This window comes from Planctomycetota bacterium (assembly GCA_035384565.1).
Taxonomy (GTDB): domain Bacteria; phylum Planctomycetota; class PUPC01; order DSUN01; family DSUN01; genus DAOOIT01.
The window spans coordinates 1-57,671 of sequence record DAOOIT010000027.1 but is presented as its reverse complement, the minus strand read 5'-3'; the positions used below and the strand labels follow the sequence as shown (position 1 = coordinate 57,671).

40 protein-coding genes (1 of these 40 running past the window's edge) are annotated in these 57,671 nt (G+C 69.6%); 17 read left to right on the top strand and 23 right to left on the bottom strand.

Features of this window, described 5'->3' with window-relative positions; all coding sequences use genetic code 11:
- From PLE19_11725 to PLE19_11705, 5 genes are all read right to left on the bottom strand, one after another.
- Nucleotides 1-294, bottom strand: partial view of an ABC transporter permease gene (locus tag PLE19_11725; protein HPD15616.1) — the beginning only. It extends 636 nt beyond the left edge of the window; only the first 294 of its 930 coding nucleotides appear in the window; it begins with the start codon at nucleotides 292-294; the stop codon falls past the left edge of the window.
- Nucleotides 291-1,199 carry an ABC transporter ATP-binding protein gene (locus PLE19_11720; protein HPD15615.1) on the bottom strand — a complete coding sequence of 303 codons (909 nt, stop codon included), beginning with the start codon at nucleotides 1,197-1,199 and terminating at the stop codon, nucleotides 291-293. Before PLE19_11720 ends, PLE19_11725 begins: the two co-directional genes overlap by 4 nt.
- 70 nt (nucleotides 1,200-1,269) lie before the next feature.
- The gene (gene proS, locus PLE19_11715) at nucleotides 1,270-2,697 is read right to left on the bottom strand and encodes a proline--tRNA ligase (protein ID HPD15614.1); all 1,428 of its coding nucleotides are present in this window, start codon (nucleotides 2,695-2,697) and stop codon (nucleotides 1,270-1,272) included.
- A 242-nt stretch (nucleotides 2,698-2,939) separates the two neighbouring features.
- Nucleotides 2,940-5,570, bottom strand: coding sequence for a C39 family peptidase (locus tag PLE19_11710; protein HPD15613.1), 2,631 nt, complete (start codon nucleotides 5,568-5,570; stop codon nucleotides 2,940-2,942).
- A gap of 45 nt (nucleotides 5,571-5,615) precedes the next feature.
- Complete coding sequence (locus tag PLE19_11705; protein ID HPD15612.1) at nucleotides 5,616-6,314, bottom strand: hypothetical protein; 699 nt, start codon at nucleotides 6,312-6,314, stop codon at nucleotides 5,616-5,618.
- 275 nt (nucleotides 6,315-6,589) lie between these two features.
- Here PLE19_11705 and PLE19_11700 point away from each other — a divergent pair, with 275 nt between their 5' ends.
- A complete protein-coding gene (locus PLE19_11700; protein HPD15611.1) occupies nucleotides 6,590-8,239 on the top strand; it encodes a hypothetical protein in 1,650 nt (549 codons plus the stop codon).
- Here the strand turns inward: PLE19_11700 and PLE19_11695 are convergent.
- The 3 genes from PLE19_11695 to PLE19_11685 all read right to left on the bottom strand — a co-directional run bounded on the left by PLE19_11695 (nucleotide 8,196) and on the right by PLE19_11685 (nucleotide 12,874).
- Entirely contained in the window at nucleotides 8,196-8,741 is a 546-nt protein-coding gene (locus PLE19_11695; GenBank protein HPD15610.1) for an LOG family protein, read from the bottom strand. The two genes, PLE19_11700 and PLE19_11695, sit on opposite strands and share 44 nt — an antisense overlap.
- Before the next feature lie 3 nt (nucleotides 8,742-8,744).
- A complete protein-coding gene (locus PLE19_11690; protein ID HPD15609.1) occupies nucleotides 8,745-10,964 on the bottom strand; it encodes a hypothetical protein in 2,220 nt (739 codons plus the stop codon).
- A gap of 74 nt (nucleotides 10,965-11,038) precedes the next feature.
- Nucleotides 11,039-12,874, bottom strand: a complete 1,836-nt coding sequence (locus tag PLE19_11685) for a SpoIVB peptidase S55 domain-containing protein (GenBank protein HPD15608.1) — start codon at nucleotides 12,872-12,874, stop codon at nucleotides 11,039-11,041.
- Between the two features lie 303 nt (nucleotides 12,875-13,177).
- Here PLE19_11685 and PLE19_11680 point away from each other — a divergent pair, with 303 nt between their 5' ends.
- Both PLE19_11680 and murI read left to right on the top strand, forming a co-directional pair.
- Entirely contained in the window at nucleotides 13,178-14,212 is a 1,035-nt protein-coding gene (locus PLE19_11680) for an N-acetylmuramoyl-L-alanine amidase (GenBank protein HPD15607.1), read from the top strand.
- Nucleotides 14,213-14,251: 39 nt separating this feature from the next.
- Entirely contained in the window at nucleotides 14,252-15,076 is an 825-nt protein-coding gene (murI, locus tag PLE19_11675) for a glutamate racemase (protein HPD15606.1), read from the top strand.
- Between the two features lie 15 nt (nucleotides 15,077-15,091).
- Here the strand turns inward: murI and fmt are convergent, their stop codons facing one another.
- The 4 genes from fmt to PLE19_11655 form a co-directional block, all read right to left on the bottom strand.
- Nucleotides 15,092-16,042 carry a methionyl-tRNA formyltransferase gene (gene fmt, locus PLE19_11670; protein ID HPD15605.1) on the bottom strand — a complete coding sequence of 317 codons (951 nt, stop codon included), beginning with the start codon at nucleotides 16,040-16,042 and terminating at the stop codon, nucleotides 15,092-15,094.
- Nucleotides 16,043-16,054: 12 nt separating this feature from the next.
- Entirely contained in the window at nucleotides 16,055-16,966 is a 912-nt protein-coding gene (locus PLE19_11665) for a hypothetical protein (GenBank protein HPD15604.1), read from the bottom strand.
- 5 nt (nucleotides 16,967-16,971) lie between these two features.
- Nucleotides 16,972-18,303: a GTPase HflX gene (gene hflX, locus PLE19_11660; GenBank protein HPD15603.1), complete on the bottom strand. Its 1,332-nt coding sequence runs from the start codon at nucleotides 18,301-18,303 to the stop codon at nucleotides 16,972-16,974.
- 96 nt (nucleotides 18,304-18,399) lie between these two features.
- Complete coding sequence (locus PLE19_11655; GenBank protein ID HPD15602.1) at nucleotides 18,400-19,530, bottom strand: HEAT repeat domain-containing protein; 1,131 nt, start codon at nucleotides 19,528-19,530, stop codon at nucleotides 18,400-18,402.
- A gap of 154 nt (nucleotides 19,531-19,684) precedes the next feature.
- Here PLE19_11655 and PLE19_11650 point away from each other — a divergent pair, with 154 nt between their 5' ends.
- Both PLE19_11650 and PLE19_11645 read left to right on the top strand, forming a co-directional pair.
- Complete coding sequence (locus PLE19_11650) at nucleotides 19,685-20,314, top strand: riboflavin synthase (protein HPD15601.1); 630 nt, start codon at nucleotides 19,685-19,687, stop codon at nucleotides 20,312-20,314.
- A 27-nt stretch (nucleotides 20,315-20,341) separates the two neighbouring features.
- Nucleotides 20,342-21,892 carry an FGGY-family carbohydrate kinase gene (locus PLE19_11645; protein HPD15600.1) on the top strand — a complete coding sequence of 517 codons (1,551 nt, stop codon included), beginning with the start codon at nucleotides 20,342-20,344 and terminating at the stop codon, nucleotides 21,890-21,892.
- A gap of 386 nt (nucleotides 21,893-22,278) precedes the next feature.
- Here the strand turns inward: PLE19_11645 and PLE19_11640 are convergent, their stop codons facing one another.
- Nucleotides 22,279-23,799, bottom strand: a complete 1,521-nt coding sequence (locus PLE19_11640) for a radical SAM protein (protein ID HPD15599.1) — start codon at nucleotides 23,797-23,799, stop codon at nucleotides 22,279-22,281.
- 558 nt (nucleotides 23,800-24,357) lie between these two features.
- Between PLE19_11640 and fusA the strand changes: the two genes are divergently transcribed.
- The 7 genes from fusA to PLE19_11605 all read left to right on the top strand — a co-directional run bounded on the left by fusA (nucleotide 24,358) and on the right by PLE19_11605 (nucleotide 34,036).
- Nucleotides 24,358-26,403, top strand: a complete 2,046-nt coding sequence (fusA, locus tag PLE19_11635) for an elongation factor G (GenBank protein HPD15598.1) — start codon at nucleotides 24,358-24,360, stop codon at nucleotides 26,401-26,403.
- A gap of 269 nt (nucleotides 26,404-26,672) precedes the next feature.
- Nucleotides 26,673-27,014, top strand: coding sequence for a cupin domain-containing protein (locus tag PLE19_11630; GenBank protein HPD15597.1), 342 nt, complete (start codon nucleotides 26,673-26,675; stop codon nucleotides 27,012-27,014).
- A 90-nt stretch (nucleotides 27,015-27,104) separates the two neighbouring features.
- Nucleotides 27,105-29,972 carry a helicase C-terminal domain-containing protein gene (locus PLE19_11625; protein HPD15596.1) on the top strand — a complete coding sequence of 956 codons (2,868 nt, stop codon included), beginning with the start codon at nucleotides 27,105-27,107 and terminating at the stop codon, nucleotides 29,970-29,972.
- A gap of 118 nt (nucleotides 29,973-30,090) precedes the next feature.
- A complete protein-coding gene (locus PLE19_11620) occupies nucleotides 30,091-30,468 on the top strand; it encodes a GIY-YIG nuclease family protein (protein HPD15595.1) in 378 nt (125 codons plus the stop codon).
- Nucleotides 30,469-30,480: 12 nt separating this feature from the next.
- Nucleotides 30,481-31,521 (top strand): low-specificity L-threonine aldolase, encoded by a 1,041-nt coding sequence (ltaE, locus tag PLE19_11615; protein ID HPD15594.1) that lies wholly within the window; start codon nucleotides 30,481-30,483, stop codon nucleotides 31,519-31,521.
- A 143-nt stretch (nucleotides 31,522-31,664) separates the two neighbouring features.
- Nucleotides 31,665-32,864, top strand: a complete 1,200-nt coding sequence (locus PLE19_11610; GenBank protein ID HPD15593.1) for a beta-ketoacyl-[acyl-carrier-protein] synthase family protein — start codon at nucleotides 31,665-31,667, stop codon at nucleotides 32,862-32,864.
- Nucleotides 32,861-34,036, top strand: a complete 1,176-nt coding sequence (locus PLE19_11605; GenBank protein HPD15592.1) for a beta-ketoacyl synthase N-terminal-like domain-containing protein — start codon at nucleotides 32,861-32,863, stop codon at nucleotides 34,034-34,036. The genes PLE19_11610 and PLE19_11605 overlap by 4 nt, the downstream gene beginning before the upstream one ends.
- A gap of 15 nt (nucleotides 34,037-34,051) precedes the next feature.
- Here PLE19_11605 and asnB read toward each other — a convergent pair whose 3' ends face one another.
- Both asnB and PLE19_11595 read right to left on the bottom strand, forming a co-directional pair.
- Entirely contained in the window at nucleotides 34,052-36,007 is a 1,956-nt protein-coding gene (gene asnB / locus PLE19_11600) for an asparagine synthase (glutamine-hydrolyzing) (GenBank protein ID HPD15591.1), read from the bottom strand.
- A 13-nt stretch (nucleotides 36,008-36,020) separates the two neighbouring features.
- Nucleotides 36,021-36,305 (bottom strand): hypothetical protein, encoded by a 285-nt coding sequence (locus PLE19_11595; GenBank protein ID HPD15590.1) that lies wholly within the window; start codon nucleotides 36,303-36,305, stop codon nucleotides 36,021-36,023.
- 139 nt (nucleotides 36,306-36,444) lie between these two features.
- Here PLE19_11595 and truA point away from each other — a divergent pair, with 139 nt between their 5' ends.
- Nucleotides 36,445-37,197 (top strand): tRNA pseudouridine(38-40) synthase TruA, encoded by a 753-nt coding sequence (gene truA / locus PLE19_11590; GenBank protein HPD15589.1) that lies wholly within the window; start codon nucleotides 36,445-36,447, stop codon nucleotides 37,195-37,197.
- Nucleotides 37,194-38,372, top strand: coding sequence for a glycosyltransferase family 4 protein (locus tag PLE19_11585; protein HPD15588.1), 1,179 nt, complete (start codon nucleotides 37,194-37,196; stop codon nucleotides 38,370-38,372). The genes truA and PLE19_11585 overlap by 4 nt, the downstream gene beginning before the upstream one ends.
- A gap of 11 nt (nucleotides 38,373-38,383) precedes the next feature.
- Here PLE19_11585 and pbpC read toward each other — a convergent pair whose 3' ends face one another.
- Together pbpC and PLE19_11575 are read right to left on the bottom strand one after the other, a co-directional pair.
- Complete coding sequence (pbpC, locus tag PLE19_11580) at nucleotides 38,384-40,654, bottom strand: penicillin-binding protein 1C (GenBank protein ID HPD15587.1); 2,271 nt, start codon at nucleotides 40,652-40,654, stop codon at nucleotides 38,384-38,386.
- 68 nt (nucleotides 40,655-40,722) lie between these two features.
- On the bottom strand, nucleotides 40,723-46,158 hold the full coding sequence (locus tag PLE19_11575; protein ID HPD15586.1) for an MG2 domain-containing protein: 5,436 nt from the start codon (nucleotides 46,156-46,158) through the stop codon (nucleotides 40,723-40,725).
- A 234-nt stretch (nucleotides 46,159-46,392) separates the two neighbouring features.
- Between PLE19_11575 and PLE19_11570 the strand changes: the two genes are divergently transcribed.
- On the top strand, nucleotides 46,393-47,412 hold the full coding sequence (locus PLE19_11570) for an aspartate-semialdehyde dehydrogenase (GenBank protein HPD15585.1): 1,020 nt from the start codon (nucleotides 46,393-46,395) through the stop codon (nucleotides 47,410-47,412).
- Nucleotides 47,413-47,443: 31 nt separating this feature from the next.
- Nucleotides 47,444-49,234 (top strand): universal stress protein, encoded by a 1,791-nt coding sequence (locus PLE19_11565; GenBank protein HPD15584.1) that lies wholly within the window; start codon nucleotides 47,444-47,446, stop codon nucleotides 49,232-49,234.
- 233 nt (nucleotides 49,235-49,467) lie between these two features.
- On the opposite strand, the gene PLE19_11560 is transcribed toward PLE19_11565, so the two are convergent.
- The 4 genes from PLE19_11560 to PLE19_11545 all read right to left on the bottom strand — a co-directional run bounded on the left by PLE19_11560 (nucleotide 49,468) and on the right by PLE19_11545 (nucleotide 53,850).
- On the bottom strand, nucleotides 49,468-50,130 hold the full coding sequence (locus PLE19_11560; protein ID HPD15583.1) for a hypothetical protein: 663 nt from the start codon (nucleotides 50,128-50,130) through the stop codon (nucleotides 49,468-49,470).
- A gap of 40 nt (nucleotides 50,131-50,170) precedes the next feature.
- Complete coding sequence (gene radA / locus PLE19_11555) at nucleotides 50,171-51,535, bottom strand: DNA repair protein RadA (GenBank protein ID HPD15582.1); 1,365 nt, start codon at nucleotides 51,533-51,535, stop codon at nucleotides 50,171-50,173.
- A gap of 329 nt (nucleotides 51,536-51,864) precedes the next feature.
- Nucleotides 51,865-52,797 carry a tRNA (adenosine(37)-N6)-dimethylallyltransferase MiaA gene (gene miaA, locus PLE19_11550; protein ID HPD15581.1) on the bottom strand — a complete coding sequence of 311 codons (933 nt, stop codon included), beginning with the start codon at nucleotides 52,795-52,797 and terminating at the stop codon, nucleotides 51,865-51,867.
- A complete protein-coding gene (locus PLE19_11545) occupies nucleotides 52,798-53,850 on the bottom strand; it encodes a type II secretion system F family protein (GenBank protein HPD15580.1) in 1,053 nt (350 codons plus the stop codon).
- A 174-nt stretch (nucleotides 53,851-54,024) separates the two neighbouring features.
- On the opposite strand from PLE19_11545, the gene PLE19_11540 reads away from it, so the two are divergent.
- Nucleotides 54,025-55,200: a Gfo/Idh/MocA family oxidoreductase gene (locus PLE19_11540; GenBank protein HPD15579.1), complete on the top strand. Its 1,176-nt coding sequence runs from the start codon at nucleotides 54,025-54,027 to the stop codon at nucleotides 55,198-55,200.
- A gap of 85 nt (nucleotides 55,201-55,285) precedes the next feature.
- On the opposite strand, the gene aspS is transcribed toward PLE19_11540, so the two are convergent.
- Both aspS and PLE19_11530 read right to left on the bottom strand, forming a co-directional pair.
- The gene (gene aspS / locus PLE19_11535; GenBank protein HPD15578.1) at nucleotides 55,286-57,055 is read right to left on the bottom strand and encodes an aspartate--tRNA ligase; all 1,770 of its coding nucleotides are present in this window, start codon (nucleotides 57,053-57,055) and stop codon (nucleotides 55,286-55,288) included.
- 136 nt (nucleotides 57,056-57,191) lie between these two features.
- The coding region (locus PLE19_11530) for a His/Gly/Thr/Pro-type tRNA ligase C-terminal domain-containing protein (GenBank protein ID HPD15577.1) at nucleotides 57,192-57,671 on the bottom strand (480 nt) is incomplete at its 5' end.

Genomic DNA, 57,671 nt, shown 5'->3' with positions numbered 1-57,671 from the left:
CGACATCGCCATGGCGCCCAGCGCCGTGAGCAGCAGCGCGCTCACCTGGAGGCCGTAGCCGGCGCTGGCCACCCACAGGCTGTAGTTCGAGAAGCGCACGGTGGAGCCTGTGCTCTCGGTGAAATTCTTGGCCGCCAGCCCGAGGCCCGCGGTGACGAGGAGCGTGATGATCACGGCCGCGGGGAAGAGCTTGTGCGAGACGAGCTTGCGAATCTCCACCCACGTGAGGCGTCCGATCCGCCGCAGGCTGCCCAAGCCCAGAGGCCCTCGATTGTGCGACTTCGCGTCCGTCATTCCTTCATCAGTTCCATGAACAGCGTGCGCAGGCTCTTGGCCTGGGGAGACAGCTCCTCGAGTGCAACGCCGCCTTTGACCAGTGTGTCGGCGATCTGGGGGGCGTCGTCCTGTCGGGCCGTGACCAACAGCCGCCGGCCCTCCACGCTCAGGCCGTGGACCCAAGGACGGCCGTCGAGAAGGGCGCGGGCCTTGGCCGCGTCCGACACCACGGTGCGGTACGTGCGCAACTCCTCGGCGAGGAGGCTGCGCACCTCGCCGCACACGAGGAGTCGCCCGTCCTTGATGATCGCTGCCCGGTTGCAGATTTCCTCCACCTCTTCGAGCAGGTGGCTGGAGATGAAGATGGTGATCCTCTGGTCGCGGGCCAGGCTGCGCAGGAGGTGGAGGAATTCGAGCTTGCCCTCGGGGTCGAGGCCTGTGGTCGGCTCGTCGAGGATGAGCAGGGGAGGGCGCGTGAGGAGCGCCTGGGCGATGGCCAGGCGCTGGAGCATGCCGTGGGAGTAGGTCTTGACCTTCTTCAGGCAGGCCTTCTGCATGCCTACGGCCTCGATCACCTCATCCACGCGGCCCTTGGGCACGCCGCCGGCCACTTGGGCGAGGAGCGACAGGTTGCTCCGGCCCGTCAGGTGGCGATAGAACGCCGGAATGTCCACCAACGAGCCGATCTGCGCGATGGCGTCGAGGAAGTGGCGGCGAGCGTCCACCCCGTTCACCTCGATGCGCCCCGAGGTGGGGCGCACCAGGCCCACAATCATGCGCATCGTGGTCGTTTTGCCCGCGCCGTTCGGCCCGAGGAACCCGAAAACGTCGCCCTCATTGACCTCGAGGCACAGGCGGTCCACGGCCGTGAACCGCCCGAAGCGCTTCGTGAGGTCAATGGTCTTGAGGACTGCGGTGGCCAATGCGAAAGCTCTTGAAGAGGGGCTGGGGAGGGACTTCTCCCGAGAAGTCCCTCCCCAGGCATTCACTTGTTCAGTATGCCTTTGCCAGGATCACGCGGACGTTGGCCCTGCCGCCGGTGAGGAAGCAGGGGCCTTGCGGCTCGCCGCCCTGGCGCGGGATACAGCGGATGGTGGCCTTCGTCTCCTCCTGGATCTGAAGCTCCTGCTCGGTGGTTCCGCCCCAGTCGGCCACGAAGAAGCCGCCTTCGCTCTCGAGGCGCTCTTTGAACTCCGCGTAGGTCCTCACCTCGTGGGTGTTGGCCTGGCGGAAGGCGAGAGCCTTGTCGAACAGGCCCTTCTGGATGGCGGCGAGGGTGGCCGGCGCCTCGGCGACCACGGCGTCGCGCGGCACAGGGCGCTTCTCGCCCGTGTCGCGGCGGGCGAAGGTGGCCTGGCCCTGTTGCACGTCGCGCGGCCCGACCTCGATTCGCAGGGGCACGCCCTTGAGTTCCCACTCGTTGAACTTCCAGCCCGGCTTGTACTGCTCGCGGTCATCGAGCCGCACGACGAGTTCCTTGGGCAGCGCCTGGCGCAGGCTGGCCGCGAACTCGAGCACGGCGGCGCGCTCGTCGTCGGTCTTGTAGATGGGCACGATAACCACGTGGATGGGCGCCAGCTTGGGGGGCAGCACGAGGCCCTGGTCGTCGCTGTGCGCCATCACGAGCGCGCCGACGAGGCGGGTCGAGACGCCCCAGCTCGTGGCCCACACGTGCTGGAGCTGGCCCGCGGCGTCCTGGTACGTCACGTCGAATGCCTTGGCGAAGTTCTGGCCCAGCATGTGCGAGGTGCCGGCCTGGATGGCCCGCTTGTCCTGCGTCATGGCCTCGATGCAGTAGGTGCGGACGGCGCCCGCGAACTTCTCGGCCTCGGTCTTCTGCCCGGGCACGACGGGCACGGCCATGTAGTCCTCGGCGAAGGTGCGGTAGATTTCGAGGATGCGGAGGGTTTCCTCCTCGGCCTCGGCCTCGGTGGCGTGGGCCGTGTGGCCCTCCTGCCACAGGAACTCGATGGTGCGCAGGAACAGGCGGGGCCGCATCTCCCAGCGCACCACGTTGGCCCACTGATTGATGAGCAGCGGCAGGTCGCGGTGCGACTGGATCCACTGCTTGTACATCGCCCAGATGATGGTTTCGGATGTGGGGCGGACGTAGAGGGGCTCTTCGAGCTCCTTGCCGCCGCCGTGGGTCACGACGGCACAGTGGGGCGCGAAGCCCTCGACGTGTTCCGCCTCCTTCTTGATGAAGCTCTCGGGGATGAAGAGCGGGAAGTAGGCGTTCTGGTGGCCGGTGGCCTTGAACATGCCGTCGAGCGCCCGCTGCATGTTCTCCCAGATCGCGTAGCCGTGGGGGCGGATCACCATGCAGCCGCGCACGGGCGCGTAATCGGCCAGTTCGGCCCGTTGCACCAGCTCCACGTACCACTGCGCGTAGTCGTCGGCGCGCTTCGTCAGCTTGGCCACCCCGAAGTCTCCTGCCTTGGATGCGATGAAAGATGCATTATATCGGAGGGATCAGGCCATTGCAAACGACGGCCGAACGGCCAAAAAAGTAAAGCCCAAATCCGACCGAAGGAGATTACACGCACCCCCGAACGAACGAACGCGGCGAAGTGCACCGAGCCGCTGGTGCCTGGCGTGGGAAGGACGCCTCCGCCAGTTCGGCGCACGAGGCAGGCCTGGCCTGAACGGCGCGGGTTCAGGCCTCACTGCTGTTTGATCACCTTGCCCGTGGGGTCGTACTCGCGGTAGGTGCCGGGCACGGGCTTGCCGTTGCGATACTCGCACTCGACGTACAGCTTGCCGTTGCGCGAATAGGACTTGTAGTTGCCGTGGATGGCAACCATGCCGCCCCCGGCGCTGTCGGGAAGGCGCGTGAGCTTGTACTGCTCGAGGTCCTTCGGGCTCGCCAGGTGCGGCTTGATGTAGTCGAAGACCTCGTGCACGTTTCCGTTATCCCAGCGGGTGGTGGCGCGCCCGGTTGTGGTGGCGGGCACGGACACGGGCACGGGGTACTCGGCCTGCGCGAGGAGTTGCTTGGTCTTGGAGTCGTACAGGCGCACTCGGGCGGGGCGCGCGGGCACGGTCTTGTAGATGTGGGTGACGATGCGGTCGCGGGTGCGCACCTGCTCGCCGTCGCCGAAGTCCCACTCGTACTCGGCGTCGAGCGGGAGGTTCCCGACGATGGCCCTCAGGTACACGGCATCGCCAACGGCCTTGGGCGGGACCGGCTCGATGGCGATGGTGGGCGCCGGGGCCTTGGGCGTGTCTTTGGGCGGGGCGACGCTGCGGGGTCCGAGCGTGAAACGGAACTGCACGCGGTCCGCCTGGTCGGCGCGGTAGAGCACGTGGGCGTCGAAGACGTAGGTGCAGGCGGCCCTGTCGTTGGCCGGGTCGCGGAAGGCCGACACGGCGATCTCGCTGCCAGAAGCGGTGACCGTCTTGCCCCCCTTCGCGGGCAGATCAGCCGAGAAGCTCGTGGAGTAGCCGTGCTTGCGGTTCTGGTCGCTGTAGATGCGGTAGGCGACGCTCGCGCGGATCGCCTTGTCGTACCCCATATTGGTGAGCGCCACGACGGGCACGAGGGACGCGACGTCGCCCGGCAGCGTTGTTACCGTCCCGGCGTCCTTGCCTCCCTCGGTTCTCCGGAACACGAAGCCGTCCGCAGCCTCCGGGCTCCAGTGGAACCGGTAGGTGCGCTCGGGCGCGGCCTTGGTGGCGGGCGCGACAAAGCGCAGCGTGGTGCCGTGCGACGGGATGCTCAGGGTGATCTTGGGGGCCGCGGGATCGAGCTTCTCGGCTTGGAAGGTCATGGTGTACCAGAGGTCGCCGATGGACGTCTCGTCAGTCTCGGCGCTGATGCGGCTCTTGGTCTTGGCGGGCGTGGTGTCGCCCATGCCCAGGGCGGTGCCGAGCGAGTCGTCGAACGGCTTGGCCTCGGGCCGCTTGTGGCTGGAGTGGCCCGAGCTGGTGAGCCAACTGTTGTGGCCCATCACATAGGGCTCGTCGAGGGCGGGGTCATGCACGATCACCTGGTTGCCGTCGTAGCCCACCACCAGCCAGACGTGCTGCTTGCGCCCCGACCACACGAGCACGGGGTGGCCGTTGGCGCCGATGTCGTTCTTGATGGCGTCGAACATGGTGCGCTTGGCGCTCAGCGTGCCATACGAGCGGGTGGCCACGCGGCAGCCTGTTCGGTTGAGCACCAGAGGGTAGAGGGCCGACTGCCACCACGAGAAGCCGCCGAAGGCCGACGCGCCGGCGAACTGCTGCGCCGTGATGCCGTTCTCGCCCACTTTCATATGCCCGATGATCCCGTGGATGCCGAGGCCGCCCTGAGGGTCGGGGCGGATGGCCTGGAGGGCCATGTAGAGCGCCGCCGCCCAGCAGTACGGGGAGTCGCCCTGGCTGTAATAGGGGATCTCAAGCCGGCGCTCGGTGGGCAGCGTGCCGCCGAAGAGGCCGAAGAAACGCGAGAAGTGGTCGGTCTCGAACACCAGTTCGGCCCGCCCTCCGGCCCCTGGTTCGACACGGCTGGGCAGCAGGTGCTGCACTCCCGTGCGTGCATCGGTATAGCCGGCCGCCGTGTAACCCCCTGCCTCGTGGCCGGGCGGCGCCGGAATGCGGAACTGCACGGGCCGGGCGAAACGGGCGCCGTCGGGGCCACAGTCCAGGATCACCCGCTGCTGGCCGTGTGGGAGAGGGCTGGCAGGCTTCAGTTCCCTCACCGTGATGCGGGTCGGTGAGGACAGGGCATCGGGCGGGAACACGAGGGCAGCGCCCGAGGGCAGCGACACGGCGCCGCCCGTGGGGCCGAGGTCGCGCTCAGCGGTGGCGACGAGCAGCGGCTCGGGCTCGGCCAGCCCCGGGGCGCCCTTGCTCCCTGAGCGGACGAGTGCGGCCACGCCCCCGGCCAGCAGGGCCAGAGCTGCCAGCGCCGCTACCAGGCCCCACGCCCCCCGTCCGCGCGCGGGAGGCGCGGCGGCCACGGCCGCGGGGACAGGGCAGGGTGGCTGCTCCAACTCCAGGATCTGCCCCCGAAGCGCGATGCAGCGATCGAGCTGCGGCGCGATGGCAGGGTCGCGCACCCCGGCATCGCACAGGGCGCGGCCGAAGGCGCCCAGGGCCTCGGCCACCCGCGGCGCCCCCTCCGGCGTGTCGGGTGGCGAACGATGGACGGCGGCGTAGGCCGGCAGGGCCGTGCCCACCCGTGCGTCGGCTGCCGCGGCGCCGAGCGCGCAATAGGCTTCGGCCAGTTCGAGTTGCAGGCTGAGAAGCGCCGCGCGCGCATCGCAGGCCTGCGGCTCGGTCGGGCGGGTCTTGTGTGGGGTGCCCATCGGGGGTGCCTCTGCGCGAGGGCGGACGGCGCCTGTAGCGTCGGATCAGGGGGACGGCTCGGCGGCTGCCTCGGCCCTCTGCCGCGCGACCAGAAAGGCCACGAGGAACAGCCCCTCGGCGATGACCTTCAGCGAATCCTCGGCCACCGTCAGCCACTTATGGATGCGAGTCACCTGTTCGACGTCGGTGAGCGCCGGAAGCCATGGAAGGACGTCGTTGTGCCGCTTGCTCATCACGTCCACGACGACCATGGCGAACATCACGACGAAACCTGCCAGCAGGTGGGGTCGCACGCGAAGGCAGCGGGTCACCTCGCGACGGCACGCGATGAGTAGCGCGAGCCCCACGATCCCGTACAGGGCCACCAACGCGTCGTCGAGGTGCGCCGTGAGCGACGTGGGCTCCATCCGCAGCAAGCGGTGCACCAGGCGGTCCGTCCGCCCGTGCAGCCGGAACAGGTCGTCCGCCGCAAGGAACACGAAGCCCACGGCCATGAGCGCCCAGATGGCTTGCGGTGACCGCCACCAGGTGCCATGAATGGACGGCCGCCGGGCCTGGTAGATGCGAAACGACACCCAGCCCGTTGCGACCAGCAGAAGCCCCGAGAACCAGGTGACGACTTCGTTCTCGCCGAAATGTTTGGACACGTTGCCCGCGCTCAGCCCGGCCACGATGGCGCCCACGATCACCATCGCCTCGACCAGCATCACGATCCACAGCGGCGAGCGCTTCTCTCCGCCCAAGGCATCCCCTCTCGTGTCGGCGTCTGGCAGATGGCCATCGTCTGGCGCCCGCATGCGGGGATGATCGTACTCAGGCCAGACCATTCCGTCAACCGTTGCTGCCCGTTGACAGGCCGGTGCGGCGGGCCTAGAATGGCCGGCGGCTGCATTCCTGCCTCCAGCGGGGTGCGGGGGGGAGCCACGTGTGAAACCCGTCATGCAGGTCGAGCAGGTCAGACTGGTCCGACGCATCCGACCAGCCCTTTGGGTCCCATCCCGCTCAGAAGGAGATTCCCATGCGAGAAGCCGCCGTGTGGCTCGTCGCGGTCGGCCTGGGCGCTGTGGCGGCCCTGCGCGCCTCGGGGGCCGAGGTGCTCTACAACGGCATCGTGCTGCCCGAGGTCTGGCCGCCGAAGTACGACCGCCCGCCCAACGACCCCATGCCTGTGCCGTACCTGGCCCAGCCGCCAGGGGTCATTCCCATTGACGTCGGCCGCCAGCTCTTCGTGGACGACTTCCTGGTGCAGCAGACCACGCTGAAGCGGGTGTTCCACCGCGTCGAGTACTGCCGGGATAACCCCGTCGTCCGGCCCGACCAGCCGTGGGAGAACAAGGGCCGCGGCCTCTTCGCGGCGCCCTTCAGCGGCGGCGTGTGGTTCGACCCGCAAGACAAGCTGTTCAAGATGTGGTACTGCGGCGGATACCTGGCGACCGTCTGCTACGCCACGAGCCGGGACGGCATCGCCTGGGAGAAGCCGAAGCTGGACATCGAGCCCGGCACCAACGTGCTCTTCACGCCCGGCCTCGTGCCCGAGAACCGCCGCCACGACACCACGCTCGTGTGGCTGGACGCCGACGCTAGGGACCCGAAGGAGCGCTTCAAATACTTCGCCACCGAGAGCGATGGAAAGGGCTGGAAGCTGGTCATGCGCGTGAGCGCCGACGGGCTGCGCTGGAGCGAGCCCGTGGCCTCGCAGGCCATCGGCGGCGACCGCACGACCGTCTTCTACAACCCGTTCCGCCAGGTGTGGGTCATCAGCGAGCGCATCAACTGGGGCGGCCGCGCCCGCGCCTACACCGAGGACCCAGACCCCCGTGCTGCCTTGGCCAGGGTCGCCACGGCCCGCGTCAACTGGGTGTCGGGCGAGAAAGACGACCCGCGCAACCCCAACGAGCAATGGAAAGGGCTGGCCCCCCAGCTCTACAACCTCGACGCCACACCGTACGAGAGCCTCCTGCTCGGCCTCTTCGTCATCTGGCAGGGGCCGAACAATGGCGACTGTGGGCGTTTGAGCATGCAGAAGCGCAACGAAGTGCTCCTCGGCTACTCGCGCGACGGCTTCCACTGGAGCCGGCCCGACCGCACCCGCTTCCTCGAGGTCAATGAGACCGAGGGCGCGTGGAACCTGGGCAACGTGCAGTCCGTCGGCGGCGGCTGTCTTGTCGTGGGCGACAGGCTCTACTTCTACTTCAGCGGCCGCGCCAAGCCGAAGGGGCAGTGGGACGCCGATGCGGCGACTGGCCTGGCCTTCCTGCGCCGCGACGGCTTCGCCTCGATGGACGCCGCTGAGGAGGGCGGCACCCTCACCACTCGGCCCGTGCGCTTCAAGGGCAAGCACCTCTTCGTCAACCTCGCCTGCCCGAAGGGCGAGTTCCGCGCCGAGGTGCTGGGCGAAGACGGCAAGCCCGTCGCCCCCTTCATCGCCGACAACTGCGTGCCTCTCTCCTGCGACAAGACACTTGCTGCCGTGTCCTGGAAAGGCGCCGACGACCTCTCATCGCTCAGCGGCAAGCCCATGCGCTTCCGCTTCCACCTCAAGGGCGGCAGCCTCTACGCCTTCTGGGTCAGCCCCGATGCCAGCGGCGCCAGCCACGGCTATGTCGCGGCCGGCGGGCCGGGGTTCACAGGACCGACGGACACGGTAGGGTCCCGCGAATCACGCTGACCGCGTCCTCGACCGTGTCCGCGAGGGTGATGAGGGCGAGGTCCTTGGGTCGGACGGGGAGGTGCGCGCGGTAGGCGTCGAGGACGGCGCGCCAGGCCGGCCCCACGCAGATGAAGGGGCGGGGGGAGAGGGAGCCGGTCTGGAGGAGAGTCCAGGCGAGGGCGAATTCGGTGAGGGTGCCTACGCTGCCGCGAAGGCAGACGTAGGCTTCGCCCAACTCCAACAGGCGGCGGAGACGCTCGTAGAAGTCGGGGGCCTTGCGCTCGTCGGCAATATAGCGGTTGGCGGCGCGGGGGTCGAAGAGGGCGTTGGTGATGCCGATCGTGTGACCACCGGCCTCGCGTGCGCCGCGTGCGGACGCCTCCATCGTGCCGCCGTAGCCGCCGTTGCAGACGGCGAAGCCGGCCTGGGCGAGCAGGCGGCCGAGGCGCAGAGCCTCGTCGTACTCGGCGCTGCCGGGGCGGGCGCTGCTGGCGCCGAACACGGTGATGATGCGCGGCATCGCTCAGTCCACCGTGAAGACGACCTTGGCCGCGCCGGAGTTCTCGGCCTGATCCTTGACGCGGACGACGAGGGTGTGCTCGCCCTTTTCGAGGGCCGGAACCTTGAAGTCGAGTGCCTCGCCTTGGCTGTCGAAAATCCCGTCCGCGGGAGCGATGCTGGTCCAGTCGCCGCCGTCAATCGAGTACTCGCCTTCGGCGAGGCCGGTGCCGGCGTCGCTGCACTTGGCGGTGACGGTGAGCGACTTGTCCTTGGCGATGCGGATGGCGAGGCCGGCCACGGTGGGCGGCGTGTTGTCCACGAGGAACGCCTCGGTGATCTTCTCGCCCTCCTCGGCTTCGCCGGGGGGATTCGTGGGCGAGTCGCTGGCGACGACCCGGATGCGGTAGAGCCCGTCGGGTACGGCGTGGGTGTCCCAGTCGTAATAGGCCGCGCTCAGCTTGTCCTGGAGCTTCTTCCAGGTCCTCTCGTCCTCGCCGCGGAAGTAGACGGCGAAGACAAGGTCGTCCTTATTCGGGTCGGTGGCCTGCCACGAGATGCGGATGGTTTCGGCGAAAGGCCCGCGAGGGGAGGGGGGCGTCTGCGCTTTGCTGCTTTGCGAGGGCGCGGGCTGGACGGGCATGGGCGGCTGCATGCCCATCTGGCCGGGCTGCGGCGTGGGCATGGGCATCATGCGGCGCGGCTTGGGCGCGGTTTGAATCTGCACCTGGCTGAAGGTCGGGCGGCGGTTGTTCTGGGCGTAGGAGAGGATGACCTCGTCGAGCACGGGGGTGTCGGCCGGCCGCGAGGTCTTGAGCGTGGCGCGATACTGAATGAAGCGTGCCGACGGGCTGGTGATGCGGTCGCCCTCGGCACGGGTCAGCTCGTCGGACCACGGGCTCCACGTCTCGTCGGGCGTGGCGGTGTTGCCCGTGCGGGTGGCGAGGGTGACGCTCGTGCCCTTGGGCGTGCGGGCGTCCCAGGATGCCGTGCCCCAGCGCGAGTGCGATTCAGTGTCCTGCACTTTGGAGACCAGGGTGCCCTGCGCCACGTGGTCGGCGGCGACCTGGTAGACCTGGCCCGAGTTGGCCGTGGCGGCGAGCAGGCGGCCTTCAACGGCGAGCAGAGCCGTGATCTGCGAGCCGTCGAGGTTGGCCACGCGGGCCACCTGGGTGCCCTCGACGCAATAGAGCTTGCCGTCGTTGCCGGTGCCGGCGTAAAGGCGGCCGTTGTGCCACAGGAGCGAGTAGAAGGCGGCGCCGGCCACGCTCGCCACGCGGGCCACGTCGCCGCTGGGCATCAGGCGATAGATGGCGTTGCCGCCGCTCGGCTTCGCTGAGGGTGCGGCGGTGGCGCCGCTCGGTGGCGGCGTCTGGCCCGCCAATGCGTCGCCGCCCGAGCCGGTGTCGCTCGGGTTGCCGTGGCCTGACATGGTGAAGGTGCGGGCCGCGGTGGAGGGCGTGGCGGTTGAGGCCGCGGCGGCGCCGCGCGAGGCGCCGGCTGTGGCGAAGTAGAGGCGTCCCTGGGCGTCGAAGGCCAGGGCGCGAATGTCATCGCCCTCGGCGTCGTAAGCCACGCGGCTCTCGCCCTTCGCGCTCACGTGGTAGAGGAAGCCGTCCCTGTCGCTCCCCGCATAGACGGAGCCGTCGGCGGCGAGGGCCAGGCTGAGGATGTGGCGCGAGCCGGCCTTGAGCAGGGTGTCGGCCTTGTCCTTGCCCGCGATGCGCAGCACCTTGCCCTCTGGGCCGGTGCCGGCGTAGACCGCGCCGTTGGGGGCGACGGCGAGCGCCCAGATGTAGGGGCCGTCGGCCTTGTAGTAGGCCTCGGCCTTGCCGTCAGGCGCGATGCGGTAGAGGACGCCGGACGGGGCGGCCGCTGCGTAGACCGCGCCGTCGGGCGCTACGGCGACAGCGAGGATTGCGAGGTCGGTCTTCTCGGGCGAGGTGAAGAAGGGCTCCGCCTTGCCGCCGCTGATGCGGAGGACTCTGGGCTCCGTGCCTGTGGCCGCGTAGAGGGTGCCTTTGGGATCGGCGGCGAGCGCCCACACGTGGGGCACGGGGTCCTTCAGCAGGGGTTTGAGCTCAGGTGCCAGGACGAGTTGGCCCAGGGTCAGCACGCTCACGCCCTGGGCGTCGCCGGCGTCGAAGTCGCTTGATGTCGTCTGCACCCATCTCTCCACCGGCACGGCCCAGGCGGCGGCGGCGAGCATCGCGACCACAGCGGCGAGGACCAGCTTCTTCTTCATGCCTTTGGCTTCCTTGTGAAATTGCAGGTCGCAGATCGGAGATCGAGAATCGCAAGCCGCAAGTCGGCCATCCCTCAGGGCCTCCGCGGGGGCTTCACCACGAGCGGCAACATGTGGCTGCCGGCCAGTACGAAGGGTGTCTCGGCGAAGGCCGAAAGGGACTTGCCTGTGACCGTCAGCCCCGTGGCCCTGGGGGAGCCGATGACGGAGAACATCGAGGCGGGCAGCGAGGGCAGCTCGACGCCGCGGCTGGCGATGCCGCGGTCGGGCAGCTTCAGGCGGATGTAGAGGCGGCGCTGGGGGGTCTGCTCGCGGAGAATCTCCACCAGGTGATCGAGGTCACGCGGCTGGTAGCGGTGAGGGGCCTCCTGGCGCTCGAGGCGCTCGTGCATCTGGGCGTCGCACACCATCACGCTGGCGCTGCCGGGCGGGAAGTCGGCCGGGAGTTTCAGCTCGATGGCCTGGACGAAGGGGTCTCTCTTGTGCGGGCGGATGGTGGCCAGGGCGCGCAGTGTGTCGCCGGGCCGGCACTCGTTGTTCTCGAGCCTCACGGCCTCGACGCGCGCCACCGTGGCCTCGGCGGCCACCTGGAGGTCAGCCGTGATCTTCTCGACCTCTACGGCGCCGAACTCGTTGTTGCCCAGGGCGGCGAGGGGGTTCACCACGTCGTTGAGCGCGCCCAGGAGCGAGGTCATGCTCGAGAGCCCGGAGTACGTATTGTCCACGACGATGGGCGGCCGCTTGGAGAGCTGGATCGTCGCCTTGAACTGGAGCGTGTTCTCGCGCGGCAGGTCGCCGCGCACGAGCAGCGCGTTGGCGAGGAACATGCCCGCGATGCGCGAGGTCAGGCGCGGGTGGTCAATCAGCCGTCCGCGATAGACCTCTGGGCCCTGCATGTCGGCCCGTGTGAGCCGGGTCTCGATGGCGATCATTCTGGGCGGCGCGCCCACCTTGCCCACCACGGCCGCCTGCATGTCCGCGGTGAGCCGGCCCACTGTCCTGGCGGCGCTCGCCAGCTTCATCGAGCGCATCAGGCTGGGGAACGAGAACTGCACCACGGCGGTGGCCATGGGCACGCTCACGCGTCCCTCGCCGAACATCGGGTGCCCGAAGCCGAGGATCGAGTCGCCCACCACGTCGGTGCAGGTGCCGATGCCGCTCATCTCGACGTCGCCCTCGGCGAAGCGCACGGCGAGGGCCGAGCCGGGCTCGAGCTTCAGGCCCTCGGGGGCGTCGGCCGCGCCGGCGGCGCCGCCCTGCGCGAGCACGAAGCCGAGCGGCTCGAACTCGCGGCGCGCCAGTTCGAGGGCCGGGCCGCTCAGGCCGGCCACGTAGAGGGGCGTCTGGAGGCGGCTGAGCGTGGCCGAACCGCCGGCCACCTGCTCCCAGCTTGGCGGCGCGCTGGCCAGGCGCACCTCGCCAAACGACCGGTCGCCGAGCACGAGCGGCCCGTCGAGCTGGCCGCCGGGGGCCGCGGGCGGGGCGGCCGCCGCCTTCTCCGGCACGGGAGACACGAGCGCCTGGTACATGTTCTCGATGGGCGTGACGCCGCAGATCGGCTCCTTGGGGAATGACCAGCCGTAGGCCACGGCGCCCGCCATCTTGAAGTCGTTGCCCACCTTGAGGTAGATCGGGCTGCCGCTCATGCCCGCGATGATGCCCGTCTTCTCCAGCCCTGCGCCGCTCATGCGGCAGATTACGATGTCCTGCTTCGGCATCGCGTTGCGCAGCACGCCGATCACCTCGACATCGAATCGCTCGATCCTTGTGCCCTGGAACACCGAGAGGCCGTAGCCGGTCATCCCTCGCCGGATCTCATTCGCCGCAAGGTACTGCGCCGGCAGGCCGCCTGCCTGGGCCGCAAGGGCTATCCACAAGACGCCGAGGAGCAGAACAGCACGCAGTCTCATGGGAACCTCCAGGGAGGCCGCGGGTGGCCGGATGGCATACGGAACCGCAGTATCATAGGCTTCCTCATGGGGCGAGTCAAGCCGCCCGCACGTGCGAAGCCGGTGGTGCCCTCACGTTTTTCTGACCTTGACAGCGCGGGCGAATGCCGCTAAGATTGCCGGTCAGAGGGAGAGCGCCGCAGGACAGGCGGCGACGCGAGTCCCCGTGGCGCCTTGTCCGCGCGGTCCCCCTCTTATCCCCGCCCTGTGTCCAGCCATCTCGTGTCCCTCGGGCCGGCAGCGCGAGAGCAACCGAGGCAGCCCTTGAGACCACTACCGAACCGAGACGTGCGGCTCCTGTTCCTCGTCCTGGCATGGCTTGTGGGGCAGGGCGTCGCCGTCGCGCGGCAAGGCGGCCTCGTGGTGGCCGAGCGGCCGAGTGCGGTGGTGGTGGCCATGGCCCCCGTGCCCAGCACCTATCGGTACACATGCCTCAACGACCTGGCGCGCCAGTTGGGCGCGCAGGTCAGCTTCGACGATCTGGCGGGCGTCTTCACGCTGCGGGTCGGCGAACGTCGGGTAGCCGTGGCGCCGGGCATCGAGGTCGCTGCGCTAGGAGCTCGGTCGGTCGAACTCGGCGACGAGGTGGTGCTGCGCTACGGGCGTGTCTACGTGCCGCGATGGTTCGCGCGGGATGTGGAGCGCTACCTGCGCACGGCGGGGCCGGAGCCCGGCCCGGTGGTCGTCGAGCGCCCCACGGAACGGCCGGTCGAGCCCTCCAGGCCGCGCACGGTCGGCCGCGTGTGCATTGACCCCGGCCACGGCGGCAAGGACCCGGGCGCTGTGAGCCGCTGGGGCCTTGTGGAGAAGGACATCGTGCTGCCCACCGCGCAGTTGCTCGCCCAGGAGCTGCGGGCGCGCGGATTCGACACGGTGCTGACGCGTGACGGCGACTATTTCGTGGAGTTGGAGGACCGCCCCGCCGTGGCCACGCGGAAGGGGGCCGACCTCTTCGTGGCGATTCACGCGAACGCCATCGCGAATGCGTCGTACAAAGGGCTGGAGATCTTCTACTGGTACGGCTCGTGGTCGGCCGCTTCCGCGGCCACCCGCCGCGAAGGCGTCGAGCTGGCGCAAGCCATCGAGCGCGCCTGCGAGCGCGAAGGGCTCACCGTGCGCAACGTGCGCGGCGCCGACTACAAGGTGCTGCGCTACTCGAAGGTGCCGGCGACCCTGGTGGAGATCGGCTTCCTGACGAATCGCGCCGAGGAGCAGGCCCTGCGCACCACGGCCTACCGCCAGCGCGTGGCCAGGGCCATCGCCGAGGGGATTGACGCCTACCGCAAGGGGAACAAGTGAGCGCGTCCTCCGCGCCCGGCTGCCGTGGAGAAGACTCCTGTGCCTGACCGCGCCTCGCCCATCGGCATCTTCGACTCGGGCCTCGGCGGCCTCACCGTGATGCGCGAGGTGGCCCGCGCTCTGCCCGACGAGGACCTGCTCTACTTCGGCGACACGGCCCGCGTGCCCTACGGCATCAAGTCGCCGCCCACCATCACCGCCTTTTCCGAGCAGTGCTGCCGCTTCCTGCTGCGCCACGAGCCCAAGCTGCTGGTCATCGCCTGCAACACTGCCTCGGCCGCCGCGCTGCCGCGCCTGCGCGAGGCGTTCGATGTGCCGATCCTCGGCGTGGTCGAGCCCGGCGCCCGCGCCGCGGCCGCTGCCACCCGCAACCGCCGGGTCGGCATCATCGGCACCGAGGCCACCATCCGCAGCCGGGCCTATGTCGAGTGCATCCGCGCCCTCGACCCCGCCATCGCGCTGGTGGACCGCGCCTGCCCGCTCCTCGTGCCGCTCGTGGAGGAGGGGCGCGGGTGCGACGACCCCATCGTGCGCCTCGCCGCCAAGGAGTACCTGCGGCCGCTCATCGAGTTCGGCGTGGACACGGTGGTGCTCGGCTGCACCCACTACCCGCTGCTCAAGGACGCCCTGCGTGGGGTCCTGGGCCGCGCCGTCACCATTGTGGATTCGGCCGAGGAGACCGCCCGCGCCGCCGCCGACACCCTCGGCCGGCTCGGCCTGCGGCGCGCCAGCGCCACCTCGCCCGCCCATCGGTACTTCGTCACCGACAACCCCCTGCGGTTCGCCTCCATCGGCTCCCGCATCATGGGCAACATCATCGAGAGCGTCGAGTGGGCCGACCCCGCATCCCTGCCGAGCGGGTGAGCCCGCGTGGCGCTCTCAGTCGGGCTTGCCGAAGCGGTCGCCGACGGCGACGCGGTGGCCGCGGAGGAAGTCGGAGGCGGACATGGTGCGCCCGCCGGCGGGTTGAAGGGTGAGGAGACGCAGGAGGGCGTGGCCAGTGCCCACCACGAGGCAATCGCCCTCGGCAATGGCGACCTCCCCTGGAGGGGCCGCCGGCCCCTCCAGGGGCTCGGCCTCGTGGACGACGAGCCTCAGCGGCGGCTTGCCGGGTCGTCGCATGAAGGTGAACGCCCCCGGCCACGGGGCCATGGCCCGCACGAAGCGGGCGAGGTAAGCTGCAGGGCGATCCCAGGGGATGACCCCGTCGGCCTTGTCGAGCGCCGGCGCGCGGGTGGCGAGGGACGGGTCCTGGGGGATCGGGTGCGCCGTGCCCGCGGCGATGGCGGAGAGGGTCCTCACGAGGAGGCCGGCGCCCAGGCTGGCGAGCCGGGCGGTCAGGTCGCCCGTGGTCTCGCGCGGGCCAATCGGCGTTGCCTCCTGGGCGAGGATGTCGCCGGCATCCACCCGCTCGTTCATGCGCATGATGGTCACGCCCGTTTCGGCGTCGCCGGCCAGGATGGCGTGGGCGACGGGCGCGGCTCCCCGATGCCGCGGCAGGAGCGAGGCGTGAACGTTGAGGCAGCCGAGCCGGGGGAGGGCGAGAACGCGCCGCCGCAGCTTCTGGCCAAAGGCCGCGACCACGATGGCCTCGGGCGCCCGCTCGGCCAGGGCCGCCACGAAGGCGCGCTCGTTGACGTTTGCAGTCTGGAGCACGGGCAGCCCGTAGGCGAGGGCGACCCGCTTAACCGGCGGGGCCGTGAGCAGGGCGTGCCGGCCGCTCGGGCGGTCGGGCTGCGTAGCCACGCAGACGATCTCGTGCCCCGCCCCGAGCAGGGCCTCGAGCGAAGGAACCGCAAAGTCGGGCGTGCCGAGGAAGGCGATGCGCATCTGCTGTGGCGCTCAGTAGGTGGCGAGGACGAACTGCTTCCAGACGCGCTCGAAATCGGCGACGGGCATGCCGAAGACCTGCTCGAAGGCATCGGACTGGAGTTGGAACGCCTTGTCGGCGGCCTCCTGGAGGACGCGCTTGAGGTCGGCCTCCGACTGGATGTGAACGAAGCCCGGCCGCTCGGGCGCCAGCTCCTTGAGCTTGAGCACGAACTTGCCGATCTTGCCCTTCGTGCGCGGGTGCTGCGAGAGACAGTGGATGAGGCTCCAGGCCTGCGCGTAGCCTGCGCGGTCCACGGGCGGGAACGCCGTGACCCAGAACTCGCGGAGCGGCCGCTCCTTGCCCGCCGACACCAGGGCTTTGACGAGCGGCCGCCACTGCTTCACGCGCGAGTCGCCCGGCTGGTGAAGGAACTCGAAGAACTGCGCGCACCCCTCGTGCAGCCAGGTGGGCAACTGCACCTCCTTGCGGTAGAGTTGGAGGAAAACGTGGCTCATCTCGTGGATGAGCACCTGCTCCAGGTGCACGCGGTCCTGGCCGTACAGGGGCATGACGATCGTGGGGTTCTTCTTGGTCGGGCTGGCGAAGCCGCCCGAGAGGGCCGTGCCCGGCCCCGCGGTGGCGGCGGCGAAGCTCATGAACTGCTCGCGCGTGGCGAAGAGGAAGACCTGGCACTTGCCCTCCCACACGGCCTCGCCGCCGGGCACGTCGAAGAGGTCGCAGAAGCGCGAATAGGCCCTCTCGCACAGAGCCGCGTAGGCCTTGGCCACGTTGGGCGGCACGGTGAACTGCACGTCGAAGTGCGCGGTGCTGGTCTGCTGAAGCTTGGCTTCGGCCTTCGCGGGCGGGTCGGCCTCCGGGCGTGGCGCGGCTGCATGGGCGGCGAGGGCCACGAGAGCGAGCAGGAGTGTGCGGCGCAGCATGGTGCTCAGGCCTTTCCCGCTGCGGCGTGCAAGGGGGCGGCGGGATGGACGATGATCGCGTCGCTCGGCCCCGCGGCGCCCCGGAGGGCCGGCAGGTGGCGGGGCTCGACGCGGGCCTCGAGCGTCACCTGCTCATCCTCGCTGGAGCTGGCCAGCACGTTGGCCAGCTCGTGCAGGAGCGCGAGGAGGCGGCCGTTGCCGCAGTGGGCGCGCACCGTCACGCGCGTCTCGCGCTGGGCGATGAGGTGCAGCACGCGGGCCCGCAGCTCGCCGAGTCCGTCCCCGCGCAGCGCCGAGATGCGCACGTGGTCGGGCAGCGATGCCGCGAGGAGGTCGGCCTCCACCGTGGGCAGGGCGACGTCGCACTTGTTGAAGGCGTTGAGCACCATGTGGGCGCCGCAGCCGATCTCTTCGAGCACCTGCCGCACCACTTCGGCCTGGTGCACGCAGTCGCGGTGGCTCACATCAATCACGTGGATCAGCAGGTCGGCGTCAATCGCCTCCTCCAGCGTGGCGTGGAACGAGGCGACCAGGTGGTGCGGCAGGCGGCGGATGAAGCCCACCGTGTCGCTCAGCAGCGCGCGGTGGCTGCCGTCGAGTTCCCAGGTCCGCGTCTTCGTGTCCAGCGTGGCGAAGAGGCGGTCCTCGACGAAGGCGTCGTTGGTGCCGGTGAGGGCGTTGAGCAGCGTGCTCTTTCCCGCGTTGGTGTAGCCGACGAGGCAGACTCTGAACTCGCCGCTTCGCGCGGCGGATTCGCGCACCTTGCGGCTGGCGATGTCGGCCAACTCGCGGCGCATGTGGGCCATGCGGCGGGTGATCACGCGGCGGTCGGTTTCGAGCTGGCGTTCGCCCGGGCCGCGGGTGCCGATGCCGGCGCCGAGGCGGTCGAGATGGCTCCACATCCGTGTGAGCCGCGGCAGCGTGTACTCGAGTTGGGCCAGTTCCACCTGCACCTTGGCTTGGCGGCTCTTGGCCCGGGTGGCGAAGATGTCGAGGATCACCTCGCTGCGGTCGAGCACTTTGGCCTCGGTCACGCGTTCGAGGTTGCGCACCTGGGCGGGGCTGAGGTCGTGGTCGCACAGCACGGCGTCGGCGTCCTCGGCCAGGCACAGGTCGCGCAGTTCCTCGGCCTTGCCCTGGCCGATATAGGTGCGGGGGTCAATGTGAGGGAGCTTCTGGGTCAGGCGGCCGGCCACGCGAGCGCCGGCCGTCTCCGCCAGACGCTGCAATTCGTCCAGCGGGGCCTCGCCGCCGTGGTCCTCCCCAGGCAGGAGAGCGCCCACCAGGATCACACGTTCCTGGCGAACGGTCAACTCATCGCGTTTGGGCTCGTGCAAGCCGGTGTCCTATCGCCAACCACGGGGCAGGTTCCAAGCCGGATTATATCGCGGCCCCGGAGGGGAGTCAAGCGGGATGCCCCGTGGCTTCGGCGGTCACTCGCCGAGCGGCGTGGCCGTGGTCGGGGCCTCCGGCGCCGTCTTGGGGGGCTCGGGCGAGGGCGGCGTCGGCGTGGGCGCCTCGACGCCCAGCTTGCCGAGCGTGGCGCGGATGGCCTCCTTCAGCCGGGTGACCTCCTCTTCGGGAGGCTCGGGCTCCAGCCCATCCGCAGGGGCCTCGAGCAGGCCCTCGAGGGGCTTCACGGCCGCCTGATTGCCCAATTGACCCAGGACCTCCACCGCGGCGACGCGGACCGATAGGTTCCTGGACTTCAGGAGCCCGATGAGGGGTTCCGCTGCCGCCTTGTAGCCGAGCTTGGCCAGGGCTTGCGCCGCGCCCACGACGGCAGGCGGCTGGTCGCGCTTGAGAACGGCTGCGATGCTCTCGGCGGACTCCTGGTCGCCGAACTCGGCCAAGGCGAGGCACGCGCCGGCCACGGCCTCGGGGGCCTTGGCGTCGAGCATCGAGCGGATCGCGGGCAGCGCCTTGCGGTCGCCCAGCTTGGCCAGGGCCAGGCAGGCGGCGCCTGCGACCTCGCCCGCCTCGTCCTCCAGCCGCTTGCGGATGAGGGGGATGAATGCCTCGTCGCCTGTCTCCGCGAGGCTCTGCACCGCCGCGAGGCGGCCCATGGGCGATGCGCCCTCGATCTGCTCCCGGTAGAATCGAATCTGCTCCTCGCTGCTGATGACGTCGGGCGTGTCGCGTCGGAGGCAACTGTAGAGCGTGTAGGCGACGCACAACACCGCCAACGTGATGAGCACGGGCGGCGCATAGCGTCGCCAGTCCAGCTTGCCGCGTGCCGCCCAGACAGGCCCCGGCTCCTGCGGCGCCGCGAGCACCTCGTTCCAGTTGGGCCCGAGCCTGGGCCTCGCCGCGGGCTTGGCCGGAGCGCCTGTCGGCCGAGGCTTGGCGCCCGGCTCCTGCCGCGTGGCGCCCTGCGGCGCGGGCCCGGCATCGCCCTGCTTCGGCGAGGCTGGCGCTGATGGGCCCTTGGCCCCCGGCGCCGGCCGCGGGGCGGCTCCTGGCGAGCGTTTCGGCTCGTCTGCCTTCGGGGGCGTACCGGGCGCAGGCTGACTGCCCGCGCCGCTCTTCGACGCAGGGTCTCGCTTGGGTGTCGAATCCGCCATGCGGCCCGGTCCTCCTTGCGTTCCTCCCGCTGCACAGGTGATTCTACTCCGCCGGGTGGAGAGTGTCAACCACCGAGCCGCCCCCCGGCTGGAGGTTGACAGGGCGCGCATCGCGGGCTAGAATGGCCGCCGAAGACGCGGAGGAGCGCGCGAGATGTTCACCGGCATTGTCGAGGCCATGTGCCCGGTTGTCGCACTCCGGCGCGGCGCCGCCTGGCGGCTGGTCATTGACCTGGGCCGCCTGGCCGAGGGCACGCGCCTGGGCGATAGCATCGCCATCAACGGCGTGTGCCTCACCGTAGCCGCGCTCGACGGCAGCCGCGCCTCCTTCGACGCCATCGGCGAGACCATCGGCCGCACTAACCTGGCCGCCCTGTCGCCGGGACAGCACGTGAACATCGAGCGTTCGCTCCGCGTGGGCGACCGCCTCGGCGGCCACTTCGTGGCCGGGCACGTGGACGCCGTGGGCACCATCCGCGCGAAGGACACCCTGCCCGCGCAAACTGTGCTCCGCGTCGCCGTGCCCCGCGAACTGACCAAGTTCATGGCCGCCAAAGGCTCGGTAGCCGTGGACGGCGTGAGCCTGACGCTCGTGGATGTGACGCCCGACGCCTTCGCCGTCGCCCTCATCCCCTACACCCTGGGCGGAACCACCCTGGGCACGAAAGGCCCGGGCGACCCCGTGAACGTCGAGGTGGACATCCTGGCCCGCTACGTCGCCCGCCAGCTCGGGCACGACGCCGCACTGTCCGAAGGCATGCTACGCGAGCATGGTTTCTTCTAGCACCCGTGCCTTGTGGAGACGACCGACATGGCAACGGCACTGCGCTGTGTGAAGCCGACCACCGTGATCACCGGCTGGGACTTCAGCACCGGGGCGGTCAAGTGCCTGGCGTTCGACCTGGCCGGCCGCGTGTTGGCCGAAGTGCGCCTGCCCACCGACCTCTGGCGCGAGGGCGACGAGGAGGGCATCTCGGAACTGAACCTCATGCAGCTCGAAGGCCAGGCCCGCGCCAGCACCCGCGCCATCGCCGCACGCCTCCGCGAGCTCGGCCGCCTCGCCGACTGGGCCGCCGGCGGCATCTCCGCCACCCATCACACGGCCGGCCGCATTGACCGCGACATCGTGCAGGTGCGCCGCGCCATCTGCTGGAACGACCACAGCCTGGCGAAATACAACGCCCTCGGCCTCGAACGCCTCGGCGGGCAGGACCGCGTCCGCCAGCTCATCGGCGGCCCCTGGGCCATCCGCTACAGCCTCAGCCACCTTGTCAAGGACGAGGCCAAACTCAGCGAGACCGACTGGCGCCGCACCTGGCGCATCCTGCCCCACGGCCCACTCTCCGCCGGCTTCCTCACCGGCAACTACGACGTCACCAGCGTCTCCGCCGCGGCCTCTACGGGGCTCATGGACCTTCGCCGCCGCAAGTGGTGCAAGGCCATGCTCGACGCCCTCGAATCGCCCGCTTACCGCGCGCTCGCCTGGAAGCAACTCCCCAGAATCATCCACCACTTCATCCCCCTCGGCCCGCTCGCCCAGCACGTGGCCCTCGAGGCGGGCATTGACCCGCGCCGCCGCCCGCTCCTCTTCCCCACCTCCGACGACCAGCAGGCCGGCCTCGTCGGCGGCGGGGCCGTGGACAGCGGCCAGATGGCGGTCATCCTCGGCAACTCCGCCGTCGTCAACTCCTCCTCGAAGCAGCTCCCCGCCCGCGGCAACCTCGACGTCATGGCCCTCAACTGGGGGCCGTTCCTCTACATGCGCTGCTACAACAACGGCGCCCAGTTCCTCGACCAGGTCGTGGGCGCGAAGCCCGACTGGAAGGCCCTCGGCGACGCCGCCCGCGCCTGCCCCCCCGGCTGCAACGGCGTGGCCGTCATGCCCTTCGTCGCCCCCGAGCCGTCGCTCGGCGTGGATGCCGCCAAGGCGGGCCTCCGCTGGTTCGGCCCCACGGATGCATCCGCCGGCGTCAAGTTCCGCGCCAGCCTCGAAGCCATCGCCTACCTCATCCGGCGCGGCGTCGAGGAGCACGAGCAGGCCGGGCAGACGATCACCCGCATCACCGTCTCGGGCGGCATCGCCCGCAGCGACCTGATGTGCGAGATACTGGCCACCGTGCTCGGCCGCCGCCTCGAGCGCCTCGAATCCGACGAAGGCCCCGCCCTCGGCGCCGCCGTCACCGCTCTCGCCGCCCTCGAGAGCCACCGGCGCAAGCAACGCGGCATCAAGGGGCGATACGGCGTCGGCCACGCTGTCGCCCAACTCATCCGCTTCAAGGCCCCCGTGGACCCCAACCCCGCGTGGCTCGACGCCTACCGCGCCGGCTGGGCGACCTTCAACGAGCGCCTCGAGCAACTCTAGGGTCTGTGCGGAAATCCACGCGGGACCGCTACGCCGCGGCTGCCTGCCGCCAGGCAGGATCGGGGCCCTGGCCACGTCGCAGCTCGAAACCTTCGCTCCGCCCCGGGTGCCCTCCAATCGCCCGTTCTCGGCCCTCCGCCCATACTTGCTCATCGTCCGGACACGCCCGGTATGGCCGGAAGGGCGAGAATCGTCCATTCTCGCCCTTCTATCCATACTTGCTCATCTCCCCCCCATAGGGGTGAGCAAGTATGGACGCGCGCTGGCCCCAGATCCCTCGCGCAGCCTCCCTTCGCCCCGCTTGTCGCCAGATGGAGGCTATGGACAAGATGGGCGAGATGGCGGGCGGCCCGGTGCGTCCATCACACCCATTGTATCCACGGCCTCTAGCTGCCGCCGGCGGGGCTGTACTTGGCCATGATGCTCTGGAGGAGCGGCTTGTTGTAGAGCCACCAGACGCAGGCGGGGACGGTGCGCGCCTCGCCCGTCTCGGTGTCCTCGTAGGCGAAGCCGGCGGCGCACATTTCCATGCGCTCGCTCTCGATGGAGTGGATTTCCTCGAAGGGCAGGATGATGCTGGTGAGGCGGTCGCCGATCCAGGTGTGGCGGGCGAGCTGGTCGTAGAGGGTCTTGCCGAGGATGAGGCCGCCGAGCAGGCGCGGGATGACGGCCCACGGGCTGCCTTTGAGCAGCCGGCGGAAGTGGACGTTCTTGCGGATGAACGGCAGGAAGGCGCGCAGGACGATGAGCTTGCCGCGCAGGCGCGAGAGGCCGCGGGCGGAGTCGAGCTTGGCGAGCCGGGGCTCGAGCGCCTTGGCGATATTGACGGCTTCGGCGGCCAGGTCGCCGACGGGCCGCTTGAGGAAGTGGGAGATGGGGCGGTAGCGCTGGCCATCGGGAATGAAGATCGTGGCGGCCTCGCAGTTGGGGTGCACCTTGTTGAAGGTGCGGGCGCCGCCCGAACGGAAGAACGAGAGCGCACGGTCGAAGTGGAACTGGAGGCCCAGCGAGGCGAACTCGACCTTGTCGTCGGGGAAGGCGGCAGCGACGATTTCCTGGACGTCTTCGATGGTGGTCGAGATGTCGGGCTCGAAGCGCCCCGCCTCCCACGTTTCGGTGAGGGGCAGGAAGTTCAGCGCCTTGATGTGGTTGCGGTGCTCGTAGCACAGGGTGAAGAGGTCGGCGATGTGCGCGTCGTTGATGTGCCGGGCGACGGTGCACATGATGGCGTCCTGGCGCTGGGTGGCGAACTTCTTGAGGTTGTCGAGGGCCTTGAGTTTCGGCTCGTAGCAGGCGGTGGTCTTGCGCATGCGCTGGTAGATGCTGGGGTCGCGGCCGTCGAAGCCGAGGAAGACGGGCAGCTTCCTGTCGCAGACCTTCTTGCAGAATGCCTCGTCGGCCAGCTTCAGGCCGTTGGTGACCAGGTGGACGCGCAGGCCGAGGCTGTGCGCGAGGTCCACGATCTCGAAGAGGTCGTCGCGCAGCGTGGGCTCGCCGCCGAAGAGGTGGATGACGGGCTTGGGGTCGAGCCTGGCCAGGCCCTTGAGCATGTTCTCGAAGTACGCAAAGGGGGGGTGGTAGTCGAAGCCCATCCAGGGCGCATTGGCCACGCAGATGGGGCAGTTCATGTTGCAGCGGTTCGTGAGGTCGAGGAAGACGAGCTTGAGCGAGCGCGGGTGGCGGCAGCCCTCGCACTGGAGGTGGCAGATGTGTTGGGTGGCCGTGGCGCTGTCGTACTGCCAGATCTCGCGCTTGCGCTGCCAGGTGGCGGGGTCGTTGCTCACCAGGCCCTCGGTCGTGCCGCAGGCCGGGCAGGCTTTGACGAGGTAGACCTTGCCGTCGCGGATGTCGTGGGAGCAGGGCACTCGGTCGTGGCACTTGTCGCAGACGCCGTAGTTGACTGCCATCGCGGTTCCTGTGCTCCTGGCCGGCCCTGTCCTGTAGCTCGCTGCAAAGTATACCGGGAAGTCCGGCGCGAGGCAAGCCAATATGCGGCGTGCGGGATGCGGGCCGGAATCGTGGCCGGGCGCGGGGGCTCGTCCCCGCACGGCCGGGCCGCGCGGGGGGCGTGGCGCGGGCATCCGCCGCCGGTCCCCGCCACGGCCTGCGCACCGATGCGTGGGTGTGGGCCGGAATTGTAGGCAGGGTGATGGTCTCTGGAGCCTGAAGGGCTCGCATGGGATAGCCCAGGGCAACGCCCTGGGTTCAGCGGGCTCCACGGGTCCAGCCCTGAAGGGGCGGGATAGAAGCTCCCTATTCCGCCCTGTCAGGGCTGCCGCGGGGCGGTCTTGTTCCCAGGGCGTTGCCCTGGGCTATCCTATTTCGCTCCTTCGGAGCTCCCGCAGCCGCCTACAATTCCTGCCCACACCCCCGATGCGTTTGCCGCTTGCGATTTCCTGCGGCGTGCGTATAATACATTATTCCTTTGTTCCCGTGCTGCTCGGCATGGCTTCCTGGAGAACCGAATGGCGGACCATAAGACGGCGGACTTGCGCAACTTCGCGATCGTGGGCCATGGCGCCGTGGGCAAGAGCACGCTCGCCGAGGCGATCCTGTTGGAGACGGGGGTGACCAACCGCATGGGCAAGCCCCGCGAGGGGACCTCGGCGGTGGACTTCGATGATGAGGAGAAGGAGCGGCGCTTCAGCATCTATGCCAAGGCCTTCTTCGTCAAGCACAAGGGCAAGCAGCTTCAGTTCATTGACACGCCCGGCTACGACGACTTCTTCGGCGAGGTGGTGAGCGCGTGCGCGGCCGTGGAGACGGCGCTGCTCGTCGTTCCCGCGGATGCGGGCATCCAGGTGAACACGCGGCGCGTGTGGAAGCGCGCCGTGCAACAGGGGGTGGGCCGGGCCATCGTGGTCAGCAAGCTGGACTCCGAGGGCGCGAAGTTCGAGGCCGTGGTGGAGGCGATCCAGGCCACGTTCGGCAAGGGCTGCGTGCCTGTGAACCTGCCCGTCGGCTCCGGGCCGGCCTTCAGCGGCGTGGTGAGCGCGCTGAACCCGCCCCCCGATGCGGCGGATGAGGTCAAGGCGGCTGCCGAGGCCCTGCGCGAAGCCATCGTGGAGTCCGACGACTCGCTGATGGAGCGCTACCTCGAGGGCGAGGAGATTGCGCCGGCCGAGCTCCTGGCGGCGGCCAGCCATGCCGTGGCCAAGGGCACTCTGGTGCCCATCTTCTGCTGCGCGGCCGAGAGGCGCATCGGCGTGCCCGAACTGCTGGACGGCATTGTGGCGCTGCTGCCTTCGCCCGTGGACGGGCTCCAGCGGGCCTGTGTGAAGGCCGGCACCGAGGAGGCCGTCGAACGTCCTGCCGCCGAGGAGGCTCCCTTCGCCGCCCAGGTCTTCAAGGCCCTCTACGACCCCTACGTGGGCAAGCTCGCCTTCCTCCGTATCTTCTCCGGCACGCTCAAGCCCGAGGACGGGCTTTACAACTCCCGCGCCGGCGAGCGCAGCAAGCTGGGCCACATCTACCGCCCGCAGGGGAAAGAGCAGGTCGAGGTGGATTCCGCCGTCGCCGGCGACATCGTGGTGGTCGCCAAGATCGAATCGCTCGAGGTCTCGGATACGCTGTGCGACGAGCGCGACCCCGTGACGTATCCTCCGATCGTGTTCCCCGTGCCGATGGTGTCGCGCGCGGCCGAGCCGAAGACGCGCGCCGACGAGCAGCGCATGAGCACGGCGCTCTCCCGCATCGCCAGCCAGGACAAGACGTTCCTCGCAGGCCGCGACGAGCAGACCGGCGAGCTGGTGATCACGGGGATGAGCGACCTGCACCTCGACGTCGTGATGAGCAAGCTCGGCCGCAAGCCCTTCGAGGTCGAGATGAACCTCAAGGAGCCGCGCATCCCCTACAAGGAGACCATCGGCGGCAAGAACAGCGCGTCCTACCGCCACAAGAAGCAGACCGGCGGCCGCGGCCAGTTCGCCGAAGTACACCTCCGCGTCGAACCGCTCGAACGCGGGCAGGACTTCGAGTTCGTGGACGAGATCTACGGCGGCGCCATCCCGCGGCAGTTCGTGCCCGCCGTGGAGAAGGGCGTGCGCGAGACGATGGCGAAGGGCGTCATCGCCGGCTGCCCGGTGGTGGACGTGCGGGTGGCGGTTTACGACGGCAAGTATCACGACGTGGACAGCTCGGAGGCGGCGTTCAAGATCGCCTCGTCGCGGGCCTTCCGCGATGCGTTCAAAGGCGCGAAGCCCCAGCTCCTCGAGCCGATCGTCAACATGGAAATCACGGTACCGTCGAAGTACTTCGGCGATATTTCGGGCGACCTGAGCGGCCGGCGTGGCCGCATCCAGGGCATGGGCGTCGAGGGCGACCAGCAGATCATCAGCGCCCAGGTGCCCCTGGCCGAAGTCTCCAACTACTCCACACAGCTTCGCTCCATCACCGGCGGCGAGGGCAGCTACACGATGGAGTTCTCCCACTACGAGCCCGTGCCGTCGCGCGTCCAGGAGGTCATCGTCGCCAAGGCCGCGAAGGCCAAGGCCGGCGAAGAGGAAGAATAGCTCTCGCCCGCTGTTTCCACAACCGCCTTCAGGGGCCGCATGGGCGGCCCCTGCTTCTTGGCCCCGCCGGGAATCGCAGCGGTCCATCCGTCCCAAAGGTCCCATCTGTCCTATGCACGAGTGGAGCGGATGGGACCGATAGGACCGACGGGGCATGCGCGGAACCTCCTCTTTGTGTTTCCCGACGCCGAGGGATCGCGTATAATGGTGCGCGTCGCAGGGCCTGCTGCGACGCGATGGGGCTTGGAGCACGACAGGAGGCAGCGACCATGGAACTCGTGAACGAAGGCGAGAAGCAGTGCCGCGACGGCGACCACGGGGTGAAGTACCTCTTCCGCGGGCCGCGGCTCGACTGGGGAGTGCTCCGGTTCCTCCCCGGCCAGCAGCTCGGCACCCACTTCCACGAAAAGGTCGAAGAGACGTTCTACTTCACCCGCGGCACGCCGCTCGTGATCGTCAACGGGCAGGAATACCGCGTCCGCGTCGGCGACGCCTTCCGGATGGAGCCAGGCGATGTCCACAACATCGTCAACGACACGGCCGAGCCGATGGACGCCGTGTTCATCAAGAGCGAGTACCTGCCCAAAGACAAGGTGGATGTGACGCCCTGAGACGCGAGACGTAAGATGCGGTAGGACGGGTCTGCAATCGCAAATCGCAAGTCGCAAGTCGGCAATCCCTCGTACCGCCGTCTGGTCTTCCTGGACCTCGAGACGACCGGCCTCGATGCGCCCACGAACGAGATTATCGAGTTCGCCGCGGTGCGCGTGGTGGACGGCGAGGTGAAGGAGGAGTTCGCGCACCTGGCCCATCCCGGCCGCCCGTTGCCCCTGGCGATCACGAAGCTCACGGGGATCACCGACGCGGACCTTCGCCGCCAGCCCCCGAGCCGAGCCGTCCTGGGCGAGTTCCTGCGCTTCCTCGGCGACGACCCGGTGGTGGCTCACAACGCCTCCTTCGATGCCGGCTTCCTGCGTGAGAAGTCCGACGGCCTCTTCGGCAACACCGTGTTCGACACCCTCGAGCTCAGCCGCATCCTGTTCCCCGCGTTGGAGCACCACGACCTCGACACTATGGTGCTCACCCTGGGCCTCCAGGTGGGGGAGCGGCACCGCGCGCTCGACGACGCCCGCGTGCTGGTGCCCTTGTGGCGCCGTCTGCTCGAGCGGCTGGAGGAACTGCCCTTCGAGGTCGTGGCCGCGCTGAGCGCCGTCTCCGGCCTCACGAACTGGCCGGCCCGCCACCTGTTCCTCGCCGCGGAGGCGAAGCGGCTGACCGGGGCCTTCGACGTGGCCGCGCCCAACTACCGGCGACTCCTGGGCGACTTCAGCGAGACCATCGAACAGGGCCGCAGCGCGCGGCGCGAGTTCGACCCCAGCCAGCGCCCGCCGCCCCAGCGGCTCGACGTGCCGCAACTCGTGGGGCTCTTCGGCCCTGGAGGCGTCTTCGAGCGCTCCGTGCCGGGCTATGAGCTGCGCCCGCAGCAGGCCCGCATGGTCGAGCTGGTCGCCGAGGCGTTCAACGAGGGGCGGCACCTGCTCGTCGAGGCCGGCATCGGCGTCGGAAAGTCCATCGCCTACCTCGTGCCCGCCATCCACTGGGCCGTGGCAAACGGCGACAAGATCGTGGTCTCGACCAACACCAAGAACCTCCAGGAGCAGCTCTTCTTCAAAGACCTGCCGCTGCTCGAGCGCACGCTGGCGGCGAAGTTCGAGGCCGCCCTGATCAAGGGGCGGGCCAACTACCTGTGCGTCCGCAAGCTGCTCTACCTTCTCGAGGAGGCCGAGCGCGAACTCACCGAGGACGAGCGCCTGGCCCTGCTGCCCATCCTCGTGTGGGCCGCCGACACCCAGACGGGCGACGTGGCCGAGTGCACCGGCTTCCTGGCCTTTCGCGAGCGCGACCTGTGGCCCAAGCTCTGTTCCGCCGGCGACGAGTGCGGCGGACCCAACTGCCGCGAGTGGCGCCACTGCTTCCTCCAGAAGGCCCGCGCCCTGGCCATGCTGGCCGACATCGTCGTGGCCAACCACGCCGTCGTCTTCTCCGAGATCGGCATCGAGAGCCCCGTGCTTCCGCCCTACGCCCACATCGTCTTCGACGAGGCGCACAACCTCGAGGACGCGGCCACCGAGCACCTCGGCTGCCAGATCGACCGGTGGGAGGTGCTGCGCCTGCTCCGCCGCCTGCTCCGCCGCGAGAAGAACGCCCCCGAGCGCGGCCTGCTGCCCAGCATCCGCTACCGAATGAAGAAGGGCCGCGAGCACCACCTCACCGACGACGAGCAGCGCCTCGACCGCTTCATCGTGGAAATCTACGCCGACATTGAGGAGGTGGAGAGCCGTCTCGACGTCTTCCTTCAGACCATTGAGGCCGTGTTCCAGGCCGCGCGCAAGGGCGGCGACAGCGTGCGCTACGACGCCGAGCACCGCGACGAGCGGCTCTGGGACCCCGTGGGCGCCGAGAAGAAGACGCTCGTTGCGGCCCTCGCACAGCTCCGCCAGCAGCTCGAGCGCCTGGCCGAAGGGCTCGAACTCCTCGCCGAGCGCGACTTCCCTCACCGCGCAGAGTCCATCTGCGATCTTCGCGGCCTCGACGGACGTCTGGCCGAGGTGCAGGAGGCGCTGGACTTCCTCGTCGCTGCCGGCGACGAGGGCTTCGTCTATTGGATCGAACAGTACGGCCGCAAGACGCCCACGTACCGCGTTGCCGCCGCCCCCGTGCGCGTGGGGCCGAAACTCAAGGAACTCCTCTACGACCGCAAGGACACCATCGTCTTCACCTCGGCCACGCTCACGGCCGGCCGCAGCTTCGAGTTCCTCAAGGACCGCATCGGCCTGGACCAGATGGAGAAGGGGCGGCTCGTCGAGGAGGACGTCGGCTCGCCCTTCGACTACGACCGCCAGATGCTCGTGCTTGTGCCCAACTTCCTGCCCGAGCCCGACGCGGCCGAGCGCGACTTCTCGGCGCACGTAAGCGACCTCCTCATTGACATCTTCCGCGCCAGCGAGGGGCGGGGCCTCGGGCTCTTCACCGCCTACGCGATGCTCAACGACGCCTACCCCAAGCTCAAGGCGGCCCTCGAGGCCGAGAGCATCCTCGTCCTCGGCCAGGGCTTCGACGGCGAACGGCGCAGCATCACGAACCTCTTCCGCCGCGACATCGGTTCCGTGCTCCTTGGCACTGACAGCTTCTGGGAGGGGGTGGACGTGCCGGGCGAGTCGCTGAGCTGCCTGGTGATCACCAAGCTGCCGTTCGCGGTGCACACGGCACCCGTGGTCCAGGCGCGGTGCGAGGAGGTGCAGGCGCGCGGCTTCAGCTCCTTCCGCCACTACTCGCTGCCCAGCGCCGTCATCCGCTTCAAGCAGGGGGCCGGGCGCCTCATCCGCACGAAGACCGACCGTGGCGTCGTCGTGGTGCTCGACCGCCGCGTGCTCACCCGCAACTACGGCTCCAGCTTCCTGCGCTCGCTGCCCACCGGCTATCGCACGGCCGCCAACCCGCGCCACCTGTGCGACATGATCCGGGCATTCCTGAGGGCGCATGGAGGCTCGGCAAGAGGCCATGAGTAGGACCGATAGGACGGATAATAGGACCGATAGGACCACGACGACATCTGCCGTTGGCGGGCCGACGCGCAGGCCACGTCCTATCCGCCCTGACCAGCCCGCGGGGGGCGCGTATTGTCTCGTGATTCGGCTCGGTGCTGCCAGCGAAGCCGCGATTGGGCGGCTCGGGCGTTGTGGCTTCCGAAAGGGCTACTACGTCTACTGCGGCAGCGCGATGAACGGCCTTGCCGCCCGCATCGCACGGCACCAGCGGCGGGTCAAGAAACTGCACTGGCACGTTGACCATCTCCTCGCTCTCCCCGCCTCGACGCTCGTGGCTGCCATCCCCTACCCGTCTGAGCGGCGCGAGGAGTGCAGACTCAATCAGAGCATTCAGCGGCGGCCAGGGGCCGTCGCACCGATTCGCGGATTCGGCTCTTCCGACTGCGTCCACGGCTGCCCGGCGCATCTCACCTACTTCGTCCGCAAGCCGCGGATGCCTTATCAGGTATTGGGGTGAAAGGGACCAGCGATGGAACTGCCCATTGACCTGCGCAGCGACACCGTGACCAGGCCCTCGCCCGCCATGCGCCAGGCGATGGCCGACGCCGAGGTCGGCGACGACGTGGCCCGCGAGGACCCGACGATCAACCGGCTCGAGGAACTGTGCGCCGAGCTCTACGGCATGGAGGCGTCGCTCTTCACCCCCTCGGGCTCGATGGCCAACCAGGTGGCGATCAAGACCTGGACCCAGGCGGGCGACGAAATGATCGTGGACCTGAACGCCCACTGCTACAACCTCGAGAGCGCGGCCATTGCCGCGTTGTCCGGCGTGCAGGTGGCGCCGGTGGACGGACGGCGAGGCATCATGACGCCCGAACAGGTCGAAGCGCGGATCCGGCCGAAGAACGTCCATCACGGCCCCACGGCGCTCATCGCCATCGAGAACACCCACAACCGCGGCGGCGGCTCGATCTACCCCGTCGAGACAGTGGTCGGCATTGGCGAGGTGGCCCGGCGTCACGGCATCCGCCTGCACCTCGATGGCGCGCGGCTGCTCAACGCCTGCGTCGAGAAGAGAGTCAGGCCCACCGACTACACGCGGCATTGCGACTCCGCCACCCTCTGCTTCTCGAAGGGCCTGGGCTGCCCCGTGGGCTCCATCGTGGCCGGGCCGCGCGACTTCATCGAGCGGGCGCGCCGTTGGCGCAAAGTGTTCGGCGGCGGGATGCGCCAGGCCGGCATTCTGGCTGCGGCGGCTATCTATGCGCTCCAGCACAACGTCGAGCGGCTCGCCGAAGACCACGCCAACGCCCGCCTCCTCGCCCAGGGCCTCGCGGAGATTGACACCCTCGACCTCGACCCCGGCGAGGTGGAGACCAACATGGTCTTCTTCGACTGTTCTCGCACGGGAATGACCGCGGCCGCCCTCAAGCACACGATGGCGAAGGCCGGCGTTCTGATGTACGACACCGCTCCGCACCGCATCCGGCTCGTCACCCATCTCGATGTCACCCGCGAGCAGGTGCTCGACGCCGTGGCCATTTTCAAGCGGGTGCTGATGTCGGCTTGATCGCCGGCAACGCGGGGGCTAGGATAGGCATGGCACCGATAGGACGGATAGGACCGATGGAACGATGAAGGCCTGTGCGTCCGCAGTAGGCCGCCTGTCCTACCTGTCCTCTCGGTCCAATCGGTCCTATTGGCGGTCTGCACGTGCCTACTTCTGCCCCCCGCCTCGTCATCACCGGCCTGGGCGCCATCGCCCCCAACGGCAACTCCGTGGCGGAGTTCTGGGCCGGGCTGTGCGCGGGGCGCGATGCGGTCGGCCCCATCACGCATTTCGACGCCAGCCCCTTTCGCAACACGAACGGCGGCGAGGTGAGAGGCTTCGCGTTCGCCGACCCCGAGGCGAGCCGAGCGAAGCAGTACGCCCTGGCCGCCATCGAGCAGGCCCTCGCCGATGCACGGCTCGAAGGGGAAGAACTCCGTTCGGCGGGGATCGTGCTGGCCACGAACTTCGGCGGCTGCGAGCACGGCGAGAAGCTGCTGGCCGCCCAGACTCGCGGCGAAACGCCCGACCCCCGCTGGCTCGCCGAGTTCGACTTCCAGGCCGCCGCCATCGCAGCCGCGCGGCGATGGGGTCTGCGCGGACCCGCGGCAACACTGTCGCTGTCCTGCGCCTCGGGTGTCGCGGCCATCGGCTACGCCGTGGACCTCATTCGCGAGGGGCGCTGCGAGCGAGCCATCGCCGGCGGCTACGACGAACTGGCCCTGATGTCCTACAGCGGCCTGAGCGCGCTCCGCGCCATCACGCCCGAGATCGTTCGTCCCTTCGACAAGAACCGCCAGGGCACAATCTTCTCCGAAGGCGCAGGCGTGATCCTCGTCGAAGCACTGGACGCCGCGAGGGCCCGCGGCGCGGCCATCCATGCCGAAGTCCTCGGCCACGCGATGAACAATGACGCCTTCCACATGACTGCCCCCGATACCAGCGGCAGAGGCATCACCGCCGTCATGCAGGGCGCCCTCGACGACGCAGGCGTCAGTCCCGAAGACGTCCAGCACGTCAATGCCCACGGCACAGGCACCCCGTATAACGACAAGATCGAGACGGCCGCCATCAAGGCCGTCTTCAACGCCCACGCCCGACGCCTCGTTATCACGGCCAACAAGTCCATGATCGGGCACACCTGCGGCGCCGCCGGCACCCTCGAATCCATCGCCACCATCAGGACCCTTCAGACCGGCATCGTGCCGCCCACCATTCACTACGAGACGCCCGACCCCGAGTGCGACCTGGACTATGTGCCGAACGAGGCGCGGACGTGCGACGTGCGAGTCGCCCTCTGCAACGCCTACGGCATCGGTGGCACCAACTCGGCGATCGTGCTCGCACGCTGGGAGGGCCGATGAACGGCAGTGACGTCGTCATCACGGGCGTTGGTTGCATCACACCGCTCGGGCTGTCGCTCGAGGCGTTGAGCACAGCGCTGCGCGAGGGGCGCCCAGGCTTCGGCGAGCTCGCCTCGTTCGATGCCTCGGCCTACCCGTGCCGCTTCGGCGCGGAAGTGCTCGACCTGGAGCTTGCCGACTTCATCGAGTCGTCGAAGACCTACGTTGACCGCACCTCGGCCTTTGCCCTCGCCGCCTGCGCCACGGCGCTGCGCGATGCCCATTGGACAGGCGACGAGAGTGTGGGGCTGATCCTGGGCACGGCGTGGGGCTGCATGGATTCGCTCCAGCTCTTCGCGCAGAAGCTGGTCGAGGGCAAGCCCAAGTTCGTCTCCCCGCTGCCCTTCACCCACAGCTACGCGAACGCGCCCAACAGCCTGGCCTCGATTGAGTTCAAGCTCCGCGGCTTCAATGCCTGTCTCACGAGCGGTCACGTGTCGGGCCTGGCGGCGGTGGAGTACGCCTGCCGGCGCGTGGCGCTGGGCAAGGAGAAGCGGTTGCTGGCAGGCGGGTCCGAATCACTCTCGGAGCCGGTCTTCCACGCCTATTGCCGGCGCGGCAGGCTGCATCCTGGGCAGGAGCCGCGGCCCTACGACCCCGCATCGAGCGGAATGTTGCTCGGCGAAGGGGCGGCCGTGGTCGCCGTCGAGGAGGCCGAGTCGGCGCGGCAGTGGAACACTCCCGTCCTCGCCCGTGTGCTCGGCTGGGCCTCGTGCCACGGCGAATCGGTGGCCGACGGCCTGGCTCGTTCGATGCGCGACGCGCTGGCGCGTGGGGGCATCCGCTTCGGCGATGTGGACGCGATTCTCGGCATCGGCTGCGGCTCGCCCGCGTTCGACGCCGCGGAGATCGAGGCGATTCGGGCCGTCTTCAGCGGGGCGAGGCCCGCGCTCACCTCTGTGAAAGGCTGGCTTGGCGAGGCGATGGGAGCGGGGGGCGCGGTATCGCTGGCTGCCGCGCTCGCCTGCCTCGAGGACCGCTTCCTGCCCGCCGCGTTGCCCACCTATGGCCCATTGCCCGACGGCGTCCGCCTGGTGGCCGGCGAGCCGCTGGACGGCCCGGTCGGCACCCTCCTGGTCAATGCCGCCGACCCGAGCGGCGCCTGTGCGAGCCTTGTCCTGGCCTCCGCGTGACGCAGGGATCGCGCCTCACGGCAGGAACTCGCGGTGCCAGAGCTCGAGGCTGAGGAGCGCCCAGAGGCGGTCAGCGTGGTCAGCGCGGCAGGTCTGGTGCTCCTCGACGAGGCGACGCACCATCTCCTCGCGGAAGTAGCCGCGGCCCAGGCACTCGGGGGAGAGCAGGATGCCTCGGGCGTAGTCGCGCAATTCGCTGCGCAGCCAGTGGGCAATCGGCACGCCGAAGCCCATCTTGCCCCGCCTCCGGATCGGGGGCGGCAAGAGATCGGCGAAGGCGGCCCGCAGGAACTTCTTGGTCGTCGTGCCCAAGCTTCCCATCTTGAGCCCCGTAGGCAGCGACAGCCCGAAGCCGATCACCTCGGGGTCGAGAAACGGGCAGCGGACCTCCAGAGAGTTGGCCATGCTGGCGATGTCCACCTTCGTCAGGATATCGTTGGGCAGATAGGTTGCGGCGTCCACGCGGGCCGTGGCGGCAGCGGCATCGAGGAGCGACACCTTGTCAAACTCCGCCGCCAGATAGCGGGCCGCGTCGTGGCCGCCCAGCCGCACGGCGAAGTCGGCGGTATAGAGTCCGGGCCTCTCAGACGGCTTGAAGTAGGCGATCCACTCGATGTAGCGCTCGACCTGTGAGCGGGAGAGTCCCTCGACAAACCGGCGGAGTCTGCGGCCGCGCATCTTGGGTTCGGCGGTCGAGGCCCGGCCGAAGAGCGCCCGGGCGAGCCCGCCCACCGCGCTCCTCAGCGGGCGCGGCAACGCGTCGTATCTTGCCCCGAGGGCCATCGCCGCGTAGCGCTCGTAGCCGCCGAAGCCCTCGTCGCCGCCGTCGCCCGAAAGCGCCACGGTCACGTGCTCTCGCGTCTTCTGCGCGAGGTAGTAGGTCGGGATGGCTGACGAATCGGCGAACGGTTCTCCATAATGGCGGACGAGGAGCGGCAGGACCTCGATGGCCTTCGGCTCCACCACGAACTCGTGGTGGTCGGTCCCGAAGCGCTTGGCGGCGAGGCGCGCATAATTCAGTTCGTCGTACTTCGTGTGGCCGAAGCCGATGGAGAAGGTCTTGACCGGCTCCCGCTGGTGGCGGGCCATCAGGCCCACGACGATGCTCGAATCAATGCCGCCGCTGAGGAAGGCGCCGAGGGGCACATCGCTTATGAGGCGCCGTCTCACCGCCTGGTCGAGCAGGTTTCGCAGCTCGGCCGCCGAAGCGGGTGTTTCCTGCGTCTCGGTCGGCAGGTTCCAGTAGCGTTCGATGCGGGTGCCATCCTTCGAGGCCACGAGGTAGTGGGCGGGCAGCAGCTTGCGGATGCCCTCGTAGATGGTGAGCGGCGCGGGAACATACTGATAGGTGAGATAGAGGTCAAGCGCTTCGGGTGAGACGGCTCGAGGAACGCCCGGGGCCTCGAGCAGGGCCTGGAGCTCGGAGGCGAAGGCCAGGCGCGAGCCGTCGTCGCTGTAGACCAGCGGCTTCTTGCCCAGGCGGTCGCGGGCGAGGAGCAGTTGCACGCGGCGCTCGTCCCACACCGCGAAGGCGAACATCCCGTGGAGTCGCTCGACGACGCGCTCGCCCATCTCCTCATAGAGGTGCACGATGACTTCAGTGTCGGCGTGCGAGCGGAAGAGGTGGCCGCGTTCGAGCAACTCGTTCTTCAGCTCGCGGAAGTTGTAGATCTCGCCGTTGAGAACGACCCACACCGAGCCGTCCTCGTTGGCCATCGGCTGGTGGCCGCCCATCACGTCAATGATCGAGAGGCGAGTCATGCCGAGGCCGAGATTGCCGACTGCGGATTGCGGATTGCGGACTGGGGCCTGAGGCTTCGGACCCGCGGCCTGGTCGGCCGGCAAGTCGCCCCGAATGAAGGTGCCGGCGTCGTCGGGGCCGCGATGGCGCAGGCGCGCGATCATCGCCCGCAGCGTGTCGCGCGAGACCGGCGTCTCAGTGCGATGGAGGATGCCGCAGATCCCGCACATTCGGCCTCACAGTTCACGGAGCACCCGTCGGGGGCTCCCAGGGCAGACGTGTCCGCCCCTGCTCGCCGGCGGCCCGTTGGCGCCTCGTGTCCGCCTCGTCCTTGAGCCGCTCGAAGGCGAGCAGCCGCCGCACGAACACCGCGGCCATCACGGCCAGCATGACATAGCTCAGGACGCGCCAGCCCGGCCCCTCCCACTTCAGGATGTAGGCAGGCCACAGCGAGGCGATGGCGAGGAAGATCGCCACGGTTTCCCACAGGGGGAAGCGGCGCGACGATGCAGGGGGCGGCTCGGGCATGGGCGGTACACCTCAACGGGGGGCGCGACCCTCCGAGAGTATACCGCTCGTCGCCCGGACGCGCAAGACGCCGCGCCTTGACCCGGCTGCCGCCGACCCCTATCATAGCGTAGGGAGGCTCTCGGTCGCGTGAGACGCCATGACCAGCCACGAGCTTGGGCGCAACATCAAGTTGCTCATCGAGTACGACGGCACCCGCTACCACGGCTGGCAGCGCCAGGCCAATGCCTCCACCATCCAGCAGACGCTCGAAGAGGGGATCGCCCAGGTGGTCGGGCACGAGGTGACGCTTTGCGGATCGGGCCGCACCGATGCCGGCGTGCACGCCCTCGGGCAAGTGGCCAACTTCCGCACGAGCACGCGCCTCGCCGCCGAACGGCTGCCCCATGCGATCAACGCCCACGTGCCCGACGACATCGCGGTGCTGCGGGCCGAAGACGCGCCGGCCGACTTCCACGCGCGCTACTCGGCGAAGTGCAAGACCTACCGCTACCGCATCGTGCGCCGCCCCGTGCGGCCCGCCGTGGGGGCCGCCTTTGTGCACTGGCATCGGTTCCCGCTCGACGTGGCGGCGATGCGACAGGCCGCGGCGCTATTCCTCGGCGAACACGACTTCGCGGTCTTCGAGTCCCACTCGGCCGGCGAGGGCACCGTGCGCACGGTCAGCCGCAGCGAGCTCGTCGAGGCAGGCGAGCGCCTCGACTACTATGTCGCCGCCAACGGCTTCCTCTACAACATGGTGCGAGCCATGGTCGGCACGCTGCTCGAGGTAGGCTCGGGCAAACGTCCCCCGGAGGACGTGACTCGCCTCCTGGAGTCGCGCGACCGCACGCGGGCAGGCAGGACCGCGCCCGCCAGGGGCCTGTGCCTGATGCAGGTGGACTACGAGTGAGCGATTCGCGCATCCGCATCGTGCACATCATCACGCGCATGATCCTGGGCGGCGCCCAGGAGAACACGCTGCTCACCTGCCGCGGCCTGCACGAGAACCCCGACTACGACGTCACGCTGGTCACCGGCCCGGCCCTCGGCCCTGAGGGCGAACTGCTCAGCGAGGCCGAGCGCCTGGGGCTCCAGGTGATCCTCGTGCCCCAGATGCGGCGAGCCATCCATCCGCTGCGCGACTTCGCCTCGGTCCGCGCCCTGCGTCGCATCCTCCGGCAGCTCCGCCCGCAGATCGTCCACACCCACAGCTCCAAGGCAGGCATCCTGGGCCGCTACGCCGCCCATGCCGAGCGCGTGCCCATCACCGTCCACACGATCCACGGCCTGCCGTTCCACCCCTATGAGAAGGGCTGGCGGAATCGCCTCTACGCGTGGCTGGAGCGCAAAGCGGCTCGGTGGAGCAACGCCCTCGTTTGCGTGGCCGATGCGATGGCCGAGCAGGCCGCGGCCGCTGGCGTGGCCGACCGCCCGAAGTTCACCACCATCTACAGCGGCATGGAGACCGAAGCGTTCCTCGAATGCGATGTGCACCGCCGCGCGATGCGCAGCCGTCTGGGCTTCGGGGACGACGAGTTCGTCGTCGGCAAGGTTGCCCGCCTCTTCGAGCTCAAGGGCTACGAGTACGTGCTCGAGGCCGCGAGGCGCGTTCGAGAGGCCCATCCGAACGTCCGCTTCCTCTTCGTCGGCGATGGCATTCTCCGCGAGGCGCTCGAGGCGCAGGCCCTGCGGCTGGGCGTGCGCGATGCGATCACGTTCGCCGGCCTCGTGCCGTCGAGCCAGGTGCCGGCCTGCATTTCGGCGATGGATGCGCTGGTGCACGCCTCGCTGCGCGAGGGCCTGGCGCGCGTGCTCCCGCAGGCCCTGCTGGCCGGCAAGCCCGTCGTGTCGTTCGACGTGGACGGCGCACGCGAGGTGGTGCGTCCCGGCGAGACCGGCTATCTGGTGCCGCCCCAGTCGGTGGAGGGCCTGGTGGCATCGCTGTGCGAGATCATCGAGCGGCCCGAGCAGGCCGCCGCCATGGCTGCGCGCGGCCGCGAGCTGTGCAGGGATCGCTTCCGCTGGCAGACGATGGTCGCCCGCCTCGACGAGCTCTACCGCCGGCTGCTCGCAGACCGCGGGTAGCTCCACGCCCGCTATCTCACGGCGATGGTGAGCGACGTGCCCAGCCCGGCATCGTCGGCGCAGGTGATGGTATGGGTGCCGGGGCGGAGTGGCCAGAAGGCGGGCTCGAGCGGAGCGCCCGCGGCCACCAGGACGCCATTGACAAACCAGTAGAGCGTGCCCGCGCGGCTCGCGGCCCTGAGCGTCAACCGCTGATGCGGCGCATCAGCGAGCAACACATAGGTCTGCCCAGGCACGGGGGAGAGGACGCGTGGCGGGGTGTCGGCCGAGGCGACGCTCGCGCACGCAGGGTTGTGGGGCGGCGGCAGGTTCCCGCCCCGGCCGTGATGCCGCAGCCATGCGGCCAGCTCCGGCGGCCAGCATTCCGCCACACGGGCCGCGCTCGCGTGGTTGCCGGCGCACCGCGGGCACAGGCGCACGCCCGTGGTGGCATCCACCTTCACCGGCACGTGCACTGAGCAAACGCCGGCGACGCCACTCGTTCGAAGGGTGAGACCCTGGGTGGCCGCTGGGCAGTGAGGGCCTGCCCGCATGCCGCTCACGGCGCAAAGGGCCGCAAGTTGCACGCACTCGGGCCTCGCGAACGGCTGGGAAGGACGGCCGGCCTCGATCCAGTCGAGGATTCGCGCCGCCACCGGCGCCGCTGCCTGGACGCCTACGAGCTCCCGCGCGGGGCGTCCCGAGAAGTTGCCCAGCCACACGCCCACTGTGTGGCGGGGCGTGCAGGCCACCGTCCAGGCGTCGCGGTGGCCGTGCGAGGTGCCGGTCTTCCAGGCCAGGCGCGGCAGGCCCTCTGCCGGTTCCCAGCGGGGCCCGAGGCCGAGCCGGCGCGCGTCCGAGAGGGCCTCCAGGACCAGCCACGCGGCCCCGTCCGATAACACGCGCCGCCCCTCGGAGACCGGCTCGGTCTCGAGGAGGCGCGGCTCGCGGCACACGCCGAGGCGGGCCAGGGCCGCGTAGGCGCTGGTGAGGTCGAGCAGCGTCACCTCCACCGAGCCGAGCGTGAGGGCGAGACCGTAGTGGTCGGCATCGCGGGTGAGGGTGGTGAAGCCCAGTTGCTTGAGGAAAGAGAACAGACTTTGGTGGCCCACCTCGCGCGCGAGGCGGACCGCCGGAATGTTAAGCGAGGCGGCCAGGGCCTCGCGCGCGGGGACCGGGCCGCGGCAGGTGTGGTCGTAGTTCTCGGGCTCATAGCCCGTGTAGCTGGCCGGCACATCGGCCAGGATGGCGTCGGGGGTGCACAGGCCCCGCTCGAAAGCGAGGGCGTAGGTGAACGGCTTCAAGGCTGAGCCGGGCGAGCGCGGCGCCGTGGCCCCGTTCACTTGGCCATCCTGCTCTGCGAGGAAATCGCATGAGCCAACGAGGGCCCGCACGGCGCCGGTTTCGTTCTCAAGCACCACAGCGGCGCCGTTCGAGATGCCCGCGCCGTCCACCGCGGCGACGGCCTCGCGGAGAGCTGTCGCGGCAACGTGCTGAGTCTGCGGGTCGAGCGTGGTGTGCAGAGTGGCCCGGCCCGGGAAGCGCTGGCGCACGAGCTGGACCCAGTGCGGCGCCGCACAGGGGAAGGGCACGCGCTGCGCGACACTAGGCTCCCGGTTGGCCAGCTCGAATGCCTCGGAGCGGATCGCGCCGCGCGAGAGCATGCGGCGGAGAACGGCCTCCCGGCGCGCCCGCGCCCGATCGGGGAAGCGGTCGGGGCGCAGACGCGAGGGGGCCTGGGGCAGGCCGGCTAGCAGCGCGGCCTCGGCCAGCGTGAGGTCGCGCGCGTGCTTGCCGAAGTAGGCGAGCGAGGCGGCCTCGGCGCCCGTGAAGTTGCCGCCATACGGCGCCAGGTTCAGGTAGCCCGCGAGAATCTCGTCCTTGGCTCGAAGCTCTTCGAGCTGGAGGGCACGGAACGCCTCGATGAGCTTCGCCGCGAGCGTGCGGCGGCGCGGCTCGAGCAGGCGAACCGTCTGCATGGTGATCGTGGAGGCGCCCGACACGGTGCGCAGGCGCGCGAGGTTCGACCACGCGGCGCGAGCGACCGCCAGCGCGTCCACGCCGCGGTGGCTCCGGAAGCGCCCGTCCTCCACCGCTATTGTGGCCTCGGCCAGGTGTGGGCTCATCTCGCTCAGTGGCACGGGGAACGACCAGGAGTCGTCGGCGGCGACGAACGCCTGGAGCACGTTCCCCGCGCGGTCGAGCACGCGCGGGGCCGCTGTGGGGCTGGCGAGGCGATCGAGGTGGCGCTGTGGGAACGGGAACAGGACGTCGAGCGCCACGAAGGCCAGCTTCGGTGCCACTAGCGCGGCCAGGAGGGCGATGCACGCCCGCCGGCGCCCTCTGCGCGGCCTGTGCGGAGGAGTGCCCGTCATCGCTTCCCAATGACCTCGATGGTGCCCGCCCCGTAGATGCTGCAAATGTCGGGATTGTACATGCAGAAGGCGTTGAGTGCGGGCAGCTTGAAGCGCCCGCAGGTGATGGCCCGCACGACGTAGCGGTGGTGCCAGAGGCCGGGCGAGGCGAGATCGGCGAAGAGGATCAGGCGGTCGTCGCGCATCTCGACGCGGTCAGGATTCAACGGCCGCGGGCGTTGGGGCAGGGGCGCGACAACCGCCGGCGCCGCGTCGTTCTCGGTGCCCGCGTCCGGCGTCATCAGCGCCTTGGGCTCCAGCGGCTCGGCTTCGTCCTGAGAGTCGCTGGTGGCGAGCCTGGGGTTCTCGATCTCGAAGCCGGCGGGCAGCAGGTCGTTGACGACCAGATTCTTGACGGCCACTCCATTATCCACGGTGAGCTCCACGATGACGATGTCGCCCTGGCGGAGCTGGCGGGGGTCGAGTTCCGCCCCGCCGCGCGAGAGGAAGCGGCGGCGGACCTTCAGGCTGGTGTCGCGTTCCTGGAGGGTCTCCCTGGCGGCGATTCCCTCGGCCCCCCAGTAGTAGTAGAGGGTGCCGGTGCCCTGGACGGCGACTCGGACCGGCTGGCCGCCGATGTCGCTGGGCTTGAGGAGCGCGGGCGCCGCGCTGCTGACACTGGCGAGCGGCTTGCCGCCCGCGGTGATCTCCGCCCTGAAGTCGGCCTTGCCCGCGCCGAGCCGCCGGGCGTACTTGCCCATCGCCAGCAGGCAGAAGGCGTTTTCTTGCGTGGTGCTCCAGCGGCCGTCGGACATCGAGTCGGCCAGGCGCTTCACGAGTAGCGGCACGTTCGGGTCGTTCTCCTGGAGATCGAGGTAGACCGAGAGCAGGATGGCCGCCTCGCGGGCCGAGGAGTGCAGCAGGTCGCCGGTATCACGCCGCTTCTCGACGGGCGTCAGGGCGGCCGCGCGCAGCAGGTCGCGCGCCAACCGGTCTTCCCTCATCAGCGCGAGGGCCGTGGCGAGCTGGAAGCGCGAGTAGGCCGGCAACTCGTCGCGCTGCTCGTGGAGGCGAAGGGTCCAGGAGCGGTTCGGCTTGCCCGCCTGGGCGAGGACGAGGCAGGCGTAGGTCTTGACGGGCAGGGGGGCCTCGGCGCCGCGGTCGTTGACGAGGAGGTCGCCGAGGTAGCTCAGCGCGGCCTCCAGGTTGTCCTTCGGCACATCGTAGCCGGCCTTGGCGGCCTCGACCAGGAAGTGCGTGGCGTAGACGCTGCCCCAGGGGTAGACCTCGCTGTAGCCCGGCCAGCCGCCGAAGCCGCCGGCATAGGTCTGCATCGAGAACACGCGGTCAATGCCCGCCTGGACCATCGGCTCGATGGCCTCGCCCTCTAGGCTCGGCTCGGCGAGTCTCGCCACGTCGCCTAGGTAGAGCAGGGGGAAGGCGGCGGAGGTGGTCTGCTCGATGCACCCGTAGGGGTAGCGCAGCAGGTAGCGCAGGCTGGAGGCCAGCTTGAGCGTGGGCAGGCCCGAGAACGAGAGCCAGTAGCGCGCCGTGCCCTTGAGCCAGTCCCCGGGCAGGGTGAACTCCCCCGCCTGGCCCGCCGGCACCGAACCGCTGCCAGACTCGAACCGCAGCGTCGTGGGCGGGCGGATGGGAAGCTCGACAGTCTCGACGGCCGCCTCGTCGCCCAGGCGCGCGCGGATGGTGAGCGATGCGGCGCCGGGCGCGTGAGGCGCTCTGACGGTGAAGGCAACGGTCGCCTGGCGGCCTTGCCCGACGGCAGCCTGGCGGGGCGCATCGGAGCCGACCTCGAGGCCGCCCGCGGCCTCGACGGCAAGCTGCACGTCGCCGCCCGCGGGCGTGTTGTTGAAGATGGTGACCGGCACAACGAACTCGTCGCCCGGCGCGAGGAACCTGGGGAACGAGGCTTGAAGCATCAGGGGCTGCCTGACCCGCGCCGGCCGCTCGGCGGCGCCGAACTCGCTGGCCGAGGCCGCCACGGCCATCAAGCGGAGCTGGCCGGTGAATTGGGGCACATCGAGCACGACCTCGGCCTTGCCATCGTCGCCCGTCTCGATGCCTGAGCGCCAGAGGGCGACCTGTTTGACGCGCTCGACACTCACGGGGTTGAGCAGCCTGGGGTCGTACTCCTCGCCGCCGTCGCCGCCGGGCGCGGAATCCGCCCCGACCTTCTTCGCCTCGGGCTCGGGCATCAACAGTGAATAGATGTCGGACGTTCCGACGCCGAGACGCCGCTTTGCGAAGAAGAACGCCCAGGGGTCGGGCGTCTGGTACCGCGTGAGCTGGCAGATGCCCTCGTCCACGGCGGCGAGGGTGACCTCGGCCTTGCGGCCCGCGCCGCTGGCATCGCTCACGCGCAGCGCCACGCGCAGCGGCTGGCCGGGCCGAGTCTCCTCGGGACTCGTCACCTCGACCTTGAGTTGTCGCGAGGCGTTGTCCAGCAGCACGGGCACGGCCCCGTAGGCGCGGTGGACCACCCACGGGCTGTTGGGCGCGGCCCTGCGAATTACGGTGGCCGAGCAGTAGGCGTTGGGGCCGAGCATCGCGGTGACCGGGAAAGTGAACTCGGCGGTGTTTTTCTCCATTGGCAGCACGCGCGCCAGGTGGATGCGGTCGGTCTCGACGGTGAGGAGCGCGGTGCCCGCGAAGGGTGCCTTCACCAGAATACGCGCCGTGTCGCCGGGGGCGTAGGCCCGCTTATCGGCGGCGAGTTCCACGCGGGAGGGCTTCTCCAGCGTCCAGGGCACGTCGCCCTCGCCTGCACAGTAGAAGGAGATGTCGGCGGAGGCCCCACTCGCCTTGTCGGCCAGGCGCACGGTGTACTCGCCCACATCGGGCGGTGTGAAGGCCACCTCGCCACGGCCATTCGCGATCGTGCAGACAAGAGGCCCCACGACCGCCTCCTCGCGTTCCGAGACGAAGCGGTACGAGTTCCCCTGGAGCTTGAGCACCGTGTTCCAGATGGCCCGGTAGGCGGCGCCCTCGAGCCGAAGGGACGGCAGGGGCGAGCCGTCGGGCTTCACTGCGGCGACGAGCAGCCGCTCCGAGGCCCCCGGCCGCGCGTGCTCCTTGTTCGTCCTGGCGAGTCCGATGTAGTGGGGCCAGCAGTCCACGGCCACTTCGGCGGTGGCGGTGACGGCGCGGCCTCCCAGTTCGCTCACACTGGCGACCAGGAGCGCCGTGGCCGCCGACGGCGGCGTCATTCCCTCCGGAATCTGCGCCACGAAGGCGCTCTCGCCGCCGGCGTCGAGCGTGGCCTCGCCCAGCTTCTCGACGGCGGGGGCGAACTTCCTGCCGCTGTCGGCGAAGCGGTAGCCGGCGAAGGACGGATGGCTGAAGTCGGCGGGCCGGAACTCGCAACGAGCCTCAACCTGGCGGCCCGCCGCAGGCGCGCCGAAGAGGTGAGTGGCCTTCACGGTGAAGGCCAACTTCTCGCCGCCCCGCCGTCGGCCCTCAGGCGCCTCGATGGCCACCTTCATGCGGTCGGGCATGAACTCCTCCACCTGGAAGGTGTGCGAGCCGAGCGGCGCCTCGTTGCCTGGGAGGCGCAGATCAACCGCGTAGCGGCCGGTGAGGGCATGCGGCGGCACGTCGAGCGTCACCTCGGCGCTGCCCCAGCCACTCAGCTTGGCGGCCAGCGTCTTGTAGACGCGCCCATCGGGGCGCTGGATGCGGAACTGAACGGGGAACGCCTTGCCCGGCGCCTGGTTCGCATCGCGGACGAGCGCCCTCAGGACGACCGCGCTGCCGGGGCGGTAGATGCCGCGGTCGCTGTAGACGAACGCCTCGTAGCCCTCGGCGAGGTACGGGCGGCCGCCGGTATCGAGGTCCGAGTCATCCAGCCGCGTCTCCTCCACTTGCACGATGCCCGTGTCGTCGCCCTTCGTGGCCGCAACCGCGTAGGGCTGCTTGTCGGGCGACCAGTCCACCGCCGTGAAGTGTGCGAGGCCGTTGGCGTCTGACGTGCCGCTGAGGACCTGCTGGTTGGCCCTCGAGAGCACGGCGATGGCAGCGCCAGCCACCGGCTGCGCCGTCGAGAGCGTGTTCACCCACACGAGGAGGTCGCGCTCCGACCGTTTGACGGTGAGGGCGAGGTCGGTGATCAGGAACAGGTGGCTCTCGGTATGGCCCCAGCGAATGTCGTGGGTGAGGACGGTAGCGCGGAAGAGGCCGCGGGCGTTGGCGCCCAGCAGCTTGCGAAGGTCGAGGTCGGTCACCTGACGCTCGTTCGGCTTCTGGGCGAAGGCGAGCTTCTGCTCGTGCACCGTGCGGCAGAGGGCATCGCTGGAGTCCCGAAGGTAATGCACGACGTTGTTCGGGTAGACCTGCTCGATGGAAAGCGCGGCCTGACGGACGTTTACGCTCTCTAACGGCAGGCTCAGGGCGCCCTGCGCTGCCAGGTAGAGGCCCTGTGTGCGGAAGCGGAGGCCCGGCTCCACGTCGGGGATGACGACCGAGCGGACGAGGTCTTTGGCCAGCCCTGCGCCGTTCCGCGCCGCCAGGCCCTTGAGAAACGTGACGCGGTAGCGGCGGCCCGAAACGAACGGGCCCGCCAGGCGGAAGCCCTCGTAGTCGGGCTGGAGGCGGAAATCCGTCCTCGGGTCCACCTGGATGTACCTCGCGGCGGCCTCGGCGTCGAGCGGCTGGTTGCACGAGACGGCGATGAACACGTCGTCAGGCGTCCGCGCGCGGGCGGCCACGCCCTCGATGCGCAGGCCCGCCTCGACCTGGAGCGTGCGCGAGCAGTCCTCCTCCAGGCCGAGCGGCCCGCTCAGCGCGCGCAGGCCCTTCTTGACGGTCAGCGTGAGGGTCTCGTCGGGCAGGGCGCGAGTGGTCAGCAGCACGGTGCGGCTCGGCGTGCGGCTGCCGATGTCGAAGCTGACGGCCCGGCCGCCGGCGCCGGCGAGTTCGATGTGGCTCCTGGCCTCGTCGGGCAGCACCTTGTCATTGAACTCGAGGGCCAGGCTCAACTCGCCCCAGCGGCTCAGGCCCGTCTGGCGCATCCCGACCCAGCGCAGCGGCGGCGTGTGGAACTGGAACGAGGCGTCGCCCGAGAGGGAGTGGCCGAGGAGGCTCGTGAGCGTGCGCGAGACGGTGACGACGAAGGGCGTGGCCATAGGCAGAGGCTCGGCCGGCTGGAAGGTGGCCGTCAGGCGCCCGCTCCACACGAAGCGGCCGGGCGCTGGCGGCGTGAGGGCGATCGCGCCCGCGGGCAGCTCGGTGCCGACCTCGTTCTGCATGGCCATGAGCTGGTTGAAGCGCAGCGTGGGGGTGGCGCTGGGGGCGCACTCGCCCTCGGGCTCGAAGGCCTCGACCCGCAGGTGGCCGGACCGCTGGCGCAGCGCCGAGATGATCCCGAGGAGGCCGGCAGCGTTGAGGGTGGCGAAGAGGGCCGTGACCCAGACCCAACGGTTGGCGAGGATGGCGCGCATCAGCGACCTCCCTTTCGGCAGGCAGAAGGGCAGCGCGGGCGATACTACGGGGGGATATCGCACGGAGTCTCAGGGGAAGCGCCTGAATTGTAGCAGCCCGGATCGCGGGCCGTCAAGGGCAAATTCCGGCGCCGCGCGGCGTTTCGGCGCCTTCGGCGGCTTTTGACAGGCCGGCCGCGCTGCGCTATCATACATGCTTGGGACCAAGCAACGTTTCCCCAAGGAGCCTTGTGAATGTCGAAGCGGTACAGCGTGGCGGTTGTGGGCATTGGCGCCGTGGGCACCGAGATGCTCAAGGTGCTCCACCAGCGGCGGTTCCCCGCAAGCAGCATCCGCGTGCTCGCGCGGTCGGCGCGCCCCGAGGAGATCGCGGGCAAGACCTACCAGGTGGAAGAGACCACGCCCGAGGCATTCAACGGCGTGGACATCGCGATCTTCGCGGGCACCGAGGGCGCCAAGGGCGCCTCGCAGCAGTTCGGCTGGCAGGCCGTGGCGAGAGGCGCCCTGGTGATTGACAATGGCGACGATTTCCGCATGGACCCCCGCGTGCCGCTCGTGGTGCCCGAGTGCAATGCCGAGGCGCTGCGCCAGCACCAGGGCTTCATCGCCAACCCCAACTGCTCGACGATCCAGATGGTGGTGGCCCTGGCCCCGCTGCACCGCGTGGCCCGGATCAAGCGCATCGTGGTCTCCAGCTACCAGGCCGTCTCGGGCACCGGGCGGAGCGCGATTGACGAGCTTCAGGCCCAGGTGACCGCCCTCGAAAAGGGCCAGGAGCCCAAGGCCGAGGTGTATCCCCACCGCATCGCGTTCAACGTGCTGCCCCACATCGGGCGGCCCACCGATGAGATGCCTGGCTACTACACCGAAGAGGTGAAGATGCGGCGTGAGACCCGCAAGATCCTCGGCGACCCCGACATCCAGGTCTCCGCCACGTGCGTCCGCGTGCCCGTCTTCAACGGCCACTCGGAGGCCGTGAACGTGCATTTCGAGAAGAAGATGACCGCGGCCCAGGCGCGCGAGATCCTCAAGAGCGCCCCGGGCGTCGTGGTGGTGGACGACCCGGCCAAGGCCGCGTACCCCATGCCGCTCATGGCCTCGGGCACCGACCCCGTCTACGTCGGCCGCATCCGCGACGACGTGAGCCTGCCGAACACCATTGACCTCTGGTGCGTGAGCGACAACATCCGCAAGGGCGCTGCCCTCAACGCCGTCCAGATCGCCGAGAAGATGATCGAAATGGGCTTGCTCTGAGGTAGTTTCCAGGCCCTGCGGAGGACCCCGGATGAGCATTTTCAAGGCCTACGACATCCGCGGCACGTACCCCGACCAGCTCGATGAGGCGCTGGCCGAAAAGATCGGCCTTGCGGCGGGGAGACTCTTCGAGGGGCGCTCCGTGGTGGTGGGGCGCGACATGCGCGTCTCGAGCCCCGCCATTGCCGCCGCGCTCATCCGCGGCCTCACCCGGGCCGGCAAGAATGTGGTGGACATCGGCATGGTCACCACGCCCATGGTGGCCTTCGCTGTGGCCACATGCGACTACGACGGCGGCGTCATGGTCACCGCGTCGCACAACCCCAAGCAATACATCGGCTTCAAGCTCACCGCCAGGGGCCCCGAGCCGATCGCCTACGAATCGGGCATCGCTCGCATCGAGCAGTGGGTGGCGACGGGGGACCTGCCCGAGGCGGGGAGGCCCGGCGAGGTGAGCACGCGCGACATCCTGCCCCAGTACCTCCACCACCTGCTCGGCGCCGCGCAGGGCGTGGGGCGGCTCAAGGTGGCGGTGGACGCCGGCAATGGCATGGCCGGCTACCTCGTCCCGCCGCTCTTCGAGCGCATCCCAGATGTCGAGATCGTGCCGCTGTACTTCGAGGTGGACGGGACGTTCCCGAACCACGAGGCCAACCCGCTCAAGGCCGAGAACCTCGTGGACCTCCAGAAGAAGGTGGTCGAGGCCCAAGCCGACCTGGGCGTGGCCTTCGACGGCGACGCCGACCGCGTGGCGTTCGTGGACGAGCAGGGCCGCGCCATCCCGTGCGACATCATCACGGCCCTCATCGCCCGGGAGACGCTGAAGGCCAACCCCGGCGCGGCCATCCTGTACGACTTGCGGTCGAGCTGGGCCGTGGCCGAGGAGATCAAAGCCGCCGGCGGCGTGCCCATGATGACCCGCGTCGGCCACTCCTACATCAAGCGCACCATGCGCGAGTGCGACGCCGCGTTCGGCGGCGAACTCAGCGGCCACTACTACTTCCGCGACAATTTCTACTGCGACAGCGGCGCCTTCGCGCTCCTCAAGGTCCTCTCGCTCGTGTCGCGCGAGAGGCGGCCCCTCAGCGAGCTGGTCCGCCCCATCCAGCGCTACTTCGGCAGCGGCGAGATCAACAGCGAGGTGGCCGATAAGGAGGCCAAGATCGAGGAACTGGCCCGCGCCTACGCAGCCGGGAAGCAGGCGCGCCTGGACGGCTTGAGCGTGGAGTTCGACGACTGGTGGTTCAACGTGCGGCCGTCGAACACCGAGCCGGTCCTGCGCCTCGTCGTGGAGGCGAAGACGCGCGACGAGATGGAGCGCCGCCGCGACGCCCTGGTGGCGCAGATTCGCCGGCCCTTCCTCATCCGCAAGGTGCTCTTCACCACCGACTTCTCGGCCTACGCCAACCACGCGCTGCCCTACGCGTTGGGCATGGCGCAGGACCACGGCGCCGAACTCCACGTGCTGCACGTCGTGCCCACGCCCGAAGTCGTCGCACAGTTCGACGTGGCGGGGCCCGTCTTCGATGCCAGCCTCCTGGCGGAACTGGAGCAGGGCGCGCGCGAACAACTCGAGAAGGTCGTGCCCGCGGGCGCTCGGGGAGCCGTGAGCGTTACCCTCGCCGTGCGGCGCGGGGCCGCCTTTGTGGAGATCGTGCGCTACGCCCGGGAGGAGGGGATCGACCTGATCGTCCTGGCCACGCACGGCCGCACGGGCCTGCGGCACGCGCTGTTCGGCAGCGTGGCCGAGAAAGTGGTCCGCAAGGCCCCCTGCCCGGTCCTTAGCGTGCGGCCGCGGGGGCACGACTTCGCCATGCCTTGAGAGAAGGGGCCGCTCCCCCCGCCGGCTGCGAGCCTGTCCAGGAATCTCCGTGGGCTGCGTTACCGGCGTCAGCGGGCCGGAGGCGAGGCGCAGCAACACAGGCGATGCCCTGGAACGCATCGCGGAGGCGCCGCCATGTGGGGGCCGGCCCGCTGACGCCGCAACCCGAAGGGACGCCGCGACTTCAGGCCGCCCGCGGTGTCGCAGCCTCACGCGGATTCCTGGACAGGCTCCTAGTCGGCGAGGCGGAGCTCCTCGTGGGACCGTGGCCCCCGGAAGACGGCGGCGATGGGCCACGCGCCCTCGCGCATCACCTTCAGGATCACCTCCTCCTCGTTCGTCGTCTCTGCCGGCACCTGCTCGCCAGCCACCAGATGGGGGTAGTGCGAAGTGCGCTTCATGATCTGCCAGATGACCGAGCCGCTGCGCGATTCGAACACGCGGGCCGAGACGACGATGGTGCCCTTGAGCACCCTGTAGCTGCCAGGGTCCTTCGAGCGAAGCTCGTGGAGTTCGCCGATCACCACGTAGTCGGCGCCCAGGGCATTGCCGATGTCCGCAATCGGGATCTGGTCGAGGCTCTGCCCCTCGATCGTCTCCGGCAGCCCGTCGCAGTCAATCACCCGCGCCGCCGGGCAGCCTTCGCGGATGAGGTCCGCCACCACGTGCGAAAACCTGCGGCCGACCTCGGACTCGAAGTACTTGCGCCCCGGGGTTGCAAACGGCAGCACCACGACCGAGCCTCTGCCGAGGCGGACGATGCCGGGCCGGCCGTACGTGAGGCCGAGCCATTCCTCGCATCCGCACGCAACCAGGGTCAGGAGGCCCAAACCTGTCAGCAGCAGCCCCTTGCGGAGCCGGCCGCCCGGGCCGCCAGTCGTTCGCATCGTCTTCACAGGGTCTTCTCCTAAGCTGCACGGGTTGCTCGGTCGAGCGCTACGGTGCGGCCGCTTCCAGGGCCTCGGCAAGGGTCGAGACGAGCCTGACCTCGAGGCCCGGATGGCGCCCCTGAAGCGACCGGGCGCTGTCGCGCGGCGCGATGGCCAGCTTCCAGCCGAGGCGGGCCGCCTCGCGCAGGCGGGCGTCCGCCTGCGACACGCCCCGCACCTCGCCCGCCAGCCCCACCTCGCCCAGCGCCGCCAGGTCGGGGCGCACGGGCCGGTCGGTGAAGCTGGACGCCACGGCGATGGCCGCCGCCAGGTCGGCCGCGGGCTCCATCACCCGCACGCCGCCCACCGCGTTGACGAACACGTCGTGATCGCCGAGCACCAGCTCGGCGCGTTTCTCCAGCACGGCCAGCAGCATGGCCACGCGGTTGCGGTCCAGGCCGCTCACCTTGCGCTCGGGCGTGCCGAAGTTGGCGCGCGACACGAGGGCCTGCACCTCCACGAGCAAGGCCCGGCTGCCCTCGATGCACGGCACCACCACCGAGCCCGGCGTGGCGCGCCGCTGGCGCGACACGAACGCGTCGGCCAGGTCGCCCACCTCGGCCAGGCCGGTGCTGCGCATCTCGAAGACCCCGATCTCGTCGGTCGGCCCGAAGCGGTTTTTCACCGCGCGGAGCAGCCGATAGCTGTGGTAGCGGTCGCCCTCGAAATAGAGCACCGTGTCCACCACATGCTCGAGCACGCGCGGGCCGGCGATGGCGCCCTGCTTGGTCACGTGGCCGATCAGGGCGATGGGAATCTCGGCGGCCTTCGCCAGCCGCACCAGCATCGCCGCGCACTCGCGGACCTGCGACACGCTGCCCGGCGCGGCCGCGATCTCGGGCTTGTAGACCATCTGCACGGAATCCACCACGGCGAAGTCGGGCTTCGTCGCCGCGATCTGCGCCGCCACAGCCTCGGCATCGGTCTCGGCCAGGGCCAGCAGCGCGCTGGTCTGGATGCCCAGGCGCTCGGCCCGCAGCCGGAGCTGCGTGAGCGACTCCTCGCCTGTCACGTAGAGTGTCTTCAGCCCCTGTAGGCTCAGCCCGTGGCAGGCCTGGAGCAGGAGGGTGGACTTGCCGATCCCCGGGTCGCCGCCGAAGAGCACCGCCGAACCGGCCACGATGCCGCCGCCGAGCACGCGGTCCAGCTCGCCGATGCCGGTCTGAAGGCGCGGCTGCTCGGGCGGCTTCACGTGGGCCAGCACCTGCGGCTCGCCGCCTGCGGCCGCCGGCAAGCCGCCTGCCTTGCGCGCTGGCTGGCACGTCTCCTCGACCAGCGAGTCCCACTCGCCGCAGTCGGGACATCGGCCCAGCCACTTGGCCTGCTGGGCGCCGCACTGCTGGCACACGAAGACTGCCCGGGCCTTGGCCACGCTGCACACCTCCAGGCCCGGATTATAGGCGAAGGCCGGCGGGGAGTCAATTGCGACGGATACCCGCCCGCACGTCACGGGAGGGGGGGCGAGACGTCCGATAACCCAGAACGCTCTAGAAAGGCCCAGGACGCGTCCGGCGCGCGCCGGGCTGGTTTCGGCCTCGCTGATGCAAGTAGTCTAGCGTACTATACATATGGCGACGCCTTCCCCGCGGCTTGGGCCGAAGGTATCAGGGGTCAATGGGCACCGAGATCTCGCCTCCTAGGGGCATTTACGGCTGTTTTTCCCTGGCGATGCAAACCATTGTGGCATATATACATCTGTTTTCAACCCAGCCCAAGGGCCGCGATGATCCCCGCGGCCAAGTCCTCGGGGCGATCGTCGGGATGGGCATGCACCCAGCGAATCTGCGGGAAGCTGCGGAACCAGGTGCCCTGCCGTTTGGCGAACTGGCGGGTGCGGGTCTTCATCCGCTCGATGGTCTCGGCGAGGGTGAGTTCGCCGCGAAGGTGTGCGATGACCTCGCGATAGCCCACGAACTGCGCCGCCGAGTGGCTGATGCCCCCGGGGCGAGCCAGCAGCGCCCTGACCTCCTCGACCAGGCCCGCCGCAAACATGGCGTCCACCCGGCGGTTGATCCGGTCGTACAGCTCGTCGCGCTCGCGGCGAATCCCGGCCAGAGCGCACTCGAAGCGCGGCGAGGGGCTGCCGAACTGGGTCTGCTGCTCGGAGATCGGGCGGCCGGTGCTCTCATGAACCTCGAGGGCTCGGACGATGCGGCGGAGGTCGTTGGGGTGGATTCGGCTGGCGGCGGCCGGGTCAACGGCTTGGAGGCGCTGGTGGAGTGCCGCCGCGCCCTTCACCTCGGCCTCGGCGATGAGGCGGTTGCGCAGCTCCCAGTCGGCCGCCGGGCCTTGGAAGAGGCCCTCGGTGAGGGCCTTGAGATACAGGGCCGTGCCTCCGACGAAGAGCGGCCGATTGCCGCGCGCTGCCACGCCGGCAATCGCCGCCTCGGCCGCCTCGAGATAGCGGCCCGTGCTGAACGCCTCGTGCGGCTCGGCCAGGTCAATCAGATGGTGCGCCACCCGCGCGCGGTCGGCGGGGGAGGGCTTCGCCGTGCCGATGTCCATGCCGCGGTAGAGCGACATCGAATCAAGCGAGAGCACCTCGGCGCCGATGCGGAGGGCGACCTCGATGCCGACCGCGGTCTTGCCGCTGGCCGTGGGGCCGACGAGGAACCAAAGGCGCTGCCGCGGCATTCAGCCCCCTGTCAGGCGTGTCATGCCCCCGATGTACGCGCCCCAGGCCGAGAGCACGGCCGACGCGAGGATGATGATCATCAGGAACAGGGCGATCATGGGCAGGATCTTCGCCAGGCGCTCGATGCCGATCTCGAGGTCCTCGTGCTGGTACTGCGCGAACTTCTGGAGCGAGGCGTCGAGCTTGCCCGCGACCTCGCCGGTCTGGAGCAGGTTGAGGCCGATGAGCGGGATGACCCCGGCCTGGGCCAGCGCGTCGGTGACCGAGCCGCCGCTGCGCACCTGGGGAGCGACGCGCAGGATGCGGCCCCCGATGTGCGCGTTGCCGCAGGCCATGGCCGCGCGCGCCAGGGCCTCGGGCAGCATCACGCCCGCCTCGTAGAGGCTGTGAAACGTGTCGGCAAACCGGGCCAGGGCGAGGCGGCGGAACTGCTTGCCGAAGAGCGGCACGCGCAGGGCCACGGCGTGAACCGTGGTCTTGAGCGCCGAAGCGTCCGGGATCGAGCGGAAGGCGACGTAGACCGCGAGCGCAATGGCGGCGAAGGTCCCAGCCGAGCCGAGCTGCCCGAGCAGCAGCTTGAGCGCCGCCGCCTCGCCGCCCAGCAGGAACGCCACGACCAGCGGCAGCACGACGAACGCGGCCAGAAGGCAGCACACGGGGTAGATCAGGCCGGCGACCACCTTGCCGCGCGCGAGGGCGAGGCGGTCGAGCAGGTGCGCGATGTGCAGCATCGCCTCGGGCTCGCGGCCGGCCAGCCCTGCGCCCTCGATCACGCGCACCTCATTGGCGGGGAAGAGGTTCGGGTGCAGGGCGAAGGCCCCGGCCAGGGAGTCGCCCGCGCCCACGTGCTCGGCCATGGCCGCTGCCGCCCGAGCCAGGCGGCGCGAACCGCCCTGCCCGGCCAGCAGCGTGAGGCAACGCTGCACCCCGATGCCGGCGGTGAGCATCCGCGCGAGCTGCGTGTAGAAGGCCGATCGCTTGCGCAGCGACACGCCCATGAAGGGCAGGGGAGAGCGTTGGGCCAGCACCAGAGTGGGCAGCGCCTGATCCACGTCCGGGTCCCCTTCGCCGCCTCCCTGAAGAAGGATACCCGCAGGCCCCCTGCGCGTCAAGCGGGCGGCGGGTTTGAGAGTTGACAAAGCCGCGCCCCATGCTACAATCGGGCGTGATGGCGGCGGCGCATGGTGGCGCTCCGTGGTTCAATCCCTGTGACGGAGGACCGAGCAATGCCGAAGCGAGTGCTCAATGTGGGGCTGGTGGGCGGGGGCGGGGGCGCCTTCATCGTGAACCCGCACCAGAAGGCGATCCACTTCGACGGCACCCGCCGCGTGGTGTGCGGCGCGCTGCACGAGAAGCCCGACCTGGCGATGAAGTTCGCCGCCGAGTGGCCCTACCCCATCAAGGGCTATGCCAGCTACGACGAGATGATTGACGAGCAGAAGAAACTCCCGCTGGGCGAGCGGATGGACTACGCCCTGATCGTGACGCCGAACTTCGTGCACTTCGACCCCGCGATGAAGCTCATCAAGGCCGGCATCCCGGTCTTCTGCGAGAAGCCGATCACGATCACGGCCAAGCAAGCCATGCAACTCGCCGCTGCCGTGGAGAAGTACAAGGTGCCCTTCGGCATCGCCCACACCTACATCGGCCACTGGTCGAGCTGGTTCAGCCGCTGGATCATCACGAGCGGCAAGCTGGGCGCCGTGCGGTGGGCGGACAGCTATTACCTCCAGGGCTGGCTCGCCACCCGGCTCGAGACGACTGGCCAGCAGCAGGCCTCGTGGCGCACCGACCCGAAGCGCGCCGGCGCGAGCTGCTGCGGCGGCGACATCGGCACCCACGCCTTCATGCAGCTCCGCTTCGTCACCGGCCTCGAGGTGGTCAGCGTGCGCGGCATGATCGAGACCTTCCTCAAGGGCCGGCAGCTCGACGACCATTTCACCACCTACTGCGAGCTCTCCAACGGCGGCAAGGCGATGATCCGCGCCAGCCAGATCGCCATCGGCCACAAGAACGACCTCGGCATCGAGGTCAACTGCGAGAAGGGCAGCCTCGTGTGGCGCCAGGAGGACGCCGAGCTGGTCACCCTGCGCCTGCCCAGCGGCGTCGAGCGCGTGTACTGGCGGGCCGCCGTGCCCGCGCAGGACGACTTCCTGGGCGAGGTGCCGGCCGACCTGCTCAAGGAGACCACGATCCCCAGCGGCCACGTGGAGGCCTTCCACGACGCCTTCGCCCGGCTCCACCGCGAGTTCGAGAAGGACGTCCGCCTCTACAACGACGGTCAGCCGTTCCAGTGCGACGGCTCGAAGTACGCCAACATCCACGACGGCGTGAAGCACATGAAGTTCATCGAGGCCGCCGTCAAGAGCGCCAAGGCCAACTCGCGGCCCGTCAAGATGTAGGTCCGCGCCTCCTGCCGCGAACATGCAACCGAGCCCGGAAGGCTCCGCTTCCGGGCTCGGCGTCATTTGGGGCTCGCAGCGTCCATCATACCACCACGCGGATGCCCAGTTCGGCGAGCTGTTTCTCGCTCACGGGCGAGGGCGCGCCGCTCATGGGGTCCATGGCGCGCTGGGTCTTGGGGAAGGCGATGACCTCGCGGATGCTGTCGTAGCCGAGCAGGAGGGCGGCGATGCGGTCGAGGCCCAGGGCGATGCCGCCGTGGGGCGGGGCGCCATAGGCCAGGGCGTCGAGCAGGAAGCCGAACTTGCCGCGGGCCTCCTCGTCGCCGATGTTGAGGAGGCGGAAGACGCGCTGCTGGACGTCGCAGCGGTGGATACGGATGCTGCCCCCGCCGATCTCGGTGCCGTTGAGCACGATGTCATAGGCGCGGGCGCGCACGTCGAGCGGCCGGGCCTCCAGGAACGCCAGGTCCTCGGGGTGCGGCGAGGTGAAGGGGTGGTGGCGCGGGTCGGGGCGCTGTTCGTCGGCGTTCCACTCGAAGAGCGGGAAGTCGGTGACCCAGCAGAAGGCGAAGGTGTCGGGCGGGATGAGGCCCAGGTCGCGGGCCATGCGGCGGCGCAACTCGTCGAGCGCCGTGGCCACGACGGCGGGGGGCCCGGCCACGAAGACCAGCAGGTCGCCCGGCTGCGCGTCCATCGCCTGCCGCAGGGCCGCCTTCTGGTCGTCGCTGAAGAACTTGGCGATGGAGGAGGCGAGGGCGCCGGTCTCGTCCACCTTGAGCCAGGCCAGGCCCTTGGCGCCGAACTGGGCGAGCCATTCGGGCAGCTCGCGGTCGAGCTGGCTGCGGGTGTACTTGGCGCCGCCCTTGGCGTTGAAGCCGCGCACCTGTCCGCCGCCCTTGATCGTCTCGCTGAAGACGCGGAACTGGCTGGCCGCCGCGATGTCGGCGATGTCCACGAACTCCATCCCGAAGCGCAGGTCGGGCTTGTCCGTGCCGTAGCGGTCCATGGCCTGCTGCCAGGTGAGGCGGCGAATGGGGGTCTCGAGCGTGCGGCCGAGCATCTTGTCCATGATTTCGGCGAGGAGGCCGTCAATCAGGCGGTGGATGTCCTCTTCGTCAATGAAGGACATCTCGACGTCGAGCTGGGTGAACTCGGGCTGGCGGTCGGCGCGCAGGTCCTCGTCGCGCAGGCACTTGGCGATCTGCACGTAGCGGTCGAGGCCGGCGACCATGAGGATCTGCTTGAAGAGCTGGGGCGACTGCGGCAGGGCGTAGAAGTGGCCGGGGTTCACGCGGCTGGGCACCAGGTAGTCGCGGGCGCCCTCGGGCGTGCTCTTGGTGAGGAGCGGGGTCTCGACGTCCACGAATCGCCGCTCGGCGAAGTAGTTGCGGATGAGGCGGAAGAGGTCGCTGCGGAAGATGAGCGCCTGCTGGCGGGCGGGCCGCCGGAGGTCCAGATAGCGGTAGCGCAGGCGCGTCTCGGGGGCGATCTCGAGCGCGTCGTCAATCTCGAAGGGGGGCGTCTGCGCCTCGTTGAGCAGCTCGACCTCGTCGGCGTAGACCTCGATTTCGCCCGTGGCCATCTTGGGGTTGACCATGCCCTCGGGGCGGTGGTGCACGGCGCCGTGGACGGCGATGACCCACTCGGAGCGGAAGCGTTCGGCGGCGTCGTGCGCGGCCTTGCGGTGGGTGGGGTTGAAGACCACCTGGGTCATGCCGTAGCGGTCGCGCAGGTCAATGAAGATGACGCCGCCGTGGTCGCGGCTGCTGTGGACCCAGCCGCAGAGGGTGACGGCCTGGCCGACGTGGGCGGCGCGCAACTCGCCGCAGGTGTGGGTGCGTTTGAGACTCATTGCTGGAAGCCCTTTTCTGAACGGTTGTGGCGTTGCAGGGAACAGGCGCGGCGCGATGCGTGCTGCGTGATGCGTGAGAAGAGGGGAGAAGACACCTGGCTCTAACCCTCTCTTCGCACGTACCACGTATCACGCATCATGGGTTCAATTCCACCCCGCCGGCCCCCTGGCCCGAGTGTTCGCGGATGGCATGGAGGATGGCCTCGACGCCCGAGACCTCGGTCTCGGCGCCGCTGGCCATGTGTTTGAGCTTGAGGAGGCCGCTGGCCAGCTCGTTGTCGCCGAGGACGACGACGAACCGGGCGCCCAGCTTATTGGCCGTGCGCATCTGGGCCTTCAGCCCGCGGCCCTCGTAGTCGGTGTCGGCGGTCAGGCCGGCCCGGCGCAGGGCGGTCACGCAGCCGAACGCCGCGAGGCGCGCGGCCGCGCCCATCGTGACCACGTAGAGGTCGAGGGCTGGCGCCGCCGCGGGCGCGGCGACGGCCTGAAGGGCCATGAGCAGCCGCTCGAAGCCGATGGCGAAGCCCACGGCGCCCAGGGGCGGGCCGCCGAGGTCGGCGATCAGGTTGTCGTAGCGGCCGCCGCCGCAGAGCGCATCCTGCGCCCCCAGCGCGCG

Excerpts from the sequence above, each read along its gene's own strand:
- PLE19_11565 (HPD15584.1), top strand. The coding sequence starts at position 47,444 with ATGAGCATTTTCAAGGCCTACGACATCCGCGGCACGTACCCCGACCAG.
- PLE19_11665 (HPD15604.1), bottom strand. The coding sequence starts at position 16,966 with ATGCTGCGCCGCACACTCCTGCTCGCTCTCGTGGCCCTCGCCGCCCAT.
- truA (HPD15589.1), top strand. The coding sequence starts at position 36,445 with ATGACCAGCCACGAGCTTGGGCGCAACATCAAGTTGCTCATCGAGTAC.
- ltaE (HPD15594.1), top strand. The coding sequence starts at position 30,481 with ATGGAACTGCCCATTGACCTGCGCAGCGACACCGTGACCAGGCCCTCG.
- PLE19_11700 (HPD15611.1), top strand. The coding sequence starts at position 6,590 with ATGCGAGAAGCCGCCGTGTGGCTCGTCGCGGTCGGCCTGGGCGCTGTG.
- PLE19_11540 (HPD15579.1), top strand. The coding sequence starts at position 54,025 with ATGCCGAAGCGAGTGCTCAATGTGGGGCTGGTGGGCGGGGGCGGGGGC.
- PLE19_11655 (HPD15602.1), bottom strand. The coding sequence starts at position 19,530 with ATGGCGGATTCGACACCCAAGCGAGACCCTGCGTCGAAGAGCGGCGCG.
- PLE19_11690 (HPD15609.1), bottom strand. The coding sequence starts at position 10,964 with ATGAAGAAGAAGCTGGTCCTCGCCGCTGTGGTCGCGATGCTCGCCGCC.
- PLE19_11695 (HPD15610.1), bottom strand. The coding sequence starts at position 8,741 with ATGCCGCGCATCATCACCGTGTTCGGCGCCAGCAGCGCCCGCCCCGGC.
- fusA (HPD15598.1), top strand. The coding sequence starts at position 24,358 with ATGGCGGACCATAAGACGGCGGACTTGCGCAACTTCGCGATCGTGGGC.
- PLE19_11605 (HPD15592.1), top strand. The coding sequence starts at position 32,861 with ATGAACGGCAGTGACGTCGTCATCACGGGCGTTGGTTGCATCACACCG.
- miaA (HPD15581.1), bottom strand. The coding sequence starts at position 52,797 with ATGCCGCGGCAGCGCCTTTGGTTCCTCGTCGGCCCCACGGCCAGCGGC.
- PLE19_11630 (HPD15597.1), top strand. The coding sequence starts at position 26,673 with ATGGAACTCGTGAACGAAGGCGAGAAGCAGTGCCGCGACGGCGACCAC.
- PLE19_11650 (HPD15601.1), top strand. The coding sequence starts at position 19,685 with ATGTTCACCGGCATTGTCGAGGCCATGTGCCCGGTTGTCGCACTCCGG.
- PLE19_11685 (HPD15608.1), bottom strand. The coding sequence starts at position 12,874 with ATGAGACTGCGTGCTGTTCTGCTCCTCGGCGTCTTGTGGATAGCCCTT.
- asnB (HPD15591.1), bottom strand. The coding sequence starts at position 36,007 with ATGTGCGGGATCTGCGGCATCCTCCATCGCACTGAGACGCCGGTCTCG.
- aspS (HPD15578.1), bottom strand. The coding sequence starts at position 57,055 with ATGAGTCTCAAACGCACCCACACCTGCGGCGAGTTGCGCGCCGCCCAC.
- PLE19_11710 (HPD15613.1), bottom strand. The coding sequence starts at position 5,570 with ATGGGCACCCCACACAAGACCCGCCCGACCGAGCCGCAGGCCTGCGAT.
- PLE19_11645 (HPD15600.1), top strand. The coding sequence starts at position 20,342 with ATGGCAACGGCACTGCGCTGTGTGAAGCCGACCACCGTGATCACCGGC.
- PLE19_11595 (HPD15590.1), bottom strand. The coding sequence starts at position 36,305 with ATGCCCGAGCCGCCCCCTGCATCGTCGCGCCGCTTCCCCCTGTGGGAA.
- PLE19_11640 (HPD15599.1), bottom strand. The coding sequence starts at position 23,799 with ATGGCAGTCAACTACGGCGTCTGCGACAAGTGCCACGACCGAGTGCCC.
- PLE19_11570 (HPD15585.1), top strand. The coding sequence starts at position 46,393 with ATGTCGAAGCGGTACAGCGTGGCGGTTGTGGGCATTGGCGCCGTGGGC.
- PLE19_11575 (HPD15586.1), bottom strand. The coding sequence starts at position 46,158 with ATGCGCGCCATCCTCGCCAACCGTTGGGTCTGGGTCACGGCCCTCTTC.
- fmt (HPD15605.1), bottom strand. The coding sequence starts at position 16,042 with ATGCGCATCGCCTTCCTCGGCACGCCCGACTTTGCGGTTCCTTCGCTC.